Genomic DNA, 54,522 nt, shown 5'->3' with positions numbered 1-54,522 from the left:
CTGTTGTTGTGACTGAATGGAGCTATGGTCACTACATCACAGCCGCTGCAGAGAGACCAGTTCTTTTTGATGGGGGATCACAGAATACTCCCAGGGCCTACTGGATTTTCAGGGCATTCGAGACAGACAATGAGAGTTTATCTGTTGGGATATTAAATATGCTCACATCTTCAGGGGACGCCGCAGTCTCACTTCTCGAAAACAGGACAGAGAACACTTCACTGACTGTTAAGATACTCAACGATATCCTTGGTGTCGACAGAAAATCTGCGGAGAAAATTCTCACCACAACTTACGGTCTTGAAAGTGGATTTGCAGATGAACTCCTCGGATACACCCATCCAGAGAGGGTGAACTATGTTATTCTAACAACCGGTGGCATGAGGTACATAGGGTACTGGTACCTTTATTATGGCTCATGGAGCTTCAGCTCACTTACCCCCAGGCCACTCTATAAGGTGGTGGATACCACGAGCTCTGAAATGCTGAAATCGGTTGATGAAGGATTATGGATGGGTAAGAGACCCTACCGTTTCATAATAAAGAATGGGAACTCTGTGAAAAGATTTGATGTTGAAAAATCAAGTAATTTTTCTGTTATATTTTTCCCAGAGGAAGGGGAGGCTATAATTATAGATAGGAGATTTGAAGATTCCCTTTTTGTAAAACTTGTGCTCCTCGGGGAGGAAAGCGACCACTTCAGAAGGATATACAGAAATGGTTATGTAACCATCTGGGGGTTGAGGTGATGTGGGGGAGGGATTTGAGGATTTCAATTATTTTAATTGCAGTTATATTCTTTCTTGGATTCTTTCTGAGGATGGAAAATGCTTTCTTTGATGATCCACTGTATACCGACGAAAACGGACTGCAGTATTTTCAGGAGAGCGACTCCTATTACAATTACCGCCTCACAGAGAACCTCGTATCAGGGGGGCACATGGGTGATGCTGTGATTGATGGGATGCCATGGGATCTTCACTCATATTATCCTCCAGGTGTTCCTCTGGACTACCCCCCACTGCTTCCCATCATGGTCTCAACCTTATATGCACTGATCAGCGCATTTTCACCGGTAACTCTACGTGAAATCTGTCTTATCATGCCGGCCTTCACAGCTCCACTTGCGGGAATGGTATGTTTTCTCATTGTAAGAAGATTTTACGGGAACTTCCCTGGATTTGTGGCAGGCGTGCTCATTGTTTCAGCACCCTTCTATCTTATTAAAACTGTTTATGGATTCTATGATACTGACATGCTTATTATCACAGTTCCACTAACTGTGCTCCTGTTTCTTGCTGAGGCAGATTGCAGTGAAAAAAGCAGGATCCTCCTATCATCATGCGCGGGGCTGTTCCTTTTTCTATTCTCAGTCACATGGAGTGGCTGGCAGATAATGTTTTACATACTTTTTGCAGCGTTTTTGGTTTGTCTGGTGATGTTTAGAGGCACTGAAAAAATGAGGGATATGATGGAGATATTCATTCCAGCATTCGCTGTTCTTTTTGTTCTTCTGGTACTTCTGAACCGGCTTGAACTCATTAAACTTTTCATGGCACCTCTAAGATTACCTGATCTCATGAGCTCCACGTTATGGTATCCATGGCCTGATTCATATGCCACAGTGGCGGAACTTCAGCCAGCATCCCCTGATAAAATCCTGAGGTACGTATCACCTCTGCTGATTATTATGGGAGGCTCTGGAATTCCACTGTACCTTATCTGTGGACGTGACACTGAACCGGGAATCCTGATTATCATACTCTCCCTCTGGATCCTGACAGGGGCACTGATGCTAATGAAGGGTGTAAGGTTCATCATGTTCCTTATACAGCCCCTTTCGATATCCGCAGGGATATTAACAGGTATGGTGACAGAACATTCCCCCAACAGGACTTTTAAACAGATTAAAATAGCTGTCTCCTCTATCATCATGGTACTGGTTCTGGTCCAGGTTTTCATATCATGGGGGATGCTTGGAGATCTGAAACCCGGGTATGATGACTACTTTGAGGAATCAGCAAAGTGGATAGCTGAAAATACTTCCACTGATTCAGTTATAGTAACTGAATGGAGTTATGGCCACTTCTACACATCAGAAGCAGATAGACCGGTTCTTTATGACGGCAGGCTGGCCTACATTGAGACCATACCAGCCAGAGCTCTGTGGTATGGGCCGTCCATTGACCCGGGGATACCATCAACTGCAAGGGACTACTGGATCAGCCGGGCCCTTTCGTCTGACAACACGACGCTATCTGTAAATGTTCTGAGGATGCTTTCCAACTCCGGTGATGAGGCATACCTTCTCCTTGAGAACTATACAGGCGACAGTGCAGGGTCCCTCAGGATAATGGATGAGATCCTTTCCCTTAACAGATCCCAGGCCAGAGATGTGCTGGTGAAGAAGTACGGTCTTAATGAGGAAGATGCCCTCAGGGTAATCAGCCTCACACACCCTCTCAATTCACGTGAAATAGTCATTGTGATTCCGGATCAGATGATCAGCAGCATGGCCGTCAGATTGGATGGAAGTTACACGGTTTCAGGGGATATATACTCCAGGATATGGGTTAGGGGAAACCGCATTGAGGAGGAGGTTATCGATCCTTCAGGAAAGAGTTCAGTGGTGGAAATGGATGGTGCAATGTACCTCATGAACAGAAAATACAGGAACTCACTGCTCTTAAGGCTTTTACTGGGAGTTCCTGATGACAGTTTCATCCTGGTTTATGAAAATCCAGAAATAAAGGTTTATATACTTAAGAATTTTTGAAGAGGTTAATCATAGTTTGATTGTAGCGTCATGGGCCATATAGTATCATTCATTGAGGTCTCAGGGGGGGGTGTTTGTGGTTACAGAAGTATTGAGCGGTGTTTATCTGGATTTTCAGTTGGTTATGATAGTGAGTAACTTAATTTAAAAATAGCAGTATAATTCAAATACAATTTAAAAATTTTAAGAAAAGAATTTTAATCAGAGTCTGTTGATCGTGGTGTCACGGGCTGTGTTGATTACTTCACTGATGTTTCCAGCTATTGATCCGGAAATGTTGAATATGTAGGAGCCTACGGCTATGACTATTACCAGTAGTGCTCCTACGATCAGTATCATTTCAGCGCTTATCTGGGCCTCTTCCTCGATCAACAATTTAATCCTGCTCTTAGATTCCTGCACCTGTGTTGACGTTTGTCCTGACGTTGTTTATGTCCTGTGCGGCGTTGAGGTTTGATCTGCTGAAGTATGCTCTGTAGATTAGTAGTGCGACGATTGCTATTACGATTACACCACCGAAGAGCAGTATGTATTCAGCTGCGCCCTGTCCGGCTTCATCTTTTAAGAACTTCATAATTTCACACCTCCATTAATTCACCAGTTTTGGCTTGTTCTATCTTCTGTTGTTAACCACTTATAAATTTAGCGGATAACCTTTCCAGTTTAACCATTCATTTCACATCGATATAAATATATTTAAATGGTTTTGTTCATAGTATCACAAAGGTGATGTGATGCCTCGGAAGTACAACATTGACAGGGTGATACTTGAAATCCTCCAGGAGGGTGATCTCAGCAGGGCTGAAATTGTGGACAGAATAAGGTCGAGAATCGAGTTCAGTGTCACCGATAAGACAATAAATGAGGCCATCTTCAAGCTGCTCAAGGCCAGCAGGATAACCGTCACAGGCTATGACCTTGGCATATACAATGGCATTGATAGGGTGCAGTCTATTAAACCCGATGGCATAATATTTGGTCTTGTGCAGAGGGATCCACTTGAAATGAACCTCTTAATAAGAAAACTTGAATCTGAAAACCTGCATGAATCAGAATCAGCACTCAACAAACTCAGAAAAATCTTCAGGGCTAAAACGGCTGAGATTGGGATTGACGCAGAAGCCATATTTGGAATGATAGTAAATGAAATACTGTCCCTGGACCCTGACCAGAAGCGTATCCTGACACAGAAACTTGCCTATGCCCTGAGTGACGAGGATGATGCCCCTGAACAGCTCAGGCACCTCATAACATACTTTGAGATCAGGGCAGGGAACATGTGATTATCCGCTGTTTACGCTTTCCCTGACATTGTTGAGGTCCGTTGTCACATTAAGAGGATTCGTTGTTTTTATGTACTCTGTATAGATCAAAAGGGTTGCTATCGCAATAACAATCACACCACCAAAGAGAAGTATATACTCAGCGGCTCCCTGACCGCATTCATCAAAAACTATTATCACTGAAATCCACCCCAATTTTTATTTATATGGGATTTATAAAAACCACATTATAAATTTTCACCCTAAAAAACCTTTTATAAATGAATGCAGATAATAGAATATTAATTTAAACTCTAGTAATTCCTGGGAGCGGGAGGCATTCAATGATATATTTACTGGTTACATTTGCTGGAATCCTAATGATATTTGCTGGCCTTTACTTCATGTCACTTGGCTTTGCAACACCGCCGGATATTTTGATGTTCTTTCTGGGCCTCATTCTCTTTGTACCGGGTCTTATAATCACCCTTCTATTTGCAGGAAGAATAGACCTGGAATCTATTAAAACTGTATCAGCGAAAAAAACTCCTGAAAAGAAGGTTAAACATGCTGCAAGGGCTCCTGTTAAAAGACAGCCCACCTTTAAGGCTCCTGAGGCTGTTGAGGGGGCTCCTGAAAAGAAGGTTGTTGGTGTTGGAAGGTCAACTTTGAGTGCTCCTGAGGCTGTTGAGGGGGCTCCAAAGAGGAGAGTTCCTTCAGTTCTAAACGAAAAACCAGAAAAGGAATCCAAACGTTCAGAAAAGAGCATCCCTGAGACACCAACCGGAGCCAAACCGTTCAGGACGCCCAGAACCCCCACGAAGGAATTAAAGGATGCGAAATCCTCTACTGAGGTGTCATCGGCGTCAGAGGCCATCGCTTCAAAGCCTTCCAGAATAGCCCCTATCAGAAAAATCACCCCTGAAAAGACCATAAGACCCGCTCCCAAAAAGAAATCTCCTGAAATGGCTCCAGAAGAGGTTTCTAAGACTGAAACCACTGAAACTCCCCGTAAAAGGCTGTTCAGCCTTCCAAAACTGAGAAAGGGTAAGGAGGATGCAGCTGAAAAGGGTAAGGGTTTACCACCTAAAAAGAAAACACAGAAACCGGTAAAACCCGCCCCGGTCAGAAGAACACCAGCAAAGACGGATAACACCTACGTGACAGAAAGGCTCAAGAAGCTCAAGCAGGAGTACATAGAGAATGTGGATGATGTTGAGGACCTCCTGGAGGACAGACTGGATTCATTCAAGGGAGCCATAAACAGGATAAGGGCCGAAACAAGGGAGCCGAGCATAATATGGTCATTTGATGCATCAGATGTGCAGGATGCAATGAGGGAGACCATTACCGCTGCTGATGAAAGTGTTGTCCTCATGTATCCATGGATAAGGAACATAGATGTCTCAGTGCTCAAGAAATTCATGGATACAGAGAGCCGCCTCATAATACAGGAGGCCAGTCTGGATGACGAGGCCTCGGTGGAACTCATAAAGGTTTTAATGGACAATAACGTTAAGATAAGGACCATGCCCCATATACATACTGTTGCAGCGGTTGCAGATGATAAGAACGGCCTTATAATATCAACTGACCCGATTTATGAGAGTTTTGAGGTTGGTGTTATCTACAAGGACAAGAAATCCATATCTGAAATTAAAAAACTCTTTGAGGAGGCATGGAATCTTTCAGATGAAATCAACCTGGAGGGAGTTTAGTGAAAATTCAGTGGTTTGGACACTCGGCATTTGAGATAACATCGGATGATACAAAAGTACTCATAGACCCTTTCATAAGCAATAACCCTGTCTGCAGCAGTGCTGTGGAGGACTTTGACCCGGATGTTATCTGTGTCACCCATGGTCATGCAGATCACCTTGGCGATGCCATGGAGATAGCTGACAGGTCAGGGGCCATCTTAATAGCTAACCACGAGCTCTCTGTTTTCTTCGGGAGGCAGGGGCTTGAAAGTAACGGTATGAACATCGGGGGAACTGTTTCTGTTGATGGAATCAACATAAGGATGGTGGATGCAAGGCATTCCTCAGATATAGACTTCACAGAGGAGGTAACATCGGGGGGAAGCGCCTGCGGTTACATCATTGAAACCCCTGAGGGGAAGGTGTACCATGCAGGTGACACAGGGCTGTTCACGGATATGAGGGATATTATAGGTGCCATTTACCGGCCCGAAATTGCACTTCTACCGATAGGGGACCGCTACACAATGGGGCCGGAGGATGCATCCATAGCCGTGGAATGGATAAAACCTGAAAGGGTGTTTCCCATGCACTACAACACCTTCCCGGTAATTGAACAGGACCCGGAGATCTTTGCTGGAATGGTAAGGAGAACCTCCCCTGACACAGAGGTCGTTGTCCTTGAGGTCGGGGGCGTCTATGAAGATTAATCATAAAGAAGTGATAAGGATGGCAAATTTTTTCACCAATTTCCTTGATAAACTATTCGGAAGGAACAAGAAAGTGAAGATAGGGCTCTACGGTCACCCTAATTCCGGTAAAACAACCCTTGCAAACAGGATGTGTGAGGACTGGCTTGGAAAACCCCTGGGGTTGACCTCAGAGATACCCCATGAGACAAGAACGGTGTATAAACAGGAGAGAATCACCATAGAGAGGAACGGGGCGGAGCTCGACTTTGACATAATTGACACACCGGGAATAGCAACAAAGGTTGACTACAAGAACTTCCTTGAATTTGGGCTGTCAGAGCAGGAAGCCAAGGAAAGGGCTAAGGAGGCCACCAAGGGGATAATAGAGGCAATAAAATGGCTTGATGACGTTACCGGCGTGCTCCTTGTCATGGATTCATCACAGGACCCTCTGACACAGGCCAATATAACAATAATAGGGAACCTTGAGGCAAGGAGGATACCCTTCCTCATAGTTGCAAACAAGATAGACCTTCCTGAGTCATCTCCGGAGAGGATCATATCGGTTTTCCCACAGCATACTGTTGTCCCTATCTCAGCGCTTCACGGTGAAAACACAGAGGACCTTTACATGCAGATGGTTAAAAAATTCAGATGAGGGGTTAAAATGGATGGCTTGAAAATGGATTTTCTTTCATCAGAGGCTCTTGAGGATAAAAGCAGCATGGAAAAGATCTCAATGATCATAGACCGTGTAAAGGATGGGGACATACTGGTTCTGGAGGGGAGTCTCTCGCCCGCAGAGGAGGCTGAACTCATAGAGACCACCATGAGGGAGATCGACGTTGAAAACTTTGTGGGAATAGACATATATACACTTGAAAAGGATGAAAAGGCGTTTCTGGGACTCTCAAAGAGAAGGACAGTTGGACTTACCATAATAGGCCCTGCCAATGTCATGCGGACAGTTAAGAGGAAGTCGAACTTCCTCTCAATGATTGCAGAGATCGGTGATTCAGGTGCATCAGTGCATTAAGTGCGGGGAGAAGTTCAGGTCTTCAGAGGAACTAAAGAATGGATGTCCAAAATGTGGAAGCAGGTACTTCAGGTATGTGGCTGACAGGAGGGACCCTGAACCGGTTGGGGACCCCATTGAGACCATAATGGTCAGGAAGAACGGCATATATGAGGTTAACCTGACATCTCTCCTTGAGGATGAGTCAATAATAGTCTCTGATGAGGAGGGCAAATACTTCATTGACCTGAACTTCCTCCTCAAGAAGAACCTTAAGAGGAGGGTTAAATAACTTAATCTTCTGTAACAATGTTACCCTTTCCTGGTGGAAGGACCCTTACAAAGTCCTCAAGCTGGAATAGGTTCTCAGGATCAACTTTTGCCTTTATGGCCTTTGCAAGAGCCTCTTTTTTGGTGTAACCCGGCTTTAACACAACAAAGCTTTCTGTTCTTTTTTTAACAGCTGATGGGGGGCCGCACATCACCCTTTCTCCATCGTGGTCCACCACACCAACGGCAACCTTTAGGGGAACACCCCTAATGTAATTTCTGGGACCCCTTATGATAAAGGCCCCCCTTGCAACGAATTCCCCTGACCTTGGAGTTTTTGAAACCTGTTCCGGGCGAACCCAGTAGACATCCAGGGACGTGAAACCCCGTGCCCATGCACTTGAAAATGACGCTGCAAAAACCGCGGCTTCCTGAATGGTTGTTTCTGGTACCTCCCGACCTTCACTTTTTATAACCACCGATGGAGCCCCATGGATATCTGAGTGGAGGTATATGTCCCTTGGGTCCATGTGCCTCTTCACGACCATCTCGTTGGTGCCGGCGTCCCTTCCACCAATTACAAGGAAGTCGTCTGATGATATGAACCAGCGAAATTTTTCAAACCAGCGGAGTTTCCTCTTAACCCTTTTCTGGGGAACCATGATGTTTCTGAGGGCATCGTCCCTTCTCTTCTCAACCCTCTCAATTTCTTTCTCTGTTTTCTCCATCGCCTGAAGCAAACCCTTTATTTTTCTTTTGGATTTCTTGGCCTTTTCATAGTAGATCTCTGCGTTCTCTGGAACACCAAGCTTCGGGTCAATCCTTATCCTTTCACCGTCAATAAGGAGGGTCATGTTTCCCATTCCATCAATTTCCCGGATCATCTGGGCCTCTGCCATTCCCTTCCTGCGGGCATCAGCTATTATCTTCCGTATTTCCTTCCACGAGTATTTTTCACGGGCATCCCTTACTGTTCTGATCACATCCTCAACGGCCGGGTAGTGTGCATAGAGGAGGTCACCCTTTCTTGTTGAGGTATCTATTGTTTCCTGGAATTTCTGGAGGGTCTCCCTCTGTATCCTGAGTCTCTTCCTGAATTTTTCAACCTCTTTCTCCCACTCGGCCTCATGGGCCTTCCTGAGCTCCTCCCTGAATATTGAACTGAAGAACTCGTCTGCAGCTTCGTTGAAACTCTCAAAGTACTCCCTCTCTCTATCACGGTACACCATGAGTTCAATGGGGAGCACGTCACCTTCACCGTTCTTTATGATATGGGGTTTGAATTTGAGGTCCCTGAGCGGCTTGAAGAGTTCACCTATTGCAGAGTCAATTTTTTCTATCTCATCTCTTCTCAGGGTGCTGGCTGCCCTATTCTTATCGAGACCTGATCTCAGAATGATCTCCTCTGCATAGAGGCCACCAAACCCGTTTCTTGCAAGTGTCCTTATGAGGTCGGTGTCTGAGTTTTTCAGCATCCCCTCAAGCTCACTCCTATCATACCTCAGGGGGTGGAGACCCCTTGATGGGGGGTACTCATACCTTTCACGGGACGCTATTCTTCTGTCGCTCCAGGTTTTCCTTTTAAGGGGCAGTATTATTTCTCCCTCCTGGTTAAGGAGTATTATGTTCCCCTTTGAGAATAGTTCCACCACGAGGGTGTATTTCTGCTCCTTCTCGATTTCTATCTCCACTATTCTATCAAAGCTGTGCTGCCGGACCTCCCTCACGATTCCACCCCTAAGGTGCTTTCGGAGGAGCATGGGGAATGATGGGGGAATCTTTGGATTTTCAGGGGGATACTCTGTCCTGTGTATCCTTACACCCGCCTGCATAATCACATCCGCCCTTCCCTCGCCCGGGATATGGAATCTGATTATTACAGTGTCCCTGAGGGGCTGATAGGCCTTATCCACCCTGGCACCCGTTAGAATCTCATTGAGTTCCCTGGTAACTGCAAAAACATCAACGTTTGACATTGTCTTCATATTCAACACCTCGCAAGAAACAGAAGTCCGACGGCTTTAAGTATTTAATGATGGTATAATAATATCTTTCCATGGTTCGATGGAAAACTTTTAAGACCATCAAGATACTAAAAACTCTCTGGAGGTTTTAATGTGGATACTGATGCTAAAATGACTGCTCTTCATGTTCCTGCAGGTATAGTGGCGGCCATAGTGTCATTTTACCTTTCAAATGGTTCAATAGCAGTTCTCGGAAAAAATCAGGCACTCGGCACCTTCGCGGGCCTTGTTATACTGTTGATTGTTGGAAATATTGCAGAAAGGTTATTCGGCAAGGAAGAGGTTGGGGGATTTAAGGGGTGGCTCTGGAGTGGTATAGTGCCATTTCTTTTCATCTGGTTCGTTATATGGGCAATACTCATAACTTCAACCACCATAACCCCATAGATTCCCCTTTTTCAGGCCCAGTAGAATATCCAGGCAAAGACGAATATAAGTGCAAGTACGAATATGAGGGGGGCTATCACACGGCTCACAGCAACGATTGAACTTATGGTTGATACAAGTTCCGTTGAATTGGTGGGACCGAGGGTATGCAGACCCCTTATTCTAACAACCCTGCACCCTGCCCTGACCTCCTCAAGGTCATCGATTGCCTCTGAGACCGCCTCCCTGATCTCAGTTATAATCTCATCCCTTCTGTGTTTTCCCACGGGGTTGTGGCCTCCTGAAAGGGTGTTCACAAAGTGGGTATCCGTTGTCATCACCTCGGCTTCATCTATGTCCAGCTTCAGAAGCTCCTCCAGTATCTCGTCCCTGAAGCCCATGACCATGTTATTGGCGTCAAGGAGTACGTAGGCGGTCCTCTGTTCTCCGGTCTCAACCACCATGACCATAACTCCGCTCTGGCCAATGCCATCCTCCTTTGAGAGGCCATCCATTTTCCTCTGGGCACAGCCAACCCTCAATTTATGGCGGCGTGAAGGGCACTCAATGGAGTCCACCGCATCGAGGAGGTCGAACATTTCAGGGTTGCCTGCAAGTATTCTGCCTGTTTCACCCTGGAATGAGTTGTGACAGTCCACAACAACCACATTTTTTGATCCGCAGCGACCCCCCGCAAGGTTCATCATTGAAAGCCCCACACCAAATTCTATGTCATCAAATCCATGGGGTGCCATTGTTGCCAGGATCAGCATGCCATCGCCAAGGAACTGGACGCCGATGGTGGCACTGTTTCTGGTGTATCTCCTGAATTTACTGGCTCCCTCATGGTATTCCATGCAATCAAGCGCCTCCCTGATGGCACCCTCAACCTTTTCCAGTTCCCTCACGGATACCGGGTTGAAGTCATGGGTTGAGGGGCCATGGGCGACCATTGTGAATGTGTCAAATCTCTCGGAGAGTATTGTGGGCATGTTGGCACCGCCTATGGTTCCTATTGGACCCGGATGTACCGAGGGGCTTATGAAGAGAGCCTTTATATCGGAGCCCCTCTGGAATGCAACCACACCCGCAAGGGTGTCCACGGGTTCACCGATCTCACTGAAGATGCTTTCAAGTTCAGGTGAATCCTCGGTTATATGTGAGAGAAAGAGGCTCAGGAACTCCAGTGAGCCGACCCCAAGGTTCTTTCTCATGGGTGACTCAACCACCATGACAAATGAGTAGATGGCAAGTATGAGCATTGCTGAGGCGACAAGTATCTTCAGTAAAAATCCTATCAAACTGAAGTAGCCGATATTTGTGGCGATGCTCAGGAATGACACAACGATGTTCATGCTCACTATGAGGATTGGCTGAACAGAGGATATGAGGATTGAATTTGTGAAGCTTATGTTTGAGGTTCCCCAGATCACCAGCAGGCGGAAGGCGAATATAACAGCAGAGGCGAGTATTATGGAGTTGACTATTAGGTCGGTCTGCAGCAGGGATGATGCCAGGCACCCACCGAGGTAGATCAGAGAGAATATCATCATGGAGAAGAAGGCCAGGAACATGGACTGCTTCATCTTCATCCTTCTGCCAGCCAGCGAGTTGACCCATGGCTGGGTGATGGCACCTGCCATTATTGATGAAAATCCAAGGACAAGCACCCCATTGGTTCCCCCATAGAGTATATCATGGAGTACGCTTATCCCGGGGACCATATCGATGATAAACCCCACAGCACCCACAAAGAAGCTTATAAATATCATTGAGAGGAGGGATATTTCGGTTTTAGGGAGGGTCATGATGTACTTTGAGAGATCAGTCACATTCTTTGTGCTTGACATATTCTACCTCAACTAGTTCTGGGATCTAATGGAGAAAGATATTTAAAAATTTGATCCATATTAAATTTATTCAGCAGCAGCCCTTCTGGAATGCTCTGGAGTTTAACCCTGATCTGGTTAATGATCCACGTCGTTCTGAAGCACACACCCTGATGGCTTTATACAGGCATGGGAGATGTTTTCATGGAGATAAAACTTAAAACACCACTTTCAGATGATGTAGCCAAACTTAAAGCTGGTGACATCGTTTATATCACTGGAAAAATATTCACGGCCCGTGACAGGGCCCATAAAAGGATAATTGAACGGGGATCTCCCTTTGATATTGAGGGCTCTGTGATATTCCATGCAGGACCCATAATAAGGTTTGAATCGGAACCTGATATCAGTGGTGAGTCGATAACTGAGCCCCCGGCACGACTCGTGGTTGTGGGGCCCACCACAAGCGGGAGAATGAACCCCTTCCAGCCACAGGTTATAGAGATGGGTGTGAGGGCGGTTATAGGTAAAGGTGGAATGGATGATAGAACGAGGAATGCCCTCAGAAAAAAAGGCGCTGTTTACCTGGCAGCTGTTGGGGGCTGCGCGGCACTCTATGGCTCGGCAGTTAGGGGTATAGCCGCAGTGCACTGGCTGGACCTGGGTGTACCCGAGGCGGTATGGGAGCTGGAGGTCGAGGACTTCGGACCCCTCATAGTTGCCATGGACGCCGCTGGGAGGAGCCTCTATGAAACCCCGGATGATGAATACGACCTTGAGGTCCAGAGAATACTCGATTGAGCTGTGTGTGCAATGTTTGACTTCAGCATCTCTGAGCACATTAAACTCGATGGACTTGTGGACACCCATATCCACACGGCCCCTGATGTGAGGGTCAGATCCATGAATGACATTGAACTGGCTTTCGCCGCACTCAGGGAGGGTATGGAGGCTGTTGTGATAAAGAGCCACACCGAACCCACCTCAGGGAGGGCCGCGCTGGCCTCTGAGGTTACGGGTATGAGGGTCATTGGGGGTGTTACACTGAACACGCCGATGGGGGGCCTCAACCCGGAAGCGGTCCATGCCGCCGCCATGATGGGCGGAAGGTTCGTCTGGTTACCCACCGTCTCGGTCGGGAGGGCTGAGGGTGACCTTGATGCTGTTCTTTCCGCTGTTGCTGAACATGAAATGGTCCTGGGAACCGGACACCTGAAACCCCATGAGATATTCCATGTCCTTGACCTTGCCGCGGACCATGGTGTCGGTAAAATTGTCATCAACCATCCACTGACTGGTGCTGTGGGCGCCACTCTGGAGGAGCAGAGGGAGATGTCAAGGCACGCTTTCCTTGAGCACTGCCTTGTGGCCTGCATGCCCCGCCATGATGGGCTTGACTTTGAACTCATAGCTGAATCTGTGAGGTATGTTGGGGTAGAAAGGTGCATAATGGCGACTGACTTCGGGCAGGGCCACAATCCATCCCCCATTGCAGGTATGAAGCAGTTCATATACCTGATGAAGAAACATGGATTTTCCCACTCGGATATAATGATGATGTGCCGGCATAATCCCCTTGAACTGATATCCTGACGTTTTAGGAAAATCAGATCATATATTAACGTTATCTTCCGCTATCAAAAATTATATATGAGAACTTTGATTAAGGGTGAAATCAACCTTTATAACTGTGCGAGTGATATGATGTCTGATAAAAAGATTGAGAAGGAGCTTAAACAGAGAATAAATCAATTTAAAAAGCTTTTGAAAAATGATGATGAACGTGAGAACTTCTATAACAATATATGTGGTTCTGAAATCCTTGTGAGAATTGAAATATTTCTTCCATCAAGCAACCCTGAAAGGTACTATGACGGACTTTTCCTTTACCTCAATGATGAGGGTAGAATAGTGAACGCAGAGTACTACTACAATGAGGGTGGTGAGGGGTCAATCACAGAGCTCGACGATAAATCCCTTGAGGTTGTAAGGGAACTCTTTGAGGATGAACTATCACTTGAGATTGAATGATCCTGGAGTTCACGGGTCTTAAGAAACTTTAACTTTATTTATAATAACTTCAATACATATTATGATTAAATTTTTTCAGTGGAGGATTCAATACCATGCGAAGTTTTGAAAAACTGACTTCCCTTAAGGAATACATTCCCATCAAGAAAAAGGAGGGCGGTGAAAAGAACATTGGCCTTCTTGTGGATGGGCCGAACATGCTCAGAAAGGAATTCAGCCTGAACCTTGACCTTGTAAGGAAGATAATGTCTGAATACGGGAATATGCGTGTTGGGAAGGTTCTTCTGAATCAGTACGCCTCTGATAAACTGATAGAGGCCATTGTAAACCAGGGCTTTACACCAATTGTCGTGGCTGGAGATACAGACGTCTACATGGCTGTTGAGGCTATGGAACTGATATACAACCCTAATATTGATATAATAGCCCTTATGACACGCGACGCTGATTTTCTACCCATAATAAACAAGGCAAAGGAAAATGGTAAGGATACAATTGTGATAGGCGCCGAGCCAGGTTTCAGCGCAGCGCTGCAGAATTCTGCGGATCATGCCATAATCCTGAAACCAGAGAACAGCAGACCAAGGAAGGGGAATGTAGCAGGGGAAAATGATTGAATGGGTGATGTGATGTTCCATGATCACCTGAATGAGGTTAAGCGCAGGGAACACGCCCTCCAGATAATAGGGGAGCGTATTGCCAGCGAGGGGCGCAAGGGAATATATGACCTCACCGGTCTTTCAGGGGGGTTCCCCCTTGAAAGGGAGGATATTGGACTCCTTGAGACGTACGTGGGGTCAGCGGTCTTTGAGGAGAGACTCCAGATAGCTGGCAGAAAGCACATGGGCGGTGAGATGGTGGCCGCCTTTAACAGGACAAGCAGCGCGATACTTGCATCAATCCTGGAACTTACAGAGCAGGGTTCACTGGTTGTGCACTACCTGCCGGAGCTCCCGTCCCACCCATCCATCCCGGCAAGCACTGAACTGGCAGCAGCAGGGTACCATGAGACCGATGACTTCACAGAGGATATACCAGAAGACGCGTCCCTCGTGGTTGTGACAGGTTCGACAATGGACCACAGGGTGGTTGATGAGGCGGAGCTCCAGCATGTAATTGAAAGGGCCCACTCGGTGGGGGTCCCTGTACTTGTTGATGATGCATCAGGCGCCAGGCTGAGGACGGTTCTATTTAACCAGAAGAGGGCATGTGACCTGGGAGCGGACCTTGCAGTTACAAGCACCGATAAACTGATGCACGGGCCAAGGGGAGGTCTTCTCGCAGGAAGATCCGACCTTGTCGAGAGGGTTAAATCGAGGGCCTACCGGTTCGGACTTGAGGCCCAGCCACCGCTTATCGCTGCAATGGTGAGGGCACTGGAGAAATTTGACCCATCTGAAATTCTCAAAGCCCTTGAAAGGAAGGGGTACCTTCTTGAGGCTCTGAGGAACCTTAATGTGGAGGAGACACCCACCGGTATAATGATGAAACCAGATTCACTGGAGAAACTCTATGATTCCACATACACCGGTGATGAGATTGGTGTGGCCCTTTCAATGCTGCTCCTCTCTGACCATGGAATAATAACCATACCCGCTGTGGGGATGCCCGGGGCATCAAAGACACTGAGGTTTGACCTGGCATCAAGGGACGCAGAGAGACTTGAACCTGAACTTCTGAGGGATGCAATTGAGGAGGCAGTGGACAAACTTTCAGGCATCATCAATGACAGGGTGATGATGGATAAACTTATCTTTGGTTCATGATGGTTCCCGGGCCTTCATGCAGGAAAACGGTTTCTGAGCACTCAAAATAATTTTTTTTCAAAAAAATCACATCCTGAAATTTTTCCCACCAGAAAAAACTGAAATGGCCACATATGAACGATTCTGAGTTTATAATGGAGGTGTCAGGCTGATAGTTATTGATGGATCAGAGGGTGAGGGCGGGGGAGCCGTTGTAAGGGTTTCAACGGCCCTTGCAGCCATAAAATCGCTCAGGATAAGAATATACAATATCAGGGCTCGCAGACCCCGAAAGGGACTGTCACATCAGCACCTCACTGCTGTGAGGGCAATTGCAGAAATAAGTAACGGCAGACTCAGAGGAGATGAACTCGGGTCAATGGAACTGGAATTTTCACCAGGATGTATCAGTGGTGGTAACTTTGAATTTGACGTTAAAACCGCTGGAAGCACCGGGCTTGTCCTCCAGGCCATAATGATAGCTTCCACAGCCTCCAGAGGTGAACTGGATGTGACCGTGAGGGGAGGCACAGATGTCCTCTGGGCCCCCACGGCAGACTACCTCAGGGAGGTAACACTCCCGGTACTCGGAATGATGGGTTACACTGCAAATCTTGAGTTAATTGAGAGGGGCTACTATCCTGAAGGTGGGGGTGTGGTTCATGCAACCATTGAGCCATCCACACCCGGGCCCATTGTACTTGAAAGTGCTGAAATTCACTGCATAAGGGGCGTTTCCCACTCCAGGAACCTTCCGATACATGTTGCTGAAAGGCAGGCGGAATCAGCCAGGAGGATCCTTGAGGGAACAGGGCTCGATGTGGATATACGTGTTGAGGACGCCTCCGGTTCACCGGGCAGGGGTTCGGGAATCACACTCTGGGCTGAGGGCAACACAAGGCTTGGTGCAACTTCACTTGGAAAACCAGGCAAGAGGGCAGAACTGGTTGGTGCAGAGGCTGCAGAGGAACTCATGGGTTTCATAGAATCTGGCAGACCCCTTGACAGGTACATGGGCGATCAGATCATCCCCTACATGGCCATCGCAGGAAATTCAAGAGTGGCCACATGTGAACTCACACTTCACGCAGAGACCAATATTATGCTTGCAGAAAAAATAACCGGAAGAAAATTCAGGGTGGATGGTGAACGCGGGGGGCCAGCCATAATCGAGACTCTCTGATAGGTATTAGAAAAATGAGGTTAACGGTGGCAGCTGAGGGCCACCGATATCACAGGTGTATGCACTCGCCGGATATTATTTTGCGGAGCGTTCCATCGTCCAGTTCCAGTATGAGGGCACCCTCGCTGTTGATGCCGATGGCCTCACCATGGACGATTTCACCAAGCTGTTTCCTTATTTCAACACGTCTGCCGATTGTCTTTGACATCTTCCTCCATTCTCTTAGAATCTCATCCATTCTGCCCTCCTTGAAGGAATCATAGACCTCCTCAAAGTTTTTAAGGAACCTTGATATCAGTTCACTGGATTTTATGTCCTTCTGGAGTTCATTCTTAATGGAGGTTGCCCCTTCCCTGAGTTCCTCCGGGAAGTGGCTGATATCCACATTGGTGTCGATTCCCACACCAACAACCACGTATTCGAGGGTGTTGAATCTTGCATGGGCCTCTGTGAGTATCCCACATACCTTTTTATCTCCAATCAGTATATCGTTGGGCCACTTTATTCCCACGTCCAGTCCACATTCCTCCTTCAGTGTCCTGGCAACTGCAACACCGGTGACCAGTGTGAGGAGGGGGGCCGTTGATGGGTGAACCTCTGGTCTGAGTATAATGGACATCCATATCCCGCCCTGGGGTGATATCCAGGGTTTACCCCGTCTACCCCTCCCCCGGGACTGGGTTCTTGCAATTACAACTGTACCCTCCGGGGCGCCATCCTCTGCCATCCGCTTGGCCACGTTGTTTGTGGAGTCCACCTCATCGAAGCATTTTACTTCGTGCCCTATGTACCTGGTTTTTACCTCAAGTTCACATGGATCATAGTAATCTTCCATATAATCACCCCCTTCTTGAGTGCATGTATGCTCCGATGGCTGCAGATATTGCTGCAACCTTCTTTGATGGGAGAAATGTTGAGTGGAGGCGTTCAACCATCTCCTGGTCCTCTTTGACGATCTTCTGCATCTCAGCTTCTATACCCCGCCTGTATTCATCCACGAAGTGTGTGTGAAGTTCTCCCCTCTGGAATGCCTCATTTTTCATTATTGCCTTGTGGAAGGGGATTGTGGTTCTGACGCCCAGTATGATGTACTCACTGAGGGCACGTCGCATCCTGTTTATTGCCTCCTGACGGTCCATTCCCCATACTATGAGTTTGGATATCATGGAGTCATAGAATGGTGGTATCTCATAGTTCATGTAAACCCCGCTGTCAACCCTGACCCCTATTCCACCGGGGGACCTGTAACCTGTGATTTTACCCGGGTTCGGGGCGAAATCTGATAGGGGGTCCTCTGCATTTATCCGGCACTCAATTGCATGGCCCCTTATTGTTATGTCCTCCTGTCTGCATGAGAGTTCCTCTCCTGAGGCGACCCTTATCTGTTCCTTAACAAGGTCCACACCGGTGATCACCTCGGTTATCGGGTGCTCGACCTGTATCCTGGTGTTCATCTCAAGGAAGTAGAAGTCCCCGTTTGAATACAGGAACTCCACGGTACCTGCATTCTCATAACCTATATATTCGGCGGCCTTAACTGCGGCTGAACCCATTCTTTTCCTCAGTTCAGGTGTCATGATGGGTGATGGTGCCTCCTCCACCAGTTTCTGGTGTCGCCTCTGTATTGAGCACTCCCTGTCTGCAAGGTGGATAACGTTTCCATGTTCATCGGCCATTACCTGGAATTCAATGTGACGGGGCTTTTCAAGGTACTTCTCTATATAAACCGTTGGATCCCCGAATGCGGATGCCGCAACAGACTGGGTGGATTCCATGGCCCTTATGAGTTCGTCCTCCTCGTAGACGGTCCTCATACCTATGCCACCGCCACCTGCCGACGCCTTTATGATGATGGGGTAGCCGATTGAATCAGCTATCTCAGCGGCCTCGTCCGGGTCGCTCACACCCATATCGGTTCCAGGGATTACAGGGACCCCTGCCTTCTTCATGAGCTTCTTTGATGTTATCTTATCTCCCATGGCCTCGATGACGGAACCTTTGGGACCTATCAGTTTGATTCCGTGTTTCTCACACTCCTCCCCAAGCTTAGGGTTCTCTGCCAGGAAACCGTAACCTGGATGGATGGCCTCGGCACCGCTTTCCTCGGCAACATCGATTATCCTGTCTATTCGCAGGTAGCTCTGGGATGGGGATGGTTTACCTATTTCGTATGCCTCATCGGCGTACCTTGTAAAGAGCGCATTCTTATCTGCTTCGGAATAAACAGCCACGCTTTTTATTCCTAGCTCCCTGCATGCGCGCATAACTCTTATTGCTATTTCACCACGGTTTGCAACGAGGATTTTGCTGAACATCTGACCGCACCCTGAAATTTATAACACATATATATTATATTGGGGTAACTCTTTTTAAGTCTACCACCTTCAGTTAACCACCTTCAGTTATGGTACCATGAGGAGAAAGAGACAACTTGAGATGCTTCTTGAGAGAGTCCCTCCCCACCCCCACCCTGACCCGGGTCTTGAACAGTACCTCACCCCGGCCCCTCTGGCCGCTGAGGTCCTCTGGGCAGCCAGGGACATGGGGGATATTGTGGGAAGAACCGTTGCGGACCTTGGATGCGGTACGGGCATCCTGGGCATTGGGGCGGCAGTTCTTGGTGCAGAGATGGTTTACTGTGTGGATGTGGATGCAGGGGCCCTTGAGCTTGCGGAAGGTGTGGCAGAGGATCTGGGGCTTGGGAACATCCGGTTCATTGAGGCCGATGTCCGTGATTATGATGACCTGGTTAAGGTCACAGGGAGAGTTGATACTGTAATCCAGAATCCCCCCTTCGGTTCACAGGAGAGGGCTGATAGGGGTGCCGACAGGGTTTTCATGGAGGCGGCATCAGCCATGGGGAGGGCTGTGTACTCATTCCATATGGCCGGATCTGAGGACTTTGTGAGGCGCTACTATGAGGGGTTGGGGGGGAGGGTGACCCACAGATTCAGGGCAGAATTCCCTATACGCCGCACCTACAGTTTCCACAGAATGGAGGTCTCCACGGTGGATGTTGTGGTGGTAAGGGTTGTTTTTGTGTGATCCCCTGGCTGGTGGTTTGCTGGCTGATGCTGTGGGTGTTTTTATGGTGATGTTTTCAGAGGATACCTTGATTTCCATGAATTGCTGAACGATGGGGTGACCCTGGGGATTCCGCCGGGTTTTATCCTGCCCACCCACGGACCTCCAGCGGAAACTTTAAATATGGTTACTGTACAATTTTTAGTACCTATTGCAATCTGCGGTGGATCCGCTCACATTGTATAACGGGATATACGATGTGGTCTGTGGTTTTACTTGCCCAGTCTGCATTGTGGAAATATTTATAAAAGATTAGGACAAAGATTAATAAATGAATAGAGTAGATTTGTCCATATTTATCCCGGATTCGCTGACGGCAGAGACAGGGGATCTCAAAATAAAGACCTACAAGGTGGGTCTTATTGGAAGGGCTGCAGCTATATTCGGGGTTAACCGCATAGTGATCTATCACGATGATGCAGACGGAGAGGCAGGATTTATCAGGGATATCCTGAACTATATGGATACCCCACAGTACCTTCGCAGGAAGGTTTTCCCGATAATGAAGGAGTTGAAACATGTGGGTATACTCCCACCTCTGAGAACTCCTCATCACCCAACTGGAAAACCCTCGGCTGGAGAATACAGACAGGGATTGACGGTCAAAAGGGTAAAGAAAGGAACTCTTGTGGATATTGGCGCAGATAAACTTGCACTGTGCAGGGAAAGACTCACCGTAAATAGGATAATGAGTTTCAGGGTTATCCGGCTGGGTAAGGAAATACTGATAGAGCCAGATGAACCAGAGGATAAATACTGGGGATATGAGGTTCTGAACACCAAACGGAGCCTCTCAAAGAGCCTGAAAACAGTGGATGCCGATGTTGTGGTGGCAACATCCAGGTATGCTTCGCCCATTACTTCTATTCTGGATGAAGTAAAGTCAAAGGTGGAGGGCGCCCCCAGGGTGGCCATCCTGTTTGGCGGTCCTTACAAGGGATTACCAGAGATCGATGCAGATATATGGGTTAACACCATTCCAGGGCAGTGTACAGAAACTGTAAGGACTGAAGAGGCTGTTTTAGCTACTCTCTCAGTATTCAATATGCTAACTCAGATTGATGAAAAATGAATATGAATGATGTAAGGAGGTAAACTTAAATGGCTAGACATCATCAACCAAGAAAAGGATCAGTTGCATTCAGTCCAAGAAAAAGGGCGGCAAGGGAAACCCCCAGGGTCAAATCATGGCCCCAGGTGGATGAACCGGGACTGCTTGCCCTGGCAGGCTACAAGGCAGGGATGACCCACGTAATGATGGTTGATAACCGGAAAAATTCCCCTACAGAGGGAATGGAGGTTTCAACTCCAGTCACAATACTTGAGGTCCCACCCCTAACAGTGATGGCTGTGAGGGCCTATGAAAGGACAAGCAGGGGCCTTAAGACCCTTGGAGAGGTCCTGGCCACCGAGACAAAGGAGGACCTCAGAAGGAAGCTCACTCCACCTGCAGAGGACTATGACCAGGAGGCTGCAATCGAAAGGATAAGGTCAAATATGGAATACGTTGCAGATGTCCGGGTTATTGTACACACAAACCCCAGACTTGCAAGCGTACCCAAAAAGAAACCTGAGGTCTTTGAGTGCGGTCTTGGAGGTAAGACCCCTGAGGAGAAATTCGAATACGCACTGGAAATCCTCGGCAAGGATGTGAGGGCATCAGAGATATTCTCCGAGGGAACCTTCGTTGATGCCATAGCCGTGACCAAGGGTAAGGGATTCCAGGGCCCTGTTAAGAGATGGGGTATAAGGATACAGTACGGTAAGGCTGCAAGGAGCAGTAAGGGAAGACACATAGGGTCACTGGGTCCATGGACACCATCAAGGACCATGTGGACAGTTCCACAGGCCGGGCAGATGGGTTACCACAGGAGGACCGAGTACAACAAGCAGATACTCAAGATCGGTGACGCCAGTGAGGCTGACCAGGTAAACCCCAGCGGCGGCTTTGTAAGGTATGGTCTTGTCAGAAACGATTATGTAATGGTTAAGGGGTCAGTTCCAGGCCCAACAAAGAGGCTTGTGGTGCTCAGGAAGGCCATAAGGGCTGCAGGTAAGCAGGAAGAGGCACCCCAGATAAACTACATCAGCACAGCATCAAAACAAGGAGTATAAGAGTGGTTCAAAATGAAGATCAAGGTTTATTCCCTAGAAGGTGAAGCCATAGATGAAATGGAACTTCCTGAAATTTTCAATGAGGAGTTCAGGCCCGACGTGATAAAAAGGGCCGTTCTATCAGCACAGACCGCGAGGGTACAGCCATGGGGTCCCGACCCGATGGCTGGTAAAAGGACCTCTGCCAAGTCCTATGGTGCCGGTCGCGGCGTTGCAATGGTTCCACGTATAAAAAATGGTTCAAGGGCGGCCTTTGTCCCCCAGGCAGTTGGCGGTAGAAGGGCCCACCCACCAAGGCCACAGAAGAACTACCATGAGAGGATAAACAGAAAGGAAAGGAGACTCGCAATAAGGTCCGCGGTTGCAGCAACAGCCAGGAGGGACCTTGTGGAGGCAAGGGGTCACCGGATAGAGAATGTGCCCCAGGTGCCCCTGGTGGTTGACGATGAACTCTCCAGAATCAAAAGGACAGCAGACACAAGGGAAGTCTTCAGGAAACTTGGAATCATGGACGACATCGTGAGGGCGAAGGAAGGTAAAAAGATAAGAGCTGGAAAGGGAAAGATGAGGGGAAGGAAGTACAGGACACCCAGAGGTCCACTCATAGTTGTGGGCGAAGATAAAGGCATCGCACTGGGTGCAAGAAACCACCCTGGTGTGGACGTTGTCACAGTCGAAAACCTCAACGCTGAACTCCTCGCACCAGGAACCCACCCTGGAAGACTGACCGTCTTTACAAGATCAGCAATAGAAAAACTTGAGGGACTCTTTCAGTAAAAATTAAGGTGACGGTGTAATTATGGATCCATATGCTGTTATCATGAAACCACATGTCACAGAAAAGAGCATGAACCTTATAGACCAGAACAACGAGCTGGCATTTGTGGTTATGAGAAAAAGCACAAAAAAGGATGTCAGAAGGGCGTTCGAGGAACTCTTTGCAGTTAAGGTTGAGAGGGTTAACACACAGGTAACCCCAAGGGGCCAGAAGATTGCCTACATAAAACTGGCAAAGGAACACAGCGCAGAGGATATAGCTGTTAAACTGGGAGTATTCTAATAATGATGAGGAGGATGTTCAGATGGGAAAAAGGTTAATATCACAGAGGAGAGGAAGGGGAACTCCCACTTACAGAAGTGCATCCCACCGCTTCAGGGGCAAAATAAAATACCGTGCATACGACTCCCTTGAAAGTGAAGGATGTCTAAGGGGAAAGGTCGTTGACATAATGCACGACCCTGGAAGGACAGCCCCTGTGGCCCTTGTGAAATTTGAAAACGGTGAGAAAAACCTCATCCTCGCACCAGAGGCTCTAATGCTTGATGAGGAGGTTGAGTGCGGGGCAAAGGCAAAGGTCAAACCTGGAAACTCACTCCCACTCAGTGAGATTCCAGAGGGGACACCCATATACAACATTGAAAACAGACCCGGAGACGGAGGGAAACTGGTGAGGTCCTCCGGTACCTATGCTTCTCTAATAACCCATGATGCTGACAAGGCGGTTATTGAACTCCCATCAGGTGAACTCAAGGCACTCAACCCACAGTGCCGTGCAACCGTCGGTGTCGTTGCTGGAGGAGGAAGAAGGGAGAAACCATTCCTCAAGGCAGGTAAGAAGTACCATGCCCTCAGGGCCAAGGGTAAGAAGTCAGTTACAGTCAGGGGTGTTGCAATGAACGCAGTTGACCACCCACACGGTGGTGGAAACAGACAGCACCCAGGCAGGCCAACAACTGTCTCAAGGCATGCTCCTCCAGGAAGGAAGGTTGGTTCAATAGCTGCCAGAAGAACAGGGAAAAGGAGATAAAAGAAGGAGGTGACCTATTGGCACGTAAAGAATTTAAGTATCGCGGCTACACCTTGGAAGAACTGCAGGAGATGCCACTTGACGATGTAATCAAGTTGTTCCCATCAAGGCAGAGAAGATCCCTCAAGAGGGGATTCCTACCAAGGCAGAAGAAGGTACTTGAGAAGATAAGGAAGATAAAAAAAGAGGGAAAGACTGAGGGAAGACCACCGGTCATCAGGACACACTGCAGGGACATGATAGTGCTGCCTGAGATGGTGGGGATGACCTTTGGCATCCACAACGGAAACGAATTTGTGGAGGTCACAATACAGCCAGAAATGATCGGCTGCTACTTCGGTGAATTTGCACCTACAAGGAAGAAGGTTGAGCACGGAGATCCCGGTATGGGAGCTACAAGATCCTCAATGTTCGTGCCTCTTAAATAAGGAGACTGGAAAATGGCTAAGGTTAAATACGCTTATAAAGAGGAAGACAGGTCAAGAACAGCCAGGGCTTCAGCGACTCACCTCAAGATTTCACCAAAGCACGCTGTGGAGATATGCAGGGAGATCCGGGGAATGGAACTCGAGAAAGCCAAAAGATACCTTGAAGAGGTTATCAGGATGGAGAGGCCGGTGGCATTCAGAAGATACAACCGGAAGGTCGGCCACAGGAGGGGCCTCAGCGGATGGGCCAGTGGCCGGTACCCTGTTAAGGCAGCAGGCCAGATACTGAAGGTCCTTGAAAATGCCGAGGCCAATGCCGAGTACAAGGGACTCGACACCGAGAAACTCAGAATAGTCCACATATCCAGCCACCGTGGGCCAGTTATAAGGGGCTGGATTCCAAGGGCCTTTGGAAGGGCTACACCATTCAACACACCAACAACACACGTTCAGATAGTTCTGGGGGAGGCATAGATTTTGATAGAGAAAGATTTTGTCGTTGAAGGGCTCAGAAGGACAAGGATAGATGAATACCTTGAAAAGGAACTTGAAAGGGCAGGCTACGGTGGCATGGACGTTCAGGTCACCCCCATGGGTACAATGGTTGTCGTCTACGCAGAAAGGCCAGGTATGGTAATTGGACGTGGCGGTAAGACAGTCAGGGCCATAACCCAGAAACTCAAAAGCAAGTTCAACCTTGAAAACCCCCAGGTTGAGGTCAAGGAGGTTGATGTGCCTGAACTTAATCCCCGCATAATGGCCCACAAGATAGCTGCCATGCTTCAGAGGGGAATGCACTTCAGAAGGGTTGCATACACCACAATGAGGAGGATCATGGCTGCAGGTGCCCAGGGTGTTGAGGTTACCATCTCAGGTAAGATAAGGGGTGCACGTTCAGCCACAGCCAAATTCACAGATGGGTACATAAAGAAGTGTGGCGAACCATCAACCAAACATGTTAAGGAAGGATTCGCAACAGTACAGCTCAAACCAGGTGTCCTGGGCGTATACGTCCGTATAATGCCTCCTGAGGTTGTACTTCCAGACAAGGTTGAAATAGAGGCTCCTAAAGTAACTGAAACTCCCTCAGAGGAATCTGAAGAACAGGTTGAAGCCGTTGAGGATCTTGAGGATCTTGAGGATCTTGAGGATCTTGAGGATCTTGAGGATCTTGAGGATCTCGAGGAAATAGAGGATCTTGAGGATCTTGAGGAAGACCTTGAATCAGCGGAAGAGACAGAGAAAGAGGACACAGATGGTGAAGAATCTGAAAAGTAATATATATGGACAGATTCATATCAGTGAATAATAGAAAGGGATTGAAATGGCGATACTTAGGAGCGAAGAGATAAGGGAAATGGATAGGGAGGAACTCCAGAAGAAGCTGGATGAACTCAAGGCAGAATACGCCAGATACATTTCCAAGAGCGCTGCTGCCGGGATCCATGAAAACCCCGGCAAGATGAGGGAAATTCGAAGAACAATAGCCCGTGTTCTCACCATCATGAATGAAAAATAGAAGGAGAAATAAATGAAAATCTGCGATGTTTGCGGTCTTCCGGAGGAACTTTGCGTCTGTGAGGAAATAGCACGCGAAGTTCAGACATTGAAGGTATACACAGTGAGGCGAAGATTCGGTAAAGTGATGACCATCATAGAGGGCATCGATGAACACGATATAGACATAAAGGAGCTCACAAAGATACTCAAGGCAAGATGTGCCTGTGGAGGTACTGCCAAGAAGGGTCAGATAGAACTTCAGGGGGACCATAAGAAGAAGGTCAAGGAAGTTCTAGCGGATATGGGCTTTTCATCAGATACGATAGAGATAAGGTAGGGGTTTACATTGATAACCCCCCGTAACATTTTCAGACATGAACTTATTGGCCTTTCTGTGAGAATAGCCAGGAGTGTTCACAGGGACCTTCAGGGAATATCGGGAAGAGTCGTGGATGAAACCAGGAACACCCTTAAAATTGAACTGGAGGATGGCAGAGAGATAACGGTTCCAAAGGGAACAGCCGTCTTCCATTTCAGAACACCAGAGGGTGAAGTGGTTGAGATTGATGGTGGAGCTCTGGTAGCTCGTCCTGAGGAGAGAATAAAGAAGAAATTTAGAAAACCATAGTGGTGATAGAATGGTCGGCATTGATGTTCCAGAACCTAAATCTAAATGTAGTGATCCTAACTGTCCTTTCCACGGGGACCTCCCATTGAGGGGTCAGATACTGGAAGGAACTGTCGTCAGTGACAAGGCAGAAAGGACAGTAACCGTTGAAAGGAGTTTCTACAAATTTATACGCAAATATGAGAGATACGAAAAGAGAAAATCCAAGATAAAGGCTCATAAACCTGACTGCATAGAGGTCAGGGTAGGGGACACAGTGAAAATTGCTGAATGCAGACCCCTCAGCAAGACTAAGAACTTTGTAGTGGTCGAGGTGAAGGGGGAAGAGTAAGATGAAGGCAATAGCATCCAAGGTTACAAGGGCTTTACCTGTAGGGGCCAGGCTCCAGTGTGTTGACAACACAGGCGCAAGGGAAGTTGAGATAATTTCTGTCAGAGGATACAAGGGTGTTCGCAGGAGGCTCGCAGCAGCCGGTGTTGGTGACATGGTGGTGGTCTCTGTTAAAAAGGGAACAGTGGACATGAGAAGGGAAGTCCTCAACGCTGTTGTTGTGAGACAGAAAAAGGAATACAGAAGACCTGACGGATTGAGGGTGAAATTCGAGGATAACGCTGCAGTTATAGTGAGCCCCGAGGGAGTCCTCAAGGGTTCAGAGATAAGGGGTCCTGTTGCAAAGGAAGCAGCTGACAGGTGGCCCAGCGTGGGAAGTGCAGCCAGCATAATAGTATAGGGTGATAGAATGTCAAAACAACCCAGAAAGCAGAGGAAATACATTTATGAAGCACCATTACACGTTCGTCGCAAAATGATGAGCGCACCCCTGAGCAGGGAACTCAGGGAGGAATACTGTAGAAGGTCCCTGCCAGTGAGAAAGGGAGATAAGGTTGAGGTTCTCCGCGGTGACTTCAAGGGACACGAGGGTAAGGTTGAGAAGGTGGACCTCAAGAGGTACAGGGTCTACGTTGAGGGTGCCACAATACAGAAGGTGGACGGGACCTCAGTTTACTTCCCGATACACCCCTCAAACATCAGAATAATTGACCTCAACCTTGACGATGAGAAGAGAATGAAAATATTAGAACGGAAGGGATAAACATGGCGATAATGGCATCAAGAAAGCACCTTAAACGTTTCAGATCACCAAGTCACTGGCCCATTCATCCCAAGGAATACAAGTGGACCGTAAAGCCATCCCCAGGTCCCCATGCAATTGAGGCATCACTGCCGCTGATGATCATTGTGAGGGACATCCTCGGGGTTGCAGACAATGCAAGGGAAGCCAGGAAAATCATAAACAGCGGCGAGGTCCTGGTGGACGGAAGGCCAAGGAAGAACTACAAATTCCCTGTTGGGTTCATGGACGTTGTGAGCATACCCAGCACAGGGGAGGTCTACAGGGTTCTTCCTGATGAAAGGGGAAGGCTGGTCCTACACCCCATTGGTGAGGAGAACGCGGGCTTCAAGCTCTGCAAGATAGTTAACAAAACAACCATCAGGGGAGGGAAAACCCAGCTCAACCTCCACGACGGTCGCAACCACCTCTCAGAGGACGAGTTCCGTGTGGGGGATGTTGTGAAGTTATCAGTGCCCGAACAGGAAATCCTTGAGAGGATACCCTTTGAGAAGGACAGCCTTGGTCTTGTGACAGGGGGTCGCCACACAGGTGAAATTGGAAGAATCAAGAAGATAAACATAACCAGGTCCTCAATGCCAAACACAGCGGTCATTGAGACCGAAACAGGGAAGACATTCCTCACACTCAAGGATTACGTGTTTGTCATTGGAAAGGACGAGTCAGTGATCTCACTTCCAGGAGGTAAATAGATGAACCCCATGGAGGAAGTAAAGATATTCAAGGTCACCCTTAACATAGGTGTTGGCGAAGGGGGTGAAAGGCTTGCAAGGGCTGAAAGGCTTCTTGAGGAGATGACAGGCCAGAAGCCTGTGAGGACCCACTCAAAGGTCACAAACCCTGAGTTTGGTATAAGGAAGAAGCAGCCCATCGCATGCAAGGTCACCCTCCGCGGTGAAAGGGCCGAAAAGGTGCTCAGAATGTTCCTTGAGGGAATAGGGAACAGGTTGAAGGCCAGCCAGTTCGATGAATACGGTAATGTTTCAATGGGTATAGAGGAACACATCGACATACCTGGAATGAAGTACGACCCTGAGATAGGGATATTCGGTATGAACCTTTCTGTAACCTTTGAGAAGCCAGGTCACAGGATAAGCAGACGAAGGATACAGCGCAAAAAGGTTCCTGAAAAGCACAGGGTCAGCCGTGAAGAGGCAATCGACTTTATGAAGGAAGAATTCCAGGTTAAAATAGTCTGAAGGTGATTGTTTTGCCAAGAAAATATGGAAAGGCATCAAGAAAATGCTCAAGATGCGGGGATCACTCTGCCCTGGTCAGAAGATATGGATTAATGCTCTGCAGGCAGTGCTTCAGGGAACTCGCACCTAAAATCGGGTTTAAAAAGTACAACTGAAAGAGGTGTTTACTGTGACTCTTATGGATCCTCTCGCAAACGCCCTGACCAACATAAGGAACAATGAGATAAGGGGTAATGTCAAGTGCAGGATAACCCCTGCATCAAAGCTCATAGGGCGTGTGCTGAGAACAATGCAGAAGGAAGGCTACATCGGGGAATTCGAATACGTTGACGACGGCAGGGCCGGAAAATTCATCGTTGAACTCGAGGGAAACATAAACCAGTGTGGGGTTATAAAACCCAGACACGCTGTTAAGAAGGACGAATTCGAGAAATTTGAGAAAAGATATCTGCCAGCTAAGAACTTCGGGATAATAATCGTATCAACCCCTGAGGGAATAATGACCCATAAAGAGGCCAAGGACAGGGGGATCGGCGGTAGACTGCTGGCTTACGTCTACTAGGTGATAACATGGTTCTAGCAGCTATTATCCGGGAAGAAATACCCATCCCTGAGGATGTTAACGTCACCATCGATGGTGAAGTTAAGGTTAAGGGTCCGAAGGGTGAACTCTCCCGAAAATTTAACCACTCAGAGATATCAATGGCCGTTGAAGAAGGGAAGGTGGTCCTTGAGGTTAAATTCCCAAAGAAAAAGGACAAGGCAATGATAGGGACAGTTAAAGCCCATATAAACAACATGATAAGGGGTGTCACCGAGGGATTCACCTACCGTATGAAGATAGTGTACGCCCACTTTCCAATGAGTGTGAAGGTGGCAGGGGATAAGGTTTTAATAGAGAACTTCCTCGGGGAACGCCACCCAAGGACCGCAAGGATTGTTGGAGATACAAAGGTCCAGGTAAAGGGCGACGAGGTTGAAGTAACAGGTATCAACAAGGAACACGTTGGACAGACAATGGCGAACCTTGAACAGGCCACCAAGATTAAGGGAAGGGACCCAAGGGTTTTCCAGGACGGCATATACCTTGTGAGCAAGGATTAGGGATGGTGATTCAATGAGGAAAAAATTTAAAAGACAGGAATACGCCCGATACAAAAAACTGGGGGAGAAATGGAGGAGGCCCAGGGGTAAAACAAGTAAAATGAGAAGATATGAAAAGGGCAAACCTGCAATGCCTGCAATTGGCTACAGGAAGCCAAGGGACCAGAGGGGTCTCCACCCATCAGGATATGAGGATATCCTTGTTTCCAGCATGAGGGAACTTGAGGAACTGAATCCTGAAAAACAGGCTGCAAGGATAGCATCAAGTGTGGGTGCCAGGAAGAAGACACTCATGCTTGAAAAGGCAAGGGAACTTGGCATAAAAGTTCTGAATCCATAATATGGGGCTGGAAGGGGTCTTATTTTCCAGTCCAGGGAAAACATTTTAAGGGGATGCCCGATTTTTCGGGTCTATCAGCAAGTTGCTGAACACAAGGAGGTTTCTTGAATGAATCTTACTACTCAGAAAAGATTAGCTGCAGACATACTGAAAGTAGGGGTTAACAGAATATGGATTGACCCTGAGAGGATCGACGAGGTCTCAAGGGCAATAACCAGGGACGGTGTAAAGCAGCTAATAAAGGACGGCGCAATAAAGGCTAAACCAAAAAAGGGCATAAGCAGCTACAGGTCAAAAAAGATAGCCCAGCAGAAAAAGAAGGGAAGAAGAAGAGGACCTGGAAGCATAAAAGGTGCTAAGGGCGCCAGAAAGCCAAGGAAAGAGGAATGGATGACAACGATAAGGGCTCTGAGGAAGGACCTCAGGGAGATGAGGGACAACCGTGAAATAAACAAGAGCACCTATCGTAAACTCTACAAGATGGCAAAGGGCGGAGCCTTCAAGAGCAAATCTTACATGAAAACCTATGCCCGGGACCACGACATGCTCAGATAGGAGGGATCTGATTGGCACATGGACCAAGATACAAGATGGCATTTAGAAGACGAAGGGAAGGTAAAACTGATTACCGGGCCCGCTATAAGATGGTGGAAACAGGCAAATCAAGGCTTGTTGTCAGAATAACCACATATCATGTTATTGCACAGATAATCAATGTGGGAATGGATGGTGACGAAACACTGGTCTCAGCCCACTCAAAACAGCTCCAGAAAATGGGATGGCTTGGAGGTACAAGCAATACGGCGGCAGCATACCTGACAGGGTACCTCTGCGGTAAAAGGGCTCTGAAGGCAGGTATAGATGAAGCGGTCCTTGATATAGGACTCAGACCTGCCATAAGGGGTTCAAAGGTATTCGCAGCACTTAAAGGGGCTGTTGACGCAGGGCTCAAAGTACCACACGGGGAATCAGTACTTCCCGACGAATCAAGGATAAGGGGCGAACACATAAAGGAGTATGCAGAATCCCTTGACGAGGAAGAACGCAAAAAGAGGTTTTCAAGGTACCTTGAGAGGGGTCTTTCCCCTGAGGACCTGCCTGAACACTTTGAAGAAATAAAAAACAGGATAGATGAAGAGGTATGATTATGAACTTCAACATGGAGGAATGGGAGCCAAGGACCAACCTTGGACGCCTTGTGAAGGAGGGTGTCATAACAAGTATCGATGAGATCTTTGAAGAGGGACACCCGATAATGGAACTTGAGATAATCGATGCACTGCTTCCTGACCTCGAGGAGGAGGTCATTGACGTTAACCTTGTCCAGAGGATGCACAAATCAGGAAGGAAGGTCAACTTCAGGGTCATAGTTGCAGTGGGCAACAAGGACGGATATGTTGGACTCGGACAGGGCAAGGCCAGAGAGGTTGGACCTGCAATCAGGAAGGCAGTTGACGATGCAAAATTCAACCTTATAAAGGTCAGAAGAGGCTGCGGTGACTGGGGATGTGTCTGTGGAAGGGAACACACGGTACCATTCAAGGTCTCAGGTAAGAGTGGAAGTGTCCGCGTAACCCTCATACCAGCACCTGGTGGTGTTGGACTTGCAATAGGTGACGTTGGCAAGACCATAATGAGGCTTGCAGGTATAGATGATGTCTGGTCACATACACGTGGACAGACACAGACCACAGTCAACTTTGCCAGGGCAACCTTCGATGCCCTCAAACAGCTGAGCAAGGTAAAGGCAAGCGAAAAGGACCTTAAAAACCTGGGTGTTTGCAGTACCTGAAGGTGATTCCATATGTTAGCAGTAGTAAGGGTAAGGGGATCAGCGGGTGTCCGAAGGGACATAGCTGACACCATGGAGATGTTAAGACTCAACAGAATAAACCACGCAGTACTGGTTGAGGACACACCCAGCTACCTTGGCATGCTCCAGAAGGCCAAGGACTACATAACATGGGGTGAAATTGACCAGGAAACCCTGACAGCCATGATAACCAAGAGGGCAAGAATCATCGGAGGGGAAAGGTTAACCGATGAATACATAAAGGAAAACACAGAGTATGATTCAGTGGAAGAATTTGCAGGGGCTGTATTCAGGGGTGAGGTTAAACTTGAGGATGCAGGAATAAAACCTGTGTTCAGGTTACACCCTCCAAGAAAGGGATATGAGGCTATAAAAAAGGCCTTCAATGAGGGTGGAAGCCTCGGATACCGTGGTGAGAAGATAAATGACCTCTTGAAGAGGATGATCTAGCGGAGGGAATTACTCATGATCAGAAAAAGACGAAAGATCACAAGGATGAGGGGCTCACGCACCGTCGGTGGAGGATGCTCCAAGAAGAGAAGGGGAGCAGGTCACCGTGGCGGTAGAGGACAGGCCGGTGGACACAAACACCACTGGACATGGATCGTCAAGTACGACCCAAAACACTTCGGAAAGTACGGTTTCAAAAGGCCCCAGAAACTCATAAAGAGACTGGAAACAGTTAACCTTGCATACATCGACGAAAGGATTCCTGAACTCCTTGAGAAGGGAATCGCATCCGAAGAGGACGGAATGGTGGTGCTGGATGTAAGGGACCTTGGTTTCGAAAAGGTCCTTGGAAGCGGAAGGATCACACGACCCGTCCACATTAAGGCCCTCGAGTTCTCTGAAAGTGCAGTTGAGAAGATCACAGAGGCCGGAGGAAAGGCTGAACTGATAGAGTAAACCAGCATTGACAAGGAGTGGAGCAGTTGAAGGAAAAATTTGAGCCCATATTCTCAGTCCTGCCACAGGTTAAATCACCTGGCTACAGAGTACCATTCAGGGAGAAACTCAAATGGACAGGCATAATCCTTGTCCTCTATTTCTTCCTGGCCCAGATACCACTCTACGGTTTAAGCCCTAGGGCTGTGGACCAGTTCGCCCAGCTGAGGGCTGTTCTCGCAGGAAACTTCGGTTCAATACTCACACTTGGTATAGGGCCCATTGTGTCAGCATCAATCATACTCCAGCTTCTGGTTGGGGGTAAGATACTGAAGCTGGACCTCTCGAAGCACGAGGATAAGGCCTTTTTCCAGGGACTGCAGAAGCTCCTTGCCATTGTATTCACCTTCTTTGAGGCGCTGATCTTTGTACTGACAGGTTCACTGGCACCCTCAGGTCCCCAGTTTGTCTGGATACTCATACTGCAGCTCACAATTGGAGGAATACTCATAATATTCCTCGATGAGGTTGTATCCAAATGGGGCTTTGGTAGCGGTGTCGGACTTTTCATTGCAGCAGGTGTATCCCAGGAGATAGTTGTGGGTGCCTTCAACCCCCTCTCTGCACCCACACAGCCAGGGGTACCTGCCGGCAGAATAACAGGCTTCTTCTACCTCCTGTTCACAGGGCAGAGTCCTGATTTCCAGTACTACGTCCTGCCTGTACTGGCCCTCATTGCGGTTTTCCTTGTGGTTGTCTATGCCGAGAGTATGAGGGTGGAGATACCCATATCCATGGGAGGGGGTAAGAGGCTCTCGAGGGGTGCTGTTGGAAAGTACCCCCTGCGTTTCATATATGCCAGTAACATGCCTGTTATACTTACAAGCGCCCTCCTCCTGAATGTTCAGCTAATGGCAAACGTGTTCCAGAAAATTGGATACCCCATACTCGGTACTGTGAGCAATGGGCAGGCGGTTGATGGGCTAGCATATCTCCTCACAGCTCCACGCTCAATCGACGCCATCATACTGGACCCCTTCAAGGTCCTGTTCTATGCGGTTGTATTCATAGGGCTCTGCGTCCTCTTTGCATGGCTCTGGGTTGAGATAAGTAACATAGGACCAAGGCATGTTGCAAAACAGCTTTACCAGATGGGTATGCAGATCCCTGGTTTCAGGAGCAGCAGGGGACAGTTCGAGAAGATACTGAAACGCTACATACCCACAATAACAGTTCTTGGAGGGGCATTTGTCGGGCTCCTCGCATTCGTGGCTGACCTGACGGGTTCTCTTGGAGGAGGTACCGGTGTCCTTCTAACGGTGGGTATAGTTTACAGGCTCTATGAGGAGATTGCCCAGGAGCAGCTGATGGATATGCACCCCATACTCAGAAGCTTCCTGGGTGATTAGGATAATCTTTTAATCCATGGGAGTGGTACAATGAAGGTTGTTGTAGTTGCAGGTATACCCGGTTCAGGAAGCACGACGGTCCTTGAGAACACCCTCAGGGATCTTGACTACCTCAATGTGAATTACGGGGATGTGATGCTTGAAATAGCCCGTGAAAGGGGCCTTGTTGAAAACAGGGACCAGATGAGAACCCTTGAACCGGGTGTTCAGAAGGAGATACAGAGGGCGGCTGCGAAAAGTATAAGAGAAAGGTCACGGGAAAATAATATAATCGTCGACACACACTGCACCATAAAGACGCCTGCTGGTTTTCTGCCAGGTCTTCCAGTATGGGTTCTTGAGGAACTGGAACCTGACATGTTTGTGCTTGTGGAGGCTGATCCAGAGGAGATCTTCACAAGAAGAATTAGTGATACTTCCAGGAACAGGGATATGGAATCCCTTCAGGAGATCGACCTCCATCAGCAGATGAACAGGGCAGCTGCAATGGCCTATGCCACACTCACAGGCGCAACGGTTAAGATTGTTAAAAACCACAACAACCAGCTTGAGTCTGCAGTCAGTGAGATGAAGAACATTCTGGAGTAAGATAAAGAGGAAACAAAAATGGTGCTTGAAGTCGTATATGGGGCGCTGAACGCTGTATTCGGCCCATTCATTGCAATGGACCCGAATCCACAGAACCCCATCCTCACGGTCTTCCTGATATCAGCAATAGTGGCCTTTATTATAACACTGGCAAACAAGTTGCTTGTGGACCAGGAAAGGCTCGAAGAACTTAAAGCTGAAATGCAGGAATTCCAGCAGGAGATGATGGAGGCAAGAAAGAAGAATGACATGCAGGCGCTGGAGGAGATCCAGAAAAAACAGATGGAGTTCATGGACAAACAGCGCGAAATGATGACCATGTCATTCAAGCCAATGATAGTCACTTTCGTGCCAATAATCCTTGTCTTCTACTGGATGGGACAGGAACCACACATAGTCAAGACACTGGTGATACTGCCCCAGGTTGCATACTATGTACTCCTTGTCCCGCTGTGGCACATGTTCTATGGCATGCCCCCAAACGCCCCATCCTATGCCATAGGATGGCTTGGCTGGTACATCTTATGCTCCTTTGCCATGTCCCAGATATTCAGAAAGTTCATGGGACTTAAAGGTGGAATGTAACGTTATGGAGAGATTGAAATGCCAGAGTTAAGATACAGATCCAGATCATATAAGAGAATCTTCAAGAGAACTCCTGGAGGAAGGACGGTTATACATTACCGCAGAAAGAAACCATCAAAGCATGTATGTGCTGGCTGCGGAAAGCCACTCCATGGTGTTCCAAGAGGAAGACCCTATGAGATAAGAAAACTCTCAAAGTCCAAGAAGAGACCCAACAGACCATACGGTGGTTACTACTGTTCAAGCTGCGCACGCAAAGTCTTTAAGAAAGAGGCAAGGTCATAATGATCATAACCATCGGTGGTCTGGCCGGTACTGGCACAACAACTGTTGCCAGGATTCTGTCTGAGAGGACAGGGATACCCTGTGTATCTGCAGGTGATGTGTTCAGGCAGATGGCTGCTGAGAGGAAACTTGACATACTGGAGTTCAGCAAACTTGCAGAGGAGAATCCAGAGATAGACATGGAGATCGACAGGAGACAGGCCAGGCTTGCAGATGAACATGAGGACCTCATACTTGAGGGAAGGCTCTCTGCACACTTTGCAAGGGCGGATCTGAAGGTCCTGCTGATGGCACCCTTTGATGTGAGGGCTCAGCGAATAAGTGTCCGGGAATCCAAGGACCTGGAGACGGTCAGGGATGAGATCCGGATACGTGAGGCCAGTGAAGCCCAGAGGTACAGGGAGATTCACGGTATAGATGTGGATGACCTTGAGGTATATGACATTGTGATAAACACCAGCCATTTTGACGCTGAAGGCGTGGCTGAAATCATACTAAAAGTTACCGAGGTGATTTAATGGCAGCAATAGAAGTTGGAAGAGTATGTGTGAAAACCGCAGGTAGAGAAGCCGGTGAAAAATGCGTGATACTTGATATCATCGACAAAAACTTCGTTGAGGTTGTTGGTGTCAATGTTAAGAACAGGAGGTGCAACATAGGACACCTTGAACCAACAGAGAAAAAGATAGAGATCAAATCCGATGATATCGAGGAAATAAAGAAGGAACTTGAAGCCCTTGAATAAACCCACCTCTTATTTTTGCAGGTATCCCTCATGGCAGAATTCATGGAGTTAAAGGAGTCACGCACGGACCCTTCATATGGGTGTCCTCCTCACGAGAGGGACATTGAGACCCACATATCCCACGGCGTTGTTAACCTTGATAAACCCTCAGGTCCCACCTCCCACCAGGTGGATGCTTGGGTTCGGGACATGCTACACGCAGAGAAGGTGGGGCATGGGGGCACACTGGACCCGAAGGTCACAGGTGTTCTGCCCCTGGGTATAAACAGGGCAACAAGGGTCATGCAGCTTCTCCTTGAGGCCCCCAAGGAATACGTATGCCTCATGAGGGTTCACAGGGAGGTGGATGAGGACAGGATAAGGGAGGTGCTAGGGGAATTCCAGGGAAAGATCTTCCAGATACCTCCCCTCAAGTCAGCTGTTAAAAGGGAGCTCCGTGTAAGGACAATCTACGATGTGAGTATACTGGAAATTGATGGTAAGGATGTTCTCTTTAGGATAGCCTGTGAGGCAGGGACCTACGTGAGGAAGTACTGCCATGATGTGGGCGAGGCCCTTGGTACAGGGGCCCACATGGCTGAACTCAGACGGACACGTGTGGGACCCTTCACAGAGGAGGGCCTGGTAACACTCCACGACCTCAAGGACGCCTACCAGTTCTGGGTTGAGGATGGGGATGAGGGATTCCTGCGTGAATGCATCCTCCCCATGGAGTTTGCAGTATCCCATCTCCCCCGTGCCGTCATCCTTGACTCTGCAGTTGATGCAGTATGCCATGGCGCTGACCTTGCACGTGGAGGTATAGCTGGCCTGGATGATAACATAAGGAAGGGCGACACGGTTGCGGTGATGACCCTCAAGGGGGAACTTGTGGCCGTTGGTGAGGCGCTGATGCCGTCCCTTGATATTGTGGCCGCAGACAGCGGCCTTGTGATTGAGACAGAGAAGGTCTTCATGAGGCCCGGGACCTACCCCCGGATGTGGCGCCGGTCCCCATAGCAATACTTAAATAGGCTTCAGTCCATACACTTAAAATGATACATCATATGCCGGGATAGCCTAGCCAGGTAAGGCGCAAGACTGGAAATCTTGTGGAGCTTTGCTCCTCCTGGGTTCAAATCCCAGTCCCGGCGTCGGTTAAAGCAACAATGTTGCACCTACGACTGTTATCTGGAATTCGCAACCCCCGTCCCGCGAATTCACTCTTACTGGAGGTTAATGAATGGAAGAAGAATTCAAACATATGGTTCGTATTGCCAGAAAGGACATTGATGGTAATAAGACCATGGAAAATGCCCTTACAAGTATAAAGGGCGTTGGAAAGGCTCTTTCAAGGGCAATAATCATGTCAGCAGGATACGATCTTAACCAGAGGATAGGTTACCTTTCAGATGATGAAATAGAAAGGCTTGAAGAGGCCATAAAGAACCCTGCAAAGTACAACATCCCATCATGGATGATCAACAGGCGTAACGATTACGAGACAGGCGAGGACAAGCACCTCATAGAGTCAGACCTTGACATGTGCCTCAGAGAGGACCTCAACCGCATGAGGAAAACAAGAAGTTACAAGGGAAGAAGACACGAACTTGGACTACCTGTCAGGGGACAGAGGACAAAGTCCACATTCAGGAAGGGCTCCTCAGTTGGTGTGAGAAGGAGGAAAAGGTAGATAAGGAGAGGTTAAAATGGGACACCCACGTAAGGCAAGAAAAAAATATGATACTCCACCTCACCCATGGAACGCTGAAAGAATAAAGGAAGAAAACAGGCTTGTGGCAAAGTACGGCCTCAAGAACAAGAAGGAAGTCTGGAAAGCAGAAACAATGGTGAGGAGATACAGGAGGGATGCAAGGTACCTCCTTGGTATATCCGGTGAACACACAAAGAAGGAGAGGGAACAGCTCCTGGGACACCTTGTGAGGACAGGAATACTCAATGAGGGCGCAAACCTTGAGGACGTCCTTGACCTCACAGTGGAAGACGTGCTCAGGAGGAGACTCCAGACACTGGTTCACAAGAGGGGACTCGCAAGGACGGTGAACGAGGCCAGACAGATGGTGGTTCACGGCCACATAGCCCTCGACGGCAGGAAAATCGACGCCCCGGGATACATAGTCAAAAGGGGAGAAGAGGACAAAATAGGATTCTACCCATCATCCCCAATGAAAAAACAGATCGAAGCAGCCCAGGACGCTGAATAAATTCAGGGAGAGATAAAATGGCTGAAAAGGAAAAATGGGGAATTGCAAATATTTACTCATCATTCAACAACACAATAATCACCATTACAGACATAACCGGTGCGGAGACCATCACCCAGTGGTCCGGTGGTAAGGTTGTGAGGGCTGACCGTCAGGAGTCATCACCATTCGCTGCAATGGAGGCTGCAACAAGGGCGGCTGATGATGCAAAGGAGAAGGGTATCGTCGGCCTGCACATCAAGGTGAGGGCTCCAGGTGGAAACGGCCCAAGAACACCGGGACCTGGTGCACAGGCAGCCATAAGGGCCCTTGCAAGGGCAGGAATGAAGATAGGCAAAATTGAGGATGTAACTCCCATACCTCATGATGGCACAGGAAGACCTGGAGGTAAGAGGGGAAGAAGGGTCTAAAATGGATATTGCTCTTAAGGAAAAAACTGATACCGAAATGGTCTTTGTGGTCACTGGCGTAACCGTTCCCTTCATAAACGCCATAAGGAGGATCTGCATGATGGAGGTCCCCAAACTGGCAATTGAGTACGTTAACATGTACAGGAACGACGCCAGGATGTTTGATGAGGTGCTCGCCCACAGGCTTGGACTGGTACCCCTCAAAGCTGACCCTGAATTCATTGAGGGCCTGAAAATGCCTGAGGAGTGTGGCTGTGATGAATACTGCTCTGAATGCAGTGTATCTTTCACACTCAAAAAGAAGGGTCCCGGCGTAATCTACTCCAGGGATCTTCTATCAGAGACACCTGCAGTCAAACCTGTATATTCTGATATACCCCTTGTGAAGCTGGGGGATGAGGATGAGCTTGAACTGGAGGCTGTTGCACAGCTCGGTGTGGGAAGGGATCATGCCAAGTGGGAGCCTACAACAGCATGTGCATACAAGTACTATCCAATGATAACATTCACAGAGGAATGCGATGAGTGCCTTGAATGTGTGGATGCATGTCCAAGGGGAGTTCTTGGAGGGGAATCAGGGAAACCCCAGGTACTTGATGTTGAAAACTGTTCAATGTGCAAGAGCTGTGTGAGGGCATGTGATAAAGGGGCCCTAATTGTGGGATATGAGGAAGGCAAGTTCATATTCAGGATAGAGACCGACGGATCAGTTGACCCTAAGGATGTCCTTCTTAGGGCATGTGACATCCTCAGAGACAAGGCAGAAAGGGTAATAACATTTTGTGAAGGAGGCTAAGCCATGGCTAGGAAGATTACCAAGACAAATCCCAATCTCATAAAACTCATACGCAACCTCAGAAAGAAATCATCCCAGGAGGGCGCGGCGATCTGGAAGGACGTTGCAAGGAGGCTCGAAAGACCCACAAGGAACAGGGCCGCGGTTAACATTTCCAAGATAAACAGGTACACAGATGAAAATGAAACGGTCATCGTACCTGGAAAGGTCCTTGGAAGCGGGAGACTTGACCACAAGGTTCAGGTTGTCGCCCTATCATTTTCACAGACAGCCAGGGATAAGATAGAGGGCGCTGGTGGAGAGTGCCTGACACTCGGAAAGATCGTTGAAGAAAATCCAGCCATAAAGAACATCAGGATAATAGAATAAAGGTGTTGCTCATGATCATCAATGGAGAAGGACATATCCTTGGAAGACTGGCAAGCGTGGTCAGCCAGAAACTCCTGGAAGGGGAGGAAGTGGTTGTCCTCAATGCTGAGAAAATTATAATCACAGGCTCAAAGCAGTGGGCATACAGCAAGTACAAGCAGAGGATTGACAGGGCCAGCATATCAAACCCCCGCCGAATGGGTCCAAAGTACCCGAGAAGACCCGACGACATATTCAGAAGAACCGTGAGGGGAATGCTCCCCTACAGGAAATCAAAGGGCAGAGAGGCCTTCAAGGGCCTGAAAGCATATGTTGGTGTTCCAAGGGAATTCAAGGACGAAGAAATGGTTGAAATACCTGAGGCCAGAGCAGGTAACATAAAGAAGGGAATGGAGCTTGGAGAGATTTCAGAACTTCTGGGCGCTAAATTCTAACTTAGGGAGTGTAATCATGAGGAAGGTTATTCACACAAGCGGCAAAAGGAAAACCGCCATTGCAAGGGGAACCATCAGTGAAGGTAAGGGTAGAGTGAGGATCAATAAGGTGCCTGTGGAACTCTACACCCCTGAACTTGCAAGGCTCAAGATCATGGAACCACTGCAGCTGGCCGGTGATGTTGTTAATGATGTGGACATAAACATCAGGGTCGTTGGAGGCGGAATCGTAGGTCAGGCAGAGGCTGCAAGGATGGTCATAGCCAGGGGCCTTGTGGAATGGACAGGAGACATGGACCTCAAGGAGAAGTTTGTGAGGTACGACAGGACAATGCTTGTAGGGGACCCCAGGCGTTCAGAGCCCAAGAAGTACGGTGGACGCGGCGCCCGTGCAAGGAGACAGAAGAGTTACAGGTAGATCAAGCGATAACTTTATATATTTTTATTTTATAAAATTAAAGAGTAGAATGATTCAGTATGATTCCAGTAAGATGTTTAAGCTGCGGAAAACCTGTATCAGCCTATTTCAATGAGTATCAGAAAAGAGTGGCTGATGGAGAGGACCCAAAGGCTGTCCTTGATGACCTGGGTCTTAAGAGGTACTGCTGCAGACGAATGTTAATTTCACATGTTGAGACATGGTAGGGGACCGTAGGGTAGCTTGGTCCATCCTCCCAGCCATTGAAGAAGTTTCAGTACTTTTCAACTGGAACGGGGATGGTCAGCACCGGAACGCTGGAGACCCGAGTTCAAATCTCGGCGGTCCCATCAAAACAATCCAAGAACCTCTATTTTAAGTTTTTCTTGGAGGCAATGGAATGGCGTCAAAAAAACTCACACGTTTTGAAAGGGCTAGGTTGATAGGTGCCAGGGCACTCCAGATATCAATGGGTGCAAGGCCCCAGGTTGAGATTCAGGAGTCACTGGACCCTGTTGATATAGCCAGGAAGGAACTTGAAAAGAAGGTAATGCCACTGGATGTTAGAAGAGACAAATAAACTCTAATAAACCACTATTTTTCCATGTAGAGTTTATTGTGAGGTGTTTTTGTGGAAAGTATAATTGAAGATGTTAGAGTAAGAAAAATTCTTGATAGCAGGGGAAACCCCACGGTTGAGGTTGATGTTATAACCTGGAACGGCTTTGGAAGGGCAGCGGCCCCCAGCGGTGCAAGCACAGGTTCCAGGGAGGTCAAAGCATTCCCATCAGGTGGGGTTGATGAGATCATAACAGAGGTTGAGGATATAATCTCATCAGAACTCATAGGAATGGATGCCGTTGACCTGCAGGACATAGACCTGGTTTTAAAGGAGATTGACGGAACAGAGAACCTCTCATCACTTGGAGGAAACACTGTAGTGGCCGTCTCAATGGCAACTGCCAGGGCGGCTGCTTCATCATACAACATGCCCCTCTACAGGTTCCTTGGCGGTAACCTTGCAACTACCATACCATACCCCCTGGGCAACATGATAAACGGGGGAGCCCATGCCGGAGAGAACGCTCCTGACATACAGGAGTTCCTTGTGGTTCCTGTGGGTGCGGAGGATATAACAGAAGCGGTATTTGCAAATGCAGCCGTCCATAAGAAGATAAGGGAACTCATACAGAAAAAGGACCCCTCATTCACAGGTGGTAAGGGTGATGAGGGAGGATGGGTGCCAAGCCTCTCAAACCATGATGCCCTGGAGATACAGGTAACAGCCTGTGAGGAGGTAACAGATGAACTTGGCGTTGAGGTAAGGCCGTCACTGGACCTTGCAGCAAGTGAATTCTGGGACCCTGAACTTGAAAGGTACGTCTACAAACAGGAGAAGGTCCAGAAGGACACCGGTGAACAGATAGAGTTTGTCAGGGAGATCATTGAGACCTACGACATGTACTATGTTGAGGACCCCTTCCATGAGGGCGACTTTGAGGGCTTTGCTGAACTCACCTCACTTGTGGGGAACCGCTGCATAATCTGTGGTGACGACATCTTCGTAACCAACAGGGAGATACTCAGAGAGGGCATAGAGATGGGTGCCGCCAATGGTATAATAATCAAACCAAACCAGATAGGTACACTCACAGACACCTACCTGACAGTCAAACTTGCCCGTGAGAACCGTTACACCCCGGTGGTCTCCCACAGGTCAGGTGAGACAACGGACGATACAATAGCCCACCTTGCAGTGGCTTTCGGGGCACCGCTCATCAAGACAGGTGCCATAGGCGGCGAGAGGATAGCCAAACTGAATGAACTCATACGCATACAGGAAGAGATTCCTTATTCAACCATGGCGGAACTGCCATTTTAACATCAAACTTACTGAGGTGATATATTGTCAGAACTACTGATACCACTAGACAAATACCTTGCAGCAGGACTGCATATTGGAACACAGCAGAAAACAGCTGATATGGAGAAATACATCTACCGTGTAAGATCAGATGGGCTCTACGTCCTTGATATAAGGAAAACAAATGACAGAATAATAGCGGCCTCAAAGTTCCTTGCAAAGTATGAGCCAGATGATATACTGGCTGTATCAACGAGGCAGTATGGACAGGAACCTGTCAGGAAATTCGGTGAGGTGACAGGTGCAAGGACAATACCCGGCAGATTCATCCCGGGCACACTGACAAACCCCAACTATGCAAAGTTCATTGAGCCACAGGTGCTGGTTGCAACCGATCCCAGGTCAGATTCACAGGCAATAGTTGAGGCCAAACAGATAGGCCTGCCTGTTGTGGCACTCTGCGACACAGAAAACCTGCTTGGAAATGTTGATATCGCAATACCCGTCAACAACAAGGGCCGTAAAGCCATAGCCCTTGTTTACTGGCTCCTGGCAAGGCAGCTGCTCAGGGAGAAGGGTGTGCTCAAGGAGGATGAGGACCTGGATATACCTCCCACTGAATTTGAACTGAAAATTTAGAGTGGTTCTATGATAAGAAGACCTGCAGTGGCGGGAGCTTTCTATGAGCGGAACCCTGAAGCCCTCAGAAGGCGAATTGAGTGGTGCTTCAACCATGAACTGGGGCCGGGCGGTCTGCCGGTCAGGGGTTCCGCCAGGGACATAAAGGGGGTGATCGCCCCCCACGCAGGTTACATGTACTCAGGACCTGTGGCAGCCCACGCCTACCATGAGATGGTATCAGATGGTATACCTGAAACATTCGTGATAATCTGCCCCAACCACACAGGCATGGGTTCAGGTGTCTCACTGATGCAGAGGGGAGCATGGGAAACACCCCTTGGGGTCGTGGACATTGACAGTGAACTTGCAGAGGCCATTGTAGGGGAATCAGGTATCATTGATATTGATGGGACCGCCCACATTGGAGAGCACAGCTGTGAGGTCCATGTGCCATTCATCCAGTACTTCACAGATAAATTCAGGATAGTCCCCATCACCATGTGGATGCAGGATCAGGAGACGGCCACAGACGTTGGACATGCAGTGGCGGCAGCGATTGAGAGGACAGAAAGGGATGCGGTGGTCATTGCAAGCACTGACTTCACCCACTACAGTCCCGCTGACGTTGCAGAATCCATTGACAGCAGGATAATTGAGAGGATAACCGAAATGGATGATACAGGTATGTACGGTGTTATCACGGAACTCAATGCAACCATGTGTGGTTATGGGCCAGTGGCAGCCAGCATCACAGCATCCAGGATGCTCGGTGCCATTGAGTGCAGGCTCCTGAAGTATGCCACAAGTGGTGATATAACAGGGGACCAGAGTTCAGTTGTGGGTTATGCCTCCCTTGTCCTGAGAGGCTGAGGGTGAAACTTTGAAGTCACGGGCATCAGCACCTGCCAAGGCCATTCTTTTTGGTGAACATGCCGTTGTATACGGGAAACCGGCGATTGCGGCTGCAATAGATAGGAGGGTGACTGTAACCCTGAGGGATTCATCTGAAAACAGGGTTACAATACCATCCCTTGGAGTTGATTTCAGGTCCGAATCCAGCCCCAGAGGGGGTATTCTTGACTACGTTGGGAGAACCCTCAAACTCTACCATGACGGTTCACCACTCAGTATCCAGATCGAAATGGAGATACCGGTGGGGTCAGGTCTTGGTTCATCAGCGGCACTCACAGTTGCACTCATAGGGGCCCTTGATGGATACCATGGAAGGGAATCAGAACCTGAGGATACCGCGGCAAGGGCCCACAGGGTTGAACTTGATGTTCAGGGAGCCGCAAGCCCCCTTGACACCACAGTGAGCACATATGGCGGGATGGTGTACCTTGACAGTCAGAGGAATGTGGAAAAATTTGATGCACGGCTTCATGATCTTGTAATAGCGCACCTGGACCATTCAGGTGACACTGCAGAGATGGTTGCAGGCGTCGCAGAGCTCCGCAGCAGATTCCCTGATGTAATGGATGGAATCATGGATGCGGTTGAGATGATAACCATGAGGGCGTACAGGGCACTTCTGAGTAACAGCCCCAAACCCATAGGGGACCTCATGAACATAAACCAGGGGCTTCTTGACGCCATGGGAGTGTCCACAGGGGAACTTTCAATGATGGTCTATGAGGCCAGGAGTGCAGGTGCAGCCGGATCCAAGATCACAGGTGCCGGTGGAGGCGGGAGCATAATAGCATACTGCCCTGGCTGCGCAGAAGATGTTGCTGAGGTCCTTAACAGAAACTGGAATGCAATGAAGGCAAGGTTTTCAGAAGAGGGCCTGATCCGGTAAAACTCTTATCACTTAAAGGGGCATCCTGATGATAATTCTCAAAGTAGGTGGAAGTGTAATTACCAGAAAGGACTCTGAGGAACCTGTGATAGATGCAGAAAACCTTCAGAGGATAGCCTCAGAGATTGCAGACGCTTCACCATCATCACTCATGATAATACATGGGGCCGGATCATTCGGCCACCCATTCGCAGGAAAATACGGTATAGGATCTGAAATAAAGGATGAGGAGGAATTTAGAAAGAGGAGATTTGGATCGGCACTCACACAGAACTGGGTCAGGAAACTCAACACACACATCTGTGATGCGCTCCTTGATGAGGGAATACCAGCGGTCTCAATGCCCCCATCAGCGTTCATGAGGGCACAAAATGGTCGCATAATGGATGCTGATCTTTCAATGATAAAATCCTACCTTGATGAGGGGATGGTCCCTGTAAGTTACGGTGACGTGGTCCTTGACTTAAACACCAGTGTGAGGTTCTCTGTGGTATCCGGGGACCAGCTCATAAACCACTTCTCCATAAGGTTAAGGCCAGAGAGGGTCATACTGGGAACAGATGTGGACGGAGTTTACACCAGAAACCCAAAGAAACACGGGGATGCAAGGCTTCTTGATGTTATAGGGTCCCTTGATGACCTCGAATCTCTTGATGGGACATTAAACACCGACGTTACAGGCGGAATGGTTGGTAAGGTGAGGGAACTCCTCGTTCTCGCAGATAGGGGTATAGAATCAGAGATAATAAATGCAGGGGTACCTGGAAATGTCCTGAGGGCCCTCCGTGGAGAGGCTGTGAGGGGCACAAGGATCAGAAGATAGATAATCTGTATCACGATCATAACCTGATTAGTTCAGGATTATCAATTAAGGGAAATTTGAAGGGCGTTAAAATGATTTCAGATAGAAAACTGGAGCATTTAATCCTGTGCACAAGCTGTGACGTGGAGTACAGGAAGAGGACAGGCTTCGAGGAAATTGAAATAGTTCACAGGGCAATACCTGAGATAAACAGGGAAAAGATAGATATAGGCCTGAATTTCCTGGGTAAGGAACTTTCATCACCCATAATGATAAGTGCAATTACAGGCGGTCACCCGGCGGCCCTCAAAATAAACAGGGAACTTGCAAGGGCCGCAGAGGAACTTGGAATTGCACTTGGACTTGGAAGCCAGAGGGCGGGTGTTGAGCACCCAGAGGTTGAGGAGACCTACGCCATAGCAAGGAGGGAGGCACCATCAGCGATGCTCGTGGGGAACATTGGAAGCTCCCACCTTGAATATGCGGAAAGGGCAGTTGAGATGATAGATGCGGATGCACTCGCAGTGCACCTAAACCCCCTCCAGGAATCAATACAGCCCGGGGGCGACGTGGACTCAACAGGGGCCCTTGAATCAATATCATCAATGGTGAAGTCCATGGATGTGCCTGTGATGGTCAAGGAGACAGGCGCGGGTATATCCTCAGAGGACGCCATAAGACTGGAATCATGTGGGGTGGCAGCCATAGACGTTGCAGGTGCAGGCGGCACCAGCTGGGCCGCAGTTGAAACCTACCGTGCAGACGACAGATACATGGGAGAGCTATTCTGGGACTGGGGAATACCCACCGCTGCAAGTACCGTGGAGGTTGCAGAGTCAGTAAACGTGCCTGTGATTGCATCAGGGGGTATAAGAAGCGGACTTGACGCTGCAAAGGCCATAGCCCTCGGCGCAACAATGGCTGGAATAGCACTTCCGGTACTTGAAGCTGCAGGCCAGGGCTACAGGGCCGTTGTAAAGGTAATTGAAAGGTTCAACGAGGCACTTAAAACCGCCATGTACCTTGCAGGTGCAGAAACACTTGACGATCTCAGAAATTCACAGGTCATAATAATGGGCCGAACTAGAGAATGGCTAAATGAAAGGGGCTTTGAAACCATAAAATACGCCAGGAGGTAATAATTTGAGCGTAGAAGTAATAGCAATCGGCGGATACGAGGAAGTAGGTAAGAACATGTCCGCCGTTAAGGTGGGGGATGATGTTGTAATATTTGACATGGGGATTCACCTTGACAGGGTTCACATACATGAGGACACGGACATTGCAAGGATGCACAGTCTGGACCTCATAGAAAGGGGTGTCATACCTGATGATACACTCATGAAGGACGTTGATGGAAAGGTCAGGGCAATAGTGTTCACACACGGCCACCTTGACCACATAGGGGCAGTTGCAAAGCTGGCCCACCGGTACCAGGCCCCCATAATAGCAACACCCTACACAATAGCACTCATAGAGAGGACGATAAAGGCTGAGCGGAAGTTCAATGTCCTCAACACACTCCAGGTCCTCAATGCAGGGGAGAAGTGCCAGATATCCCCGGGGATAACACTGGAGTTCATACAGTCAACCCACAGCATACCACAGTCAGTTATAGCGGCACTCCACACACCGGAGGGTATAATAGTCTATGCACTTGACTTCAAATTCGATGACCACCAGAAGATATCACCACCACCAGACTACCACCGACTCAGGGAGCTTGGAAGGAAGGGCGTCCTTGCAATGATAGTTGAAACAACCAGGGCCAATGAGAAACAGGAGGTCAAGACACACTCAGAGAAGGTTGCAAGGATAGTCCTTGAGGATATAATGAAGAACCCCCTTGAGGAGAGGAACGGGATGATAGTGACCACCTTCTCCTCCCACATGGAGCGTATACAGGCCATAAGTGACATAGCATCAGAGAGTGACAGGCAGATGCTGCTCCTTGGAAGGTCAATGGAGAGATACTGTGGACTCGCAGAGGCCATGGGCATACTCAAACTGCCGGAGAATGCCAGCATATACGGGAGTCCAAAGGCTGTTAACAGGGCCCTTGCACGTGCAGAGGCAAAGCGTGAGGATTACCTCCTCATCACAACGGGTCACCAGGGTGAACCCGATGCGCTGCTACCAAGGATAGCCAATGCAAAGACCCAGTTCAGGATAAAGAGGGGTGACAATGTGGTGATATCAGCCCCTGTCATACCCAACCCCATGAACGTTGCAAACAGGAACCTCATGGAGAGGCGACTGGCATCAAGCGGTGCAAGGATCTATACAAATGCACACGTATCCGGGCATGCAGGGAGGGAGGACCACAGGGACTTTATAAGGATGCTCAACCCCATGCACATAATACCCGCCCACGGCGACCTCAGCATGCTATCGGCCTACGCTGAGATAGCAGAGGAGGAGGGCTACAAGCTGGGTAACGACATACACATCTTGAGGAATGGACAGGCACAGGTATTTAATGGAGGTATCCGATGACAGAAGTATTAGATATTCTCAGAAAGTACTCTGAAGTGGCCGATAAGAGGATAATGGAGTGTATCAGTGACATAACACCTGATACACTCCTTAAGGCATCAGAACACCTCATAACAGCAGGCGGTAAGAAGATAAGACCTTCACTGGCACTACTGAGCTGTGAGGCCGTAGGTGGATACCCTGAGGACGCTGCAGGGGTGGCTGCGGCCATAGAACTGATCCACACATTCTCACTCATCCACGACGATATAATGGATGATGATGAGATGAGGAGGGGGGAACCATCGGTCCATGTCATCTGGGGTGAACCCATGGCCATACTTGCAGGGGACGTCCTCTTCTCCAAGGCCTTCGAGGCTGTAATCAGGAACGGGGACTCAGAAAGGGTAAAGGATGCCCTTGCAGTCGTGGTTGACTCATGCGTTAAGATATGTGAGGGCCAGGCCCTTGACATGGGCTTTGAGGAGAGGCTGGACGTCACAGAGGATGAGTACATGGAGATGATATACAAGAAGACAGCAGCCCTCATAGCAGCAGCAACAAAGGCAGGTGCCATAATGGGGGGAGCATCAGAGAGAGAGGTTGAGGCCCTGGAGGACTACGGCAAATTCATAGGTCTCGCATTTCAGATACACGACGACTACCTGGATGTGGTAAGCGATGAGGAATCCCTGGGCAAACCAGTGGGCAGTGACATAGCAGAGGGCAAGATGACCCTCATGGTTGTAAGGGCCCTTGAAGAGGCATCAGGGAATGATAGGGAGAGACTCATATCAATCCTCAGATCAGGTGATGAGGGCCGTGCTGCTGAGGCCATAGAGATCTTTGAACGCTACGGTGCAACCCAGTATGCCCATGAGGTGGCCCTTGACTATGTGAGGATGGCCAAGGAGCGCCTTGAGATACTTGAAGACTCAGATGCAAGGGATGCACTCATGAGGATAGCTGACTTCGTACTTGAAAGGGAACACTAGGTGATGATGGTGGAGGACCTCGTCTACCGCTACGCGCTAATGAATGCGGTTAAGCACAGGGGAAAGGCAAACCCGGGCGCCGTCATGGGGGCAGTTATGAGCAACGAACCCGAACTCAGAAAGAGGGCCCCCGAGGTTAAGGAAGCTGTTCAGGCTGCTGTTGAGAAGGTTAACAGTTTAACACCTGGAGAACAGCAGAGTGAAATGGAGAGGCTGGGCCTTGAAATAAGGGAGAGGAAGCAGAGGAAGAAACAGGGACTCAGGGACCTCCCGGAGGTTAAGGGCGAGGTTGTACTGAGGTTCGCCCCCAACCCCAGCGGCCCACTCCACATAGGCCATGCCAGGGCAGCCATCCTCAACCACGAATACGCCAGGAGGTATGAGGGCAGGTTAATACTCAGAATCGAGGACACCGACCCCCGAAGGGTTGACCCGGAGGCCTACGATATGATCCCCTCTGACCTGGAGTGGCTTGGTGTTGAATGGGATGAGACCGTCATCCAGAGCGACCGGATGGATATCTACTATGAGTACACAGAGAGGCTCATAGAGAGGGGCGGGGCATACGTATGCACCTGCACGCCGGAGGCATTCAGAGAACTCAAAAATGAGGGAGAAGCCTGTCACTGCCGTGAACTGGGTGTCAGGGAGAACCTCCAGCGCTGGAGGGAGATGTTTGAGATGCCAGAGGGTTCAGCGGTTGTCAGGGTTAAGACAGACCTCCAGCACCCAAACCCTGCCATAAGGGACTGGGTTTCAATGAGGATAGTGGAGGCTGAGCACCCCCGTACAGGCACACAATACAGGGTGTACCCAATGATGAACTTCTCGGTTGCGGTTGACGACCACCTCCTCGGGGTGACCCATGTCCTCAGGGGCAAGGACCACCTTGCAAACAGCGAAAAACAGGAATACCTCTACAGGCACCTTGGCTGGGAGCCCCCTGTATTCATACACTACGGACGCCTTAAGATGGATGACATTGCACTGAGCACATCAGGGGCAAGAGAGGGGATAATCGCGGGTAAATACTCTGGCTGGGATGACCCCCGCCTTGGAACCATCAGGGCCATTGCAAGGAGGGGTATAAGGTCAGAGGCGATAAGGAAGCTCATGGTTGAGATCGGTGTCAAGATAGCAGACTCCACCATGAGCTGGAAGAAGATCTACGGCCTCAACAGGACCATCCTGGAGGAAGAAGCCCGGAGGTACTTCTTTGCGGCAGACCCTGTCAGGCTTGAAATAGGGGGCCTGCCAGGACCCATAAGGGTTAAAAGACCCCTGCACCCTGACAGACCCGAACTGGGTAACCGCATCCTTGAGCTGAAGGGAGACGTTTACCTCCCCGGCGGGGACCTCAGGGAGGGTCCTCTGAGGTTAATAGATGCTGTTAATGTGATCTACTCTGATGGTGAACTCAGATACCACAGTGAGGGTATCGAGGAGGCAAGGGAGCTGGGTGCAGCCATGATACACTGGGTTCCAGCCGAATCAGCCCTCAGGGCAGTGGTTGTGATGCCTGACGCCTCGGAGGTGGAGGGTGTCATTGAGGGGGACGCCTCGGAACTTGAAGTTGACGATGTGGTGCAGCTTGAAAGATTTGGCTTTGCCAGGGTGGATTCATCAGGGGAGAGACTGGTATTCTATTATGCCCATAAATGAAACCTTTTTTAACCCTCTTTTTTCTGAGAGGCCTTCAGTGGGCAAATAAACGGTAGACCTTACCGGAAGGTCACACATAAAATCTGATTTAATAAGATGAACTGGTTTAACTACCATGAAATCTTTGGGTTCACAGTTAAGTTTTTGAGGGTTAAGGGATGAAAGGCTGGAACTTGCCAGGAAATTTTCAGAGTCACTGAATTATCCTGAAATAGAGAAAATAATCCTTTCCGGGTCTTGCCCGGGGAAAAGGATAGGGAGGGCTCTGATATGGACATAATCATGATCTCCACAAAAAAGGATAAGGTCATAAGTAAGGCGCGCGATATACTCCTCGGCACAGGTGTCCATATCTCAGTTAGGTCATTTCACCTGATGAATACAGGCTTCTGGGGGACACCCATTTCATCTCCATAATAATGAAAGAGGGTGTAGTGCTTGGGTGATGAGGAAATTTTAATGGAAAGGGCAGTCAGGAAACTTGAGGCTCCAGAACAGTATGCGAACATGGATTCCATGGAGATGCAGTAAGCAGGGCCTACTACGCCATGTTCTTTCAGCAGGAGCACTGCTATCACAGAAGAAACATTTACCCGAAGACTCACAGGGGATTTTGGACTCAAATTCGTAAAGAACCGAGAATTCCAGAAGGAAATATTTGACATACTTCTAAGGCATATGAAGATAGGGAAGAGGCTGATTATGGCATCCTTTCAGAAATAGATCAGAAAGAAGCAATTATTATAATCAAAGAGCATTGAAGTTCGTGGAGGAATGTAAAACCTTCAGATAAATATCTGAGACCTTATTGCTGATGGCATTCAGCCCCCTTTAACAGAATTACAACTGTTTAATACAGCAATTTTTATTAACTCCTGTGGACTACATGATAATATCATTCTTCTTCAGTACCTGAAATTAGTTTCTGAGAGGTTAGATCATGGTGACAGTAAACGAAAACTACCTGCTACTTAAAAGCAGTTACATATTCTCTGAGATAAACAGGAAAGTGGAGGACTTCCAGAGGAAAAACCCCGATGCCGATGTGATAAGGATGGGTATAGGGGATGTTACAAGGCCCCTCCCATCTGCAGTGGTGGATGCCTTCCACAAAGCCGTTGATGAGATGGCACAGGAGGAAACCTTCAGGGGATATGGACCTGAACAGGGCTACCCATTCCTCAGGGAGGCCATAGCAGAAAACGATTACACTTCAAGGGGTGTTGAGGTTTCACCCGATGAGATATTCATAAGTGATGGTGCAAAGTGTGACACAGGAAACATCCAGGAGATCTTTGGACAGGACAATGTGGTGGCGGTAACAGACCCGGTCTACCCTGTATACGTTGAGAGCAACGTAATGGCAGGAAGAGCCGGCCCCGCAGATGAGACTGGAAGGTACAGTGGTCTGGTATACATTCCATGCACAGAGGAGAACGGATTCATACCTCCCATCCCCGAGGAGAAGGTTGACCTCATATACCTGTGCTACCCCAACAACCCCACAGGAACAGCTCTCACAGAGAAGCAACTCGCAGAGTGGGTTGACTATGCCAGGGAGAATGGCAGCATAATACTCTTCGATGCAGCATACGAGGCCTACATACAGGAGGATGGAATACCCCACAGCATCTATGAGGTGGATGGTGCAAGGGAGGTTGCAGTTGAGTTCAGGAGCTTCTCAAAGAACGCCGGTTTCACAGGTACAAGGTGTGCCTTCACTGTGGTGCCAGAGGAACTGGAGGTCCCCGACAGTCAGGGAAGGATGCACCCCCTGAAGGATCTCTGGAACAGGCGCCAGACAACAAAATTCAATGGGGTCTCCTACCCTGTGCAGAGGGCCGCCGAAGCCGTCTACACACCTGAGGGTCAGAGGGAGATAAGGGAATCAATAGACTACTACATGGAGAATGCCAGGATAATAAGGGAGAGCCTTGAAAGTGCCGGTCTGAGGTACTATGGTGGTGTCAACGCACCATACATCTGGATAAAGACCCCTGAGGGCATGGATTCATGGCAGTTCTTTGACATGCTCCTAAACGAGGCAGAGGTTGTTGGAACACCGGGGTCTGGCTTTGGACCGAGCGGTGAGGGATACTTCAGGCTAACAGCATTCAACTCCCTTAAAAATACTGTGAGGGCAATGGAGAGGATTTCTGAACTCAGCTTCTAGGCGGGTTCTGAAAATATAAATTATTTTTTTTGATTATCTGCCTTAAATGAGGGATTGATCAGTCTCTAGAGTTCTGAAAATATAAATTATTTTTTTTGATGGAGGATTTCTGGGTTCATCTTCCAAAAAAATATAAATTGGGGTTTTAATTCATGGCAAGGTTTATGGCCCTGTAGGCTACGCTGGTGCCCATATTGAGGTCCCTCTGAACTATTGAGCTGCTTTTGGTTTTTGTCCACCGTGACCAGTCGCTCCTTCCATTGAGGTAGCCCCGCTGCATGAGGCTGTAGAGGTCCCCTGAGACGTAGCCTATGCTGGGTGCAAGGTACGTGGCCTGTTTTTCGTAGCTGTTGTGGAGCGTGGATGACTCTCCACTTACACAGTGAGGAGCTGAAAATGTGTCTGTGATGTAGTGGCTTGCAACACCAAAGCAGTAACTGGCATACCTGTAATTCCTGTTTCTGTAGGCGCTTCTACCCCTGTCAAGCCATTTTTTAGCCTCTGTAAAGCTTCTGGGAAAGCTGTGTCTCACGGTATCATGGAACTTTTCGTCAGGGTCATTGGATCCGTCGATCATGGCGTTAATGTTGATCTTTGATTTCTTGGAGGATGGGAGCTTCTTGTAGATGGCCTCAGCGGTGTCCTAGTGGGTGATGGTCTTCCATGCATAGGAGCAGGGCATCAGCAGGAGGACGAGAACGAGAATTAATGACACACCCCTCTTCATTTTAAAACCTCTAGGATACATTTTAAAACCTCTAGGATATATATGAGGGATGCACATATATAAATTTTTCCTTAACAGGGTGTGATGGTATAAAAAAAAAAATAAAAAATGGGGGTTTTACTTTCCTGCTCCACCCCTGAGGAATCCAAAGGCCACAAGACCAGCGGCCACAAGGACACCCACGATACCATAGACGTACCATGACCCATCACTGCCAGAAGTTGAGGTTGCA

75 protein-coding genes and 2 tRNA genes (1 of these 77 only partly in view) are annotated in these 54,522 nt (G+C 48.5%); 69 read left to right on the top strand and 8 right to left on the bottom strand.

Annotation, left to right across the window (positions count from 1 at the left end):
- Nucleotides 1-749 carry the 3' portion of an STT3 domain-containing protein gene (locus tag ACPLJI_RS04110; RefSeq protein WP_424741143.1) on the top strand. Its footprint begins 1,363 nt before the window's first position, so the window shows 749 of its 2,112 coding nt (coding positions 1,364-2,112); the start codon falls outside the window, past its left edge; it ends in the stop codon at nt 747-749.
- 14 nt (nt 750-763) lie between these two features.
- Nucleotides 764-2,776, top strand: a complete 2,013-nt coding sequence (locus ACPLJI_RS04105) for an STT3 domain-containing protein (RefSeq protein ID WP_424731438.1) — start codon at nt 764-766, stop codon at nt 2,774-2,776.
- 201 nt (nt 2,777-2,977) lie between these two features.
- Here ACPLJI_RS04105 and ACPLJI_RS04100 read toward each other — a convergent pair whose 3' ends face one another.
- On the bottom strand, nt 2,978-3,148 hold the full coding sequence (locus ACPLJI_RS04100; protein WP_424741142.1) for a class III signal peptide-containing protein: 171 nt from the start codon (nt 3,146-3,148) through the stop codon (nt 2,978-2,980).
- Nucleotides 3,149-3,164: 16 nt separating this feature from the next.
- Nucleotides 3,165-3,350 (bottom strand): class III signal peptide-containing protein, encoded by a 186-nt coding sequence (locus ACPLJI_RS04095; RefSeq protein ID WP_424741141.1) that lies wholly within the window; start codon nt 3,348-3,350, stop codon nt 3,165-3,167.
- Nucleotides 3,351-3,510: 160 nt separating this feature from the next.
- Between ACPLJI_RS04095 and ACPLJI_RS04090 the strand changes: the two genes are divergently transcribed.
- Entirely contained in the window at nt 3,511-4,059 is a 549-nt protein-coding gene (locus ACPLJI_RS04090) for a hypothetical protein (RefSeq protein WP_424731107.1), read from the top strand.
- Here the strand turns inward: ACPLJI_RS04090 and ACPLJI_RS04085 are convergent, their stop codons facing one another.
- A complete protein-coding gene (locus ACPLJI_RS04085) occupies nt 4,060-4,239 on the bottom strand; it encodes a class III signal peptide-containing protein (protein WP_424731106.1) in 180 nt (59 codons plus the stop codon).
- Nucleotides 4,240-4,382: 143 nt separating this feature from the next.
- Between ACPLJI_RS04085 and ACPLJI_RS04080 the strand changes: the two genes are divergently transcribed.
- The 5 genes from ACPLJI_RS04080 to ACPLJI_RS04060 are packed head-to-tail and all read left to right on the top strand — an operon-like array spanning nt 4,383 to nt 7,737.
- The gene (locus ACPLJI_RS04080; RefSeq protein ID WP_424731105.1) at nt 4,383-5,756 is read left to right on the top strand and encodes a hypothetical protein; all 1,374 of its coding nucleotides are present in this window, start codon (nt 4,383-4,385) and stop codon (nt 5,754-5,756) included.
- A complete protein-coding gene (locus tag ACPLJI_RS04075; protein ID WP_424731104.1) occupies nt 5,756-6,448 on the top strand; it encodes a metal-dependent hydrolase in 693 nt (230 codons plus the stop codon). Before ACPLJI_RS04080 ends, ACPLJI_RS04075 begins: the two co-directional genes overlap by 1 nt.
- 19 nt (nt 6,449-6,467) lie before the next feature.
- Complete coding sequence (locus ACPLJI_RS04070) at nt 6,468-7,088, top strand: Era-like GTP-binding protein (RefSeq protein WP_424731103.1); 621 nt, start codon at nt 6,468-6,470, stop codon at nt 7,086-7,088.
- Between the two features lie 9 nt (nt 7,089-7,097).
- Entirely contained in the window at nt 7,098-7,466 is a 369-nt protein-coding gene (locus ACPLJI_RS04065) for a DUF2073 domain-containing protein (RefSeq protein WP_424731102.1), read from the top strand.
- A complete protein-coding gene (locus ACPLJI_RS04060; protein WP_424731101.1) occupies nt 7,450-7,737 on the top strand; it encodes a Zn-ribbon domain-containing protein in 288 nt (95 codons plus the stop codon). The genes ACPLJI_RS04065 and ACPLJI_RS04060 overlap by 17 nt, the downstream gene beginning before the upstream one ends.
- Before the next feature lies 1 nt (nt 7,738).
- Here ACPLJI_RS04060 and rqcH read toward each other — a convergent pair whose 3' ends face one another.
- A complete protein-coding gene (gene rqcH / locus ACPLJI_RS04055; protein WP_424731100.1) occupies nt 7,739-9,700 on the bottom strand; it encodes a ribosome rescue protein RqcH in 1,962 nt (653 codons plus the stop codon).
- A 150-nt stretch (nt 9,701-9,850) separates the two neighbouring features.
- Between rqcH and ACPLJI_RS04050 the strand changes: the two genes are divergently transcribed.
- Nucleotides 9,851-10,126, top strand: coding sequence for a hypothetical protein (locus ACPLJI_RS04050; RefSeq protein WP_424731099.1), 276 nt, complete (start codon nt 9,851-9,853; stop codon nt 10,124-10,126).
- A gap of 11 nt (nt 10,127-10,137) precedes the next feature.
- Here the strand turns inward: ACPLJI_RS04050 and ACPLJI_RS04045 are convergent, their stop codons facing one another.
- Complete coding sequence (locus tag ACPLJI_RS04045) at nt 10,138-11,955, bottom strand: DUF2070 family protein (RefSeq protein ID WP_424731098.1); 1,818 nt, start codon at nt 11,953-11,955, stop codon at nt 10,138-10,140.
- Between the two features lie 183 nt (nt 11,956-12,138).
- Between ACPLJI_RS04045 and ACPLJI_RS04040 the strand changes: the two genes are divergently transcribed.
- From ACPLJI_RS04040 to rtcA, 6 genes are all read left to right on the top strand, one after another.
- On the top strand, nt 12,139-12,735 hold the full coding sequence (locus ACPLJI_RS04040) for a FumA C-terminus/TtdB family hydratase beta subunit (protein WP_424731097.1): 597 nt from the start codon (nt 12,139-12,141) through the stop codon (nt 12,733-12,735).
- A gap of 12 nt (nt 12,736-12,747) precedes the next feature.
- Nucleotides 12,748-13,527 (top strand): DUF6282 family protein, encoded by a 780-nt coding sequence (locus tag ACPLJI_RS04035; RefSeq protein ID WP_424731096.1) that lies wholly within the window; start codon nt 12,748-12,750, stop codon nt 13,525-13,527.
- A 111-nt stretch (nt 13,528-13,638) separates the two neighbouring features.
- The gene (locus ACPLJI_RS04030) at nt 13,639-13,965 is read left to right on the top strand and encodes a hypothetical protein (RefSeq protein ID WP_424731095.1); all 327 of its coding nucleotides are present in this window, start codon (nt 13,639-13,641) and stop codon (nt 13,963-13,965) included.
- Nucleotides 13,966-14,060: 95 nt separating this feature from the next.
- Nucleotides 14,061-14,582, top strand: a complete 522-nt coding sequence (locus tag ACPLJI_RS04025) for a TIGR00288 family NYN domain-containing protein (protein WP_424731094.1) — start codon at nt 14,061-14,063, stop codon at nt 14,580-14,582.
- A gap of 12 nt (nt 14,583-14,594) precedes the next feature.
- A complete protein-coding gene (locus tag ACPLJI_RS04020) occupies nt 14,595-15,731 on the top strand; it encodes a TIGR03576 family pyridoxal phosphate-dependent enzyme (protein WP_424741140.1) in 1,137 nt (378 codons plus the stop codon).
- 148 nt (nt 15,732-15,879) lie between these two features.
- Nucleotides 15,880-16,893, top strand: coding sequence for an RNA 3'-terminal phosphate cyclase (gene rtcA / locus ACPLJI_RS04015; RefSeq protein WP_424731110.1), 1,014 nt, complete (start codon nt 15,880-15,882; stop codon nt 16,891-16,893).
- A 49-nt stretch (nt 16,894-16,942) separates the two neighbouring features.
- On the opposite strand, the gene ACPLJI_RS04010 is transcribed toward rtcA, so the two are convergent.
- Both ACPLJI_RS04010 and ACPLJI_RS04005 read right to left on the bottom strand, forming a co-directional pair.
- Nucleotides 16,943-17,728, bottom strand: a complete 786-nt coding sequence (locus tag ACPLJI_RS04010) for a biotin--[acetyl-CoA-carboxylase] ligase (RefSeq protein ID WP_424731093.1) — start codon at nt 17,726-17,728, stop codon at nt 16,943-16,945.
- Nucleotides 17,729-17,732: 4 nt separating this feature from the next.
- Complete coding sequence (locus ACPLJI_RS04005; RefSeq protein ID WP_424731092.1) at nt 17,733-19,208, bottom strand: acetyl-CoA carboxylase biotin carboxylase subunit; 1,476 nt, start codon at nt 19,206-19,208, stop codon at nt 17,733-17,735.
- A 97-nt stretch (nt 19,209-19,305) separates the two neighbouring features.
- Here ACPLJI_RS04005 and ACPLJI_RS04000 point away from each other — a divergent pair, with 97 nt between their 5' ends.
- The 54 genes from ACPLJI_RS04000 (at nt 19,306) to ACPLJI_RS03735 (ending at nt 53,563) form a co-directional block, all read left to right on the top strand.
- A complete protein-coding gene (locus ACPLJI_RS04000) occupies nt 19,306-19,938 on the top strand; it encodes an METTL5 family protein (RefSeq protein ID WP_424731091.1) in 633 nt (210 codons plus the stop codon).
- Nucleotides 19,939-20,248: 310 nt separating this feature from the next.
- Complete coding sequence (locus tag ACPLJI_RS03995; protein WP_048174781.1) at nt 20,249-21,049, top strand: putative RNA uridine N3 methyltransferase; 801 nt, start codon at nt 20,249-20,251, stop codon at nt 21,047-21,049.
- A gap of 29 nt (nt 21,050-21,078) precedes the next feature.
- A complete protein-coding gene (rpl3p, locus tag ACPLJI_RS03990; RefSeq protein WP_048174784.1) occupies nt 21,079-22,092 on the top strand; it encodes a 50S ribosomal protein L3 in 1,014 nt (337 codons plus the stop codon).
- A gap of 12 nt (nt 22,093-22,104) precedes the next feature.
- Nucleotides 22,105-22,869, top strand: a complete 765-nt coding sequence (rpl4p, locus tag ACPLJI_RS03985; protein WP_048174786.1) for a 50S ribosomal protein L4 — start codon at nt 22,105-22,107, stop codon at nt 22,867-22,869.
- 22 nt (nt 22,870-22,891) lie between these two features.
- Nucleotides 22,892-23,152: a 50S ribosomal protein L23 gene (locus ACPLJI_RS03980; protein WP_048060727.1), complete on the top strand. Its 261-nt coding sequence runs from the start codon at nt 22,892-22,894 to the stop codon at nt 23,150-23,152.
- Nucleotides 23,153-23,174: 22 nt separating this feature from the next.
- Complete coding sequence (locus ACPLJI_RS03975) at nt 23,175-23,900, top strand: 50S ribosomal protein L2 (RefSeq protein WP_048174788.1); 726 nt, start codon at nt 23,175-23,177, stop codon at nt 23,898-23,900.
- Nucleotides 23,901-23,917: 17 nt separating this feature from the next.
- Entirely contained in the window at nt 23,918-24,328 is a 411-nt protein-coding gene (rpsS, locus tag ACPLJI_RS03970; RefSeq protein ID WP_424731090.1) for a 30S ribosomal protein S19, read from the top strand.
- Between the two features lie 12 nt (nt 24,329-24,340).
- Entirely contained in the window at nt 24,341-24,802 is a 462-nt protein-coding gene (gene rplV / locus ACPLJI_RS03965; RefSeq protein ID WP_048174791.1) for a 50S ribosomal protein L22, read from the top strand.
- A gap of 3 nt (nt 24,803-24,805) precedes the next feature.
- Complete coding sequence (locus ACPLJI_RS03960) at nt 24,806-25,606, top strand: 30S ribosomal protein S3 (RefSeq protein ID WP_424741139.1); 801 nt, start codon at nt 24,806-24,808, stop codon at nt 25,604-25,606.
- A gap of 46 nt (nt 25,607-25,652) precedes the next feature.
- Entirely contained in the window at nt 25,653-25,847 is a 195-nt protein-coding gene (rpmC, locus tag ACPLJI_RS03955) for a 50S ribosomal protein L29 (RefSeq protein ID WP_013295320.1), read from the top strand.
- Nucleotides 25,848-25,859: 12 nt separating this feature from the next.
- On the top strand, nt 25,860-26,165 hold the full coding sequence (gene yciH, locus ACPLJI_RS03950; protein WP_010875652.1) for a stress response translation initiation inhibitor YciH: 306 nt from the start codon (nt 25,860-25,862) through the stop codon (nt 26,163-26,165).
- A gap of 9 nt (nt 26,166-26,174) precedes the next feature.
- Complete coding sequence (rnp1, locus tag ACPLJI_RS03945) at nt 26,175-26,456, top strand: ribonuclease P protein component 1 (RefSeq protein WP_424731088.1); 282 nt, start codon at nt 26,175-26,177, stop codon at nt 26,454-26,456.
- A gap of 10 nt (nt 26,457-26,466) precedes the next feature.
- Nucleotides 26,467-26,787: a 30S ribosomal protein S17 gene (locus ACPLJI_RS03940; RefSeq protein WP_048174800.1), complete on the top strand. Its 321-nt coding sequence runs from the start codon at nt 26,467-26,469 to the stop codon at nt 26,785-26,787.
- A 1-nt stretch (nt 26,788) separates the two neighbouring features.
- Nucleotides 26,789-27,187, top strand: coding sequence for a 50S ribosomal protein L14 (locus tag ACPLJI_RS03935; protein WP_013295322.1), 399 nt, complete (start codon nt 26,789-26,791; stop codon nt 27,185-27,187).
- A 9-nt stretch (nt 27,188-27,196) separates the two neighbouring features.
- Entirely contained in the window at nt 27,197-27,550 is a 354-nt protein-coding gene (gene rplX / locus ACPLJI_RS03930) for a 50S ribosomal protein L24 (protein ID WP_424731087.1), read from the top strand.
- A gap of 2 nt (nt 27,551-27,552) precedes the next feature.
- Entirely contained in the window at nt 27,553-28,281 is a 729-nt protein-coding gene (locus tag ACPLJI_RS03925) for a 30S ribosomal protein S4e (protein ID WP_048174804.1), read from the top strand.
- Complete coding sequence (locus tag ACPLJI_RS03920) at nt 28,282-28,788, top strand: 50S ribosomal protein L5 (protein WP_424731086.1); 507 nt, start codon at nt 28,282-28,284, stop codon at nt 28,786-28,788.
- A 2-nt stretch (nt 28,789-28,790) separates the two neighbouring features.
- Nucleotides 28,791-28,943, top strand: a complete 153-nt coding sequence (locus ACPLJI_RS03915; RefSeq protein WP_010875659.1) for a 30S ribosomal protein S14 — start codon at nt 28,791-28,793, stop codon at nt 28,941-28,943.
- Between the two features lie 14 nt (nt 28,944-28,957).
- Nucleotides 28,958-29,350: a 30S ribosomal protein S8 gene (locus ACPLJI_RS03910; RefSeq protein ID WP_013295327.1), complete on the top strand. Its 393-nt coding sequence runs from the start codon at nt 28,958-28,960 to the stop codon at nt 29,348-29,350.
- A gap of 8 nt (nt 29,351-29,358) precedes the next feature.
- Complete coding sequence (locus ACPLJI_RS03905) at nt 29,359-29,892, top strand: 50S ribosomal protein L6 (RefSeq protein ID WP_048174807.1); 534 nt, start codon at nt 29,359-29,361, stop codon at nt 29,890-29,892.
- 13 nt (nt 29,893-29,905) lie between these two features.
- Nucleotides 29,906-30,232 (top strand): 50S ribosomal protein L32e, encoded by a 327-nt coding sequence (locus ACPLJI_RS03900; RefSeq protein WP_048174811.1) that lies wholly within the window; start codon nt 29,906-29,908, stop codon nt 30,230-30,232.
- Nucleotides 30,233-30,340: 108 nt separating this feature from the next.
- Nucleotides 30,341-30,787 (top strand): 50S ribosomal protein L19e, encoded by a 447-nt coding sequence (locus ACPLJI_RS03895; protein WP_013295330.1) that lies wholly within the window; start codon nt 30,341-30,343, stop codon nt 30,785-30,787.
- A gap of 11 nt (nt 30,788-30,798) precedes the next feature.
- Nucleotides 30,799-31,377, top strand: coding sequence for a 50S ribosomal protein L18 (locus ACPLJI_RS03890; protein ID WP_048174813.1), 579 nt, complete (start codon nt 30,799-30,801; stop codon nt 31,375-31,377).
- Nucleotides 31,378-31,379: 2 nt separating this feature from the next.
- Nucleotides 31,380-32,024, top strand: a complete 645-nt coding sequence (gene rpsE, locus ACPLJI_RS03885) for a 30S ribosomal protein S5 (protein ID WP_013295332.1) — start codon at nt 31,380-31,382, stop codon at nt 32,022-32,024.
- Between the two features lie 12 nt (nt 32,025-32,036).
- A complete protein-coding gene (gene rpmD, locus ACPLJI_RS03880) occupies nt 32,037-32,495 on the top strand; it encodes a 50S ribosomal protein L30 (protein ID WP_424731085.1) in 459 nt (152 codons plus the stop codon).
- Nucleotides 32,496-32,510: 15 nt separating this feature from the next.
- On the top strand, nt 32,511-32,951 hold the full coding sequence (locus tag ACPLJI_RS03875; protein ID WP_048174818.1) for an uL15m family ribosomal protein: 441 nt from the start codon (nt 32,511-32,513) through the stop codon (nt 32,949-32,951).
- Between the two features lie 17 nt (nt 32,952-32,968).
- On the top strand, nt 32,969-34,339 hold the full coding sequence (secY, locus tag ACPLJI_RS03870; protein WP_424731084.1) for a preprotein translocase subunit SecY: 1,371 nt from the start codon (nt 32,969-32,971) through the stop codon (nt 34,337-34,339).
- Nucleotides 34,340-34,369: 30 nt separating this feature from the next.
- Nucleotides 34,370-34,927 carry an adenylate kinase gene (locus ACPLJI_RS03865; RefSeq protein WP_048174823.1) on the top strand — a complete coding sequence of 186 codons (558 nt, stop codon included), beginning with the start codon at nt 34,370-34,372 and terminating at the stop codon, nt 34,925-34,927.
- Between the two features lie 18 nt (nt 34,928-34,945).
- Entirely contained in the window at nt 34,946-35,512 is a 567-nt protein-coding gene (locus ACPLJI_RS03860; protein WP_048174825.1) for an EMC3/TMCO1 family protein, read from the top strand.
- A gap of 18 nt (nt 35,513-35,530) precedes the next feature.
- Nucleotides 35,531-35,797 (top strand): 50S ribosomal protein L34e, encoded by a 267-nt coding sequence (locus ACPLJI_RS03855; RefSeq protein WP_013295338.1) that lies wholly within the window; start codon nt 35,531-35,533, stop codon nt 35,795-35,797.
- Nucleotides 35,797-36,315, top strand: coding sequence for a (d)CMP kinase (cmk, locus tag ACPLJI_RS03850; protein ID WP_048174828.1), 519 nt, complete (start codon nt 35,797-35,799; stop codon nt 36,313-36,315). Before ACPLJI_RS03855 ends, cmk begins: the two co-directional genes overlap by 1 nt.
- Nucleotides 36,315-36,542, top strand: coding sequence for a 50S ribosomal protein L14e (locus ACPLJI_RS03845; RefSeq protein WP_048174831.1), 228 nt, complete (start codon nt 36,315-36,317; stop codon nt 36,540-36,542). Before cmk ends, ACPLJI_RS03845 begins: the two co-directional genes overlap by 1 nt.
- 30 nt (nt 36,543-36,572) lie before the next feature.
- On the top strand, nt 36,573-37,541 hold the full coding sequence (locus tag ACPLJI_RS03840) for an RNA-guided pseudouridylation complex pseudouridine synthase subunit Cbf5 (RefSeq protein WP_048174833.1): 969 nt from the start codon (nt 36,573-36,575) through the stop codon (nt 37,539-37,541).
- Nucleotides 37,542-37,590: 49 nt separating this feature from the next.
- Nucleotides 37,591-37,675: transfer RNA gene (locus ACPLJI_RS03835), tRNA-Ser, on the top strand.
- A gap of 89 nt (nt 37,676-37,764) precedes the next feature.
- Nucleotides 37,765-38,214, top strand: coding sequence for a 30S ribosomal protein S13 (locus tag ACPLJI_RS03830; RefSeq protein WP_048174835.1), 450 nt, complete (start codon nt 37,765-37,767; stop codon nt 38,212-38,214).
- 16 nt (nt 38,215-38,230) lie between these two features.
- On the top strand, nt 38,231-38,746 hold the full coding sequence (gene rpsD / locus ACPLJI_RS03825; protein WP_048174837.1) for a 30S ribosomal protein S4: 516 nt from the start codon (nt 38,231-38,233) through the stop codon (nt 38,744-38,746).
- A gap of 17 nt (nt 38,747-38,763) precedes the next feature.
- Nucleotides 38,764-39,156: a 30S ribosomal protein S11 gene (locus ACPLJI_RS03820; RefSeq protein WP_013295344.1), complete on the top strand. Its 393-nt coding sequence runs from the start codon at nt 38,764-38,766 to the stop codon at nt 39,154-39,156.
- A 1-nt stretch (nt 39,157) separates the two neighbouring features.
- Nucleotides 39,158-39,952 (top strand): DNA-directed RNA polymerase subunit D, encoded by a 795-nt coding sequence (locus ACPLJI_RS03815; protein WP_424731083.1) that lies wholly within the window; start codon nt 39,158-39,160, stop codon nt 39,950-39,952.
- Between the two features lie 3 nt (nt 39,953-39,955).
- The gene (locus tag ACPLJI_RS03810) at nt 39,956-40,321 is read left to right on the top strand and encodes a 50S ribosomal protein L18e (protein ID WP_048174842.1); all 366 of its coding nucleotides are present in this window, start codon (nt 39,956-39,958) and stop codon (nt 40,319-40,321) included.
- Between the two features lie 11 nt (nt 40,322-40,332).
- Entirely contained in the window at nt 40,333-40,755 is a 423-nt protein-coding gene (locus ACPLJI_RS03805; protein ID WP_048174844.1) for a 50S ribosomal protein L13, read from the top strand.
- Between the two features lie 16 nt (nt 40,756-40,771).
- Entirely contained in the window at nt 40,772-41,173 is a 402-nt protein-coding gene (locus ACPLJI_RS03800; RefSeq protein ID WP_048174846.1) for a 30S ribosomal protein S9, read from the top strand.
- Between the two features lie 59 nt (nt 41,174-41,232).
- Nucleotides 41,233-41,400 carry a DNA-directed RNA polymerase subunit N gene (locus ACPLJI_RS03795; protein ID WP_424731082.1) on the top strand — a complete coding sequence of 56 codons (168 nt, stop codon included), beginning with the start codon at nt 41,233-41,235 and terminating at the stop codon, nt 41,398-41,400.
- Nucleotides 41,401-41,523 (top strand) — tRNA-Pro (locus tag ACPLJI_RS03790).
- A 50-nt stretch (nt 41,524-41,573) separates the two neighbouring features.
- Entirely contained in the window at nt 41,574-41,753 is a 180-nt protein-coding gene (locus ACPLJI_RS03785) for a DNA-directed RNA polymerase subunit K (protein ID WP_048174849.1), read from the top strand.
- Between the two features lie 51 nt (nt 41,754-41,804).
- A complete protein-coding gene (gene eno, locus ACPLJI_RS03780) occupies nt 41,805-43,055 on the top strand; it encodes a phosphopyruvate hydratase (protein ID WP_048174851.1) in 1,251 nt (416 codons plus the stop codon).
- A 24-nt stretch (nt 43,056-43,079) separates the two neighbouring features.
- On the top strand, nt 43,080-43,676 hold the full coding sequence (gene rpsB, locus ACPLJI_RS03775) for a 30S ribosomal protein S2 (RefSeq protein ID WP_048174854.1): 597 nt from the start codon (nt 43,080-43,082) through the stop codon (nt 43,674-43,676).
- Between the two features lie 9 nt (nt 43,677-43,685).
- Complete coding sequence (locus ACPLJI_RS03770; RefSeq protein WP_424731081.1) at nt 43,686-44,528, top strand: MEMO1 family protein; 843 nt, start codon at nt 43,686-43,688, stop codon at nt 44,526-44,528.
- Nucleotides 44,529-44,538: 10 nt separating this feature from the next.
- Nucleotides 44,539-45,456 (top strand): mevalonate kinase, encoded by a 918-nt coding sequence (gene mvk, locus ACPLJI_RS03765; protein WP_424731080.1) that lies wholly within the window; start codon nt 44,539-44,541, stop codon nt 45,454-45,456.
- A gap of 28 nt (nt 45,457-45,484) precedes the next feature.
- A complete protein-coding gene (locus ACPLJI_RS03760) occupies nt 45,485-46,279 on the top strand; it encodes an isopentenyl phosphate kinase (RefSeq protein ID WP_424731079.1) in 795 nt (264 codons plus the stop codon).
- 71 nt (nt 46,280-46,350) lie between these two features.
- On the top strand, nt 46,351-47,397 hold the full coding sequence (fni, locus tag ACPLJI_RS03755) for a type 2 isopentenyl-diphosphate Delta-isomerase (RefSeq protein ID WP_424731078.1): 1,047 nt from the start codon (nt 46,351-46,353) through the stop codon (nt 47,395-47,397).
- A gap of 4 nt (nt 47,398-47,401) precedes the next feature.
- A complete protein-coding gene (locus ACPLJI_RS03750) occupies nt 47,402-48,754 on the top strand; it encodes an RNase J family beta-CASP ribonuclease (protein WP_300479425.1) in 1,353 nt (450 codons plus the stop codon).
- The gene (gene idsA, locus ACPLJI_RS03745; RefSeq protein ID WP_424731077.1) at nt 48,751-49,728 is read left to right on the top strand and encodes a short chain isoprenyl diphosphate synthase IdsA; all 978 of its coding nucleotides are present in this window, start codon (nt 48,751-48,753) and stop codon (nt 49,726-49,728) included. The genes ACPLJI_RS03750 and idsA overlap by 4 nt, the downstream gene beginning before the upstream one ends.
- Nucleotides 49,729-49,731: 3 nt before the next feature.
- Nucleotides 49,732-51,390, top strand: coding sequence for a glutamate--tRNA ligase (gene gltX, locus ACPLJI_RS03740; RefSeq protein WP_424731076.1), 1,659 nt, complete (start codon nt 49,732-49,734; stop codon nt 51,388-51,390).
- A 937-nt stretch (nt 51,391-52,327) separates the two neighbouring features.
- Nucleotides 52,328-53,563, top strand: a complete 1,236-nt coding sequence (locus ACPLJI_RS03735) for an LL-diaminopimelate aminotransferase (RefSeq protein ID WP_424731109.1) — start codon at nt 52,328-52,330, stop codon at nt 53,561-53,563.
- Between the two features lie 145 nt (nt 53,564-53,708).
- On the opposite strand, the gene ACPLJI_RS03730 is transcribed toward ACPLJI_RS03735, so the two are convergent.
- Entirely contained in the window at nt 53,709-54,191 is a 483-nt protein-coding gene (locus tag ACPLJI_RS03730) for a zinc dependent phospholipase C family protein (RefSeq protein ID WP_424731108.1), read from the bottom strand.
- Nucleotides 54,192-54,522 lie beyond the last annotated feature (331 nt).

Source organism: Methanothermobacter sp., assembly GCF_049720995.1.
Lineage (GTDB): Archaea > Methanobacteriota > Methanobacteria > Methanobacteriales > Methanothermobacteraceae > Methanothermobacter.
The sequence above is the reverse complement of the archived record's forward strand: the minus strand, read 5'-3'. Positions and strand labels throughout refer to the sequence as shown.

Excerpts from the sequence above, each read along its gene's own strand:
- rpmD (WP_424731085.1), top strand. The coding sequence starts at position 32,037 with ATGTTAGCAGTAGTAAGGGTAAGGGGATCAGCGGGTGTCCGAAGGGAC.
- ACPLJI_RS03770 (WP_424731081.1), top strand. The coding sequence starts at position 43,686 with ATGATAAGAAGACCTGCAGTGGCGGGAGCTTTCTATGAGCGGAACCCT.
- fni (WP_424731078.1), top strand. The coding sequence starts at position 46,351 with ATGATTTCAGATAGAAAACTGGAGCATTTAATCCTGTGCACAAGCTGT.
- ACPLJI_RS03860 (WP_048174825.1), top strand. The coding sequence starts at position 34,946 with ATGGTGCTTGAAGTCGTATATGGGGCGCTGAACGCTGTATTCGGCCCA.
- ACPLJI_RS03995 (WP_048174781.1), top strand. The coding sequence starts at position 20,249 with ATGAATAGAGTAGATTTGTCCATATTTATCCCGGATTCGCTGACGGCA.
- ACPLJI_RS04065 (WP_424731102.1), top strand. The coding sequence starts at position 7,098 with ATGGATGGCTTGAAAATGGATTTTCTTTCATCAGAGGCTCTTGAGGAT.
- yciH (WP_010875652.1), top strand. The coding sequence starts at position 25,860 with ATGAAAATCTGCGATGTTTGCGGTCTTCCGGAGGAACTTTGCGTCTGT.
- ACPLJI_RS04090 (WP_424731107.1), top strand. The coding sequence starts at position 3,511 with ATGCCTCGGAAGTACAACATTGACAGGGTGATACTTGAAATCCTCCAG.
- ACPLJI_RS03845 (WP_048174831.1), top strand. The coding sequence starts at position 36,315 with ATGGCAGCAATAGAAGTTGGAAGAGTATGTGTGAAAACCGCAGGTAGA.
- ACPLJI_RS03920 (WP_424731086.1), top strand. The coding sequence starts at position 28,282 with ATGAACCCCATGGAGGAAGTAAAGATATTCAAGGTCACCCTTAACATA.
- ACPLJI_RS03815 (WP_424731083.1), top strand. The coding sequence starts at position 39,158 with ATGGATATTGCTCTTAAGGAAAAAACTGATACCGAAATGGTCTTTGTG.
- rplX (WP_424731087.1), top strand. The coding sequence starts at position 27,197 with ATGTCAAAACAACCCAGAAAGCAGAGGAAATACATTTATGAAGCACCA.
- ACPLJI_RS03865 (WP_048174823.1), top strand. The coding sequence starts at position 34,370 with ATGAAGGTTGTTGTAGTTGCAGGTATACCCGGTTCAGGAAGCACGACG.
- ACPLJI_RS03940 (WP_048174800.1), top strand. The coding sequence starts at position 26,467 with ATGGTCGGCATTGATGTTCCAGAACCTAAATCTAAATGTAGTGATCCT.
- ACPLJI_RS03795 (WP_424731082.1), top strand. The coding sequence starts at position 41,233 with ATGATTCCAGTAAGATGTTTAAGCTGCGGAAAACCTGTATCAGCCTAT.
- ACPLJI_RS04080 (WP_424731105.1), top strand. The coding sequence starts at position 4,383 with ATGATATATTTACTGGTTACATTTGCTGGAATCCTAATGATATTTGCT.
- ACPLJI_RS03900 (WP_048174811.1), top strand. The coding sequence starts at position 29,906 with ATGAGGAAAAAATTTAAAAGACAGGAATACGCCCGATACAAAAAACTG.
- ACPLJI_RS03855 (WP_013295338.1), top strand. The coding sequence starts at position 35,531 with ATGCCAGAGTTAAGATACAGATCCAGATCATATAAGAGAATCTTCAAG.
- rpl3p (WP_048174784.1), top strand. The coding sequence starts at position 21,079 with ATGGCTAGACATCATCAACCAAGAAAAGGATCAGTTGCATTCAGTCCA.
- ACPLJI_RS04035 (WP_424731096.1), top strand. The coding sequence starts at position 12,748 with ATGTTTGACTTCAGCATCTCTGAGCACATTAAACTCGATGGACTTGTG.
- ACPLJI_RS04005 (WP_424731092.1), bottom strand. The coding sequence starts at position 19,208 with ATGTTCAGCAAAATCCTCGTTGCAAACCGTGGTGAAATAGCAATAAGA.
- ACPLJI_RS03840 (WP_048174833.1), top strand. The coding sequence starts at position 36,573 with ATGGCAGAATTCATGGAGTTAAAGGAGTCACGCACGGACCCTTCATAT.
- ACPLJI_RS03875 (WP_048174818.1), top strand. The coding sequence starts at position 32,511 with ATGATCAGAAAAAGACGAAAGATCACAAGGATGAGGGGCTCACGCACC.
- rpl4p (WP_048174786.1), top strand. The coding sequence starts at position 22,105 with ATGAAGATCAAGGTTTATTCCCTAGAAGGTGAAGCCATAGATGAAATG.
- ACPLJI_RS04000 (WP_424731091.1), top strand. The coding sequence starts at position 19,306 with ATGAGGAGAAAGAGACAACTTGAGATGCTTCTTGAGAGAGTCCCTCCC.
- ACPLJI_RS03820 (WP_013295344.1), top strand. The coding sequence starts at position 38,764 with ATGGCTGAAAAGGAAAAATGGGGAATTGCAAATATTTACTCATCATTC.
- rpsE (WP_013295332.1), top strand. The coding sequence starts at position 31,380 with ATGAACTTCAACATGGAGGAATGGGAGCCAAGGACCAACCTTGGACGC.
- ACPLJI_RS03810 (WP_048174842.1), top strand. The coding sequence starts at position 39,956 with ATGGCTAGGAAGATTACCAAGACAAATCCCAATCTCATAAAACTCATA.
- ACPLJI_RS04010 (WP_424731093.1), bottom strand. The coding sequence starts at position 17,728 with ATGGAAGATTACTATGATCCATGTGAACTTGAGGTAAAAACCAGGTAC.
- ACPLJI_RS03905 (WP_048174807.1), top strand. The coding sequence starts at position 29,359 with ATGGTTCTAGCAGCTATTATCCGGGAAGAAATACCCATCCCTGAGGAT.
- ACPLJI_RS04040 (WP_424731097.1), top strand. The coding sequence starts at position 12,139 with ATGGAGATAAAACTTAAAACACCACTTTCAGATGATGTAGCCAAACTT.
- ACPLJI_RS04045 (WP_424731098.1), bottom strand. The coding sequence starts at position 11,955 with ATGTCAAGCACAAAGAATGTGACTGATCTCTCAAAGTACATCATGACC.
- ACPLJI_RS04020 (WP_424741140.1), top strand. The coding sequence starts at position 14,595 with ATGTTCCATGATCACCTGAATGAGGTTAAGCGCAGGGAACACGCCCTC.
- rqcH (WP_424731100.1), bottom strand. The coding sequence starts at position 9,700 with ATGAAGACAATGTCAAACGTTGATGTTTTTGCAGTTACCAGGGAACTC.
- ACPLJI_RS03830 (WP_048174835.1), top strand. The coding sequence starts at position 37,765 with ATGGAAGAAGAATTCAAACATATGGTTCGTATTGCCAGAAAGGACATT.
- ACPLJI_RS03935 (WP_013295322.1), top strand. The coding sequence starts at position 26,789 with ATGAAGGCAATAGCATCCAAGGTTACAAGGGCTTTACCTGTAGGGGCC.
- gltX (WP_424731076.1), top strand. The coding sequence starts at position 49,732 with ATGATGGTGGAGGACCTCGTCTACCGCTACGCGCTAATGAATGCGGTT.
- ACPLJI_RS04095 (WP_424741141.1), bottom strand. The coding sequence starts at position 3,350 with ATGAAGTTCTTAAAAGATGAAGCCGGACAGGGCGCAGCTGAATACATA.
- ACPLJI_RS03805 (WP_048174844.1), top strand. The coding sequence starts at position 40,333 with ATGATCATCAATGGAGAAGGACATATCCTTGGAAGACTGGCAAGCGTG.
- ACPLJI_RS04070 (WP_424731103.1), top strand. The coding sequence starts at position 6,468 with ATGGCAAATTTTTTCACCAATTTCCTTGATAAACTATTCGGAAGGAAC.
- ACPLJI_RS04025 (WP_424731094.1), top strand. The coding sequence starts at position 14,061 with ATGCGAAGTTTTGAAAAACTGACTTCCCTTAAGGAATACATTCCCATC.
- ACPLJI_RS03800 (WP_048174846.1), top strand. The coding sequence starts at position 40,772 with ATGAGGAAGGTTATTCACACAAGCGGCAAAAGGAAAACCGCCATTGCA.
- ACPLJI_RS03895 (WP_013295330.1), top strand. The coding sequence starts at position 30,341 with ATGAATCTTACTACTCAGAAAAGATTAGCTGCAGACATACTGAAAGTA.
- ACPLJI_RS03760 (WP_424731079.1), top strand. The coding sequence starts at position 45,485 with ATGATAATTCTCAAAGTAGGTGGAAGTGTAATTACCAGAAAGGACTCT.
- rpmC (WP_013295320.1), top strand. The coding sequence starts at position 25,653 with ATGGCGATACTTAGGAGCGAAGAGATAAGGGAAATGGATAGGGAGGAA.
- ACPLJI_RS04050 (WP_424731099.1), top strand. The coding sequence starts at position 9,851 with ATGACTGCTCTTCATGTTCCTGCAGGTATAGTGGCGGCCATAGTGTCA.
- ACPLJI_RS03975 (WP_048174788.1), top strand. The coding sequence starts at position 23,175 with ATGGGAAAAAGGTTAATATCACAGAGGAGAGGAAGGGGAACTCCCACT.
- ACPLJI_RS03980 (WP_048060727.1), top strand. The coding sequence starts at position 22,892 with ATGGATCCATATGCTGTTATCATGAAACCACATGTCACAGAAAAGAGC.
- ACPLJI_RS04030 (WP_424731095.1), top strand. The coding sequence starts at position 13,639 with ATGTCTGATAAAAAGATTGAGAAGGAGCTTAAACAGAGAATAAATCAA.
- ACPLJI_RS03785 (WP_048174849.1), top strand. The coding sequence starts at position 41,574 with ATGGCGTCAAAAAAACTCACACGTTTTGAAAGGGCTAGGTTGATAGGT.
- idsA (WP_424731077.1), top strand. The coding sequence starts at position 48,751 with ATGACAGAAGTATTAGATATTCTCAGAAAGTACTCTGAAGTGGCCGAT.
- rpsD (WP_048174837.1), top strand. The coding sequence starts at position 38,231 with ATGGGACACCCACGTAAGGCAAGAAAAAAATATGATACTCCACCTCAC.
- rplV (WP_048174791.1), top strand. The coding sequence starts at position 24,341 with ATGGCTAAGGTTAAATACGCTTATAAAGAGGAAGACAGGTCAAGAACA.
- ACPLJI_RS03925 (WP_048174804.1), top strand. The coding sequence starts at position 27,553 with ATGGCGATAATGGCATCAAGAAAGCACCTTAAACGTTTCAGATCACCA.
- cmk (WP_048174828.1), top strand. The coding sequence starts at position 35,797 with ATGATCATAACCATCGGTGGTCTGGCCGGTACTGGCACAACAACTGTT.